The sequence below is a fragment of the Pseudomonas gorinensis genome (genome assembly GCF_042015035.1).
Taxonomy (GTDB): domain Bacteria; phylum Pseudomonadota; class Gammaproteobacteria; order Pseudomonadales; family Pseudomonadaceae; genus Aquipseudomonas; species Aquipseudomonas gorinensis.
The window spans coordinates 1,490,523-1,546,154 of sequence record NZ_CP167125.1; the positions used below are offsets into that span (position 1 = coordinate 1,490,523).

Below are 55,632 nucleotides of genomic sequence, written 5' to 3' on the forward strand. Positions count from 1 at the left end.
GTCGCGGTCGTCTTCGGACTGGCCGGTGATTTTAACGTCCATGCCGAAATTCTTGGTTTCAGTCAGTGCGGCCAGGGTCGGGCACGACCACAGCAGGGCAAAGGTCAGGCCGATGCCGGCCTGCACGAATGGATTGAGCTTCATAGGGATTCCTCGCCGTCTTCTTCTTGCAGGGCGTGCAGTTGCAGCGTGCTTTGGGCCAGGGTGCCGCGCGCGGCCAGTTCCTGTTGCACCAGGCGTTGGCCTTCGGCGCGTTGTTCCGGCGTCAGCGGGGCTTCGAGCTGCGTCGCCAACTCATTGGCCTCTGGCGTGTCCTGGGCTTTAGCCAACTGGCTGAAGACATAGGCGTTCAGTGGGTCGGGCTTGGTGCCCTTGCCTTGGGAAAACAATTGGGCGATGGCGAAGTCGGCGCTGTTCTGGCCGTTACGCGCGGCGGTGAGCAAATGGTCCAGGGCTTTTTGCGAGTACACCTTGCCCAGGTAGCCACGGCGGTAGATCTGGCCGAGGTAGTAATCGGCGGCCACTTCCTTGCCTACGGCTTTTTCGAAATGCGCTTCGGCCACCTTGGCGTCCGCCGGCACCCACTTGCCTTCGTAGTAGAGCTTGCCCAGCAACAGCTCGGCGCGCGGCTGGTCGGCGGCGCGGCCGTTGTCCAGGTACTTCATCATCTGGTCGACGTCGCCCAGTTCCGGGAAGTCGTAGAGCAGTTGCGCCAGGCTGACCCAGGAAGCGGGGTAGCCGGGGGCGATTTTTTCCAGCAGGGCCTGGGCGGTCTTCTCGTCGGTCTTGCCCAGGGTTGCATCGCCCAGCACGCGGGCGACGCTGTCGACGCGCTGTGCGGTGACGGTGCCACGGCTGTAGCCGGCTTCCATTTGCTTGAGCAGCTCGGCTTGTTTTTCCGGCTCGGCTTTTTTCTGGTAGACCGTGGCCAGTTCGACGTAGCAGATGTCGGTGGTGTTCAGCGCGGCTTTGCAGATGCGCTCTACGTCATCCAGGTGCTGGTCGTAGGTGTCCTGGGTGCGATACAGCAGCACCTGGGCCAGACCGGCTTCCGGGTAACCGGCCGCCTGCCATTTGTTGATCTGCTGCTGGGCATTCACGTTGGGGAAACTGTGCGGGTATTGCAGGTACAGCATCGCCAGCGGGATCAGGGTGTTGCCTTCGCCATTGGCAAAGGCTTTTTTCAACAGGCCTTCGGCTTCATGGTGTTCGGCTTCGGTAGAGCCTGGCTTGGCCACCAGCAGGCGACCGAGACGGGCCTGGGCACGCGGCGAGGTATCCGCCGCTGCGCGGTAGGTGGCTTCGGCCTGTTTGATTTGCGCCGGATCGCGGGTGCCTACCTGGATGTCGGCCAGGCCCACCTGGGCCTCGCTGTAACCCAAGTCTGCCAGTTGCTGGTAATTCTGCTGCGCGGTGACGGTATCGCCACGCTTGAGCGCTTCATTGGCCAGGCGTTGGTCGGGCAGGCCGGCGCAACCGGCGAGGGCGATGGCCAGCGCCAGGGGCACCGGTAGGGTTCGAAGGGCGCTCATGATTAAAGACCTGCTGCCATGGCTTTATCGATCAGCCAGTTCAGGGAGGGGCCACGGTCGCTGGTCACTTCTACCGGGCGGCCGGCGTAGGTGCTGTCCAGGGGAGCATCCGGCTTGATCTGCACACGAATGTCGGAGGACAGGTCGGCGCTGTTCAGGCTGGTGCTGCTGACGATGGTGCCGGTGCGGACCTGCTCTTCGTCGGCGACCTGGAAGCTCACCGGGGTACCAGGGCGTACGTCGGCGAACTGGCGATAGGTGAAGCGTGCTTCCACATTGGCCAGGCTGCCGCGTGGCACCAGTTGGAAGATCACATCGCCCTTGCTGGCGTACTGACCGTCGGCCACCAGTTGCTGGGCCACGACGCAGTCGCATGGGGAGGTCAGGGTGCCGGTCATTTGCTTGCCGAACAGTTCTTCGACCTTGGCCGGTTGCAGCTGGTCTTCGTCGAGGTGGCCCTTGAGTACGTCGAGCATGCTGGTGCTGAAGGTGGCCAGTGGTGCGCCCTTGGCCGCAACCGCATCACCTTTGAGCAGGCTTTGCACGGTACCGTCGCGCGGCATGGTCACGTTCATGCCGGGTACGCTGACCAGGCCCGCCTGGGCGTGGGTAACGAAGTACATGCCGTACAGCGACTTGAAGACAAACCCGAACGCCGCCAGGCCCACGAGGAAGATCGCCAGGCTGAACGTCACGGCGCGCAGGCGGCCGAAGGCGCTCATGTTGCTGCCGCCATCCTTGACCTTGCGGGCCTTGGTGAAGTTGTCGCGTTGCAGGGTGGCGAGCACATCACCCATGGTCACGATGTCGCCGGACAAGTGCGAGGTGATCAGGTGGCGCAGGGTGGAAATATCCTGGGCGTCGAGGTTCTGGAACTGGCAACCGGTACGGCCGCTCTGGCGGTCGTAGGAGCGAATCTGCAACTCCACATCCATGGCCAGGCCGAGGTTATCGATGACGAATTGCAGGCGGCCCTTGTGCACTTCACCCACGGTCAATGGCTGGGTGGCGGTGAACGCCAGGCCGCCGGCGGACAGGTCGATCACGCGTGCTTCGGTCTGGGTGCGGTCAGTGTTGAAGAAGCGCAGCTTGGCCGGGATTTTGACCCGGGCATGTTGGCGCTGGGCTTCGGATTCGTGGACAACGTTGGCGTTTACTTGGCTGTTCATCAGGGCAATTTCCTAGAGTTAATTCAGGCTTGGCAGGGTCAGACCATCATCAGCAACACGGCGACGAAGATGCTGCCGGCGGAGAAGGTCATGGTCCGAGACGACCAGGTGTTGAACCAACGTTGAAAGCTGGCCAAATCGCGGGTCAGTTTGGTGTCCTGGCGGGTCCAGGACTGTTGATCAAGGCGGAAGAACACGTAGATCTTCACCAGCGCGCCCATGATCTGGTTGTAATAGAGAATCACCGGGTAGGCCGGGCCGATCTTGTGGCCGGAGCACGACAGCAGCAGGGTGAGGATCAGGCGGGTGATGCCGATCCACAGCAGGTAGGCGAGGATGAACGCGCCGCCGTACTTGAAGGTGGCGATGATCGCCACGGTCAGGCCGAGCAGGGAGGTCCACATCGACACGCGCTGGTCGAACAGCACCACGCTGGTGAACAGGCCCAACCGACGTACGCCCAGGCCCAGGGCACGGGAGTTCTGGCGCAGGTTGTTGCCGTACCAGCGGAACATCAGCTTGCGGCTGGCCTTGATAAAGCTCTTTTCCGGCGGGTGTTCCACCGTATTGATCGCGGCGTCCGGCACGTAGAACGTGTCGTAGCCCAGGCGCATCAGGCTGAACCAGCTGGACTTGTCATCGCCGGTCAAAAACTTGAAGCGGCCCAGGCGCCAGTGTTGCAGCGAGTCGCTTTCCACATCGGCGATAAAGCCCGGGTCAGTGACGACGCTGGCACGGAACACCGACATGCGCCCGGTCATGGTCAGTACGCGCTTGGACAGGGCCATGGAGCACATGTTGATGTGACGTTGGGCGAAGCGCAGTTTGTGCCACTCGCTCATGATGTAGCCGCCACGGACTTCGCAGAACTCGTTGGTGGTCAGGCCGCCGACATTGTCGAACAGCTGGAACCACGGCACGGTCTTGCGCACGACGCCTTCGGCAAGCACGGTGTCGCCATCGATCACGGCGACCACGGCACGTTCGTCCGGCAGGTGGCGGGAGATCGCGCGAAAGCCGAAGGCCAGGCCGTCGCGCTTGCCGGTACCGGCGATGCGCACGAAGTCGAGCTTGACGTGGTCAGGCGGGTTCATGCGTTCCCACAGGCTCTTTACCAGCAGCTCATCGGACATTTCCACCAGCGAGCAGACCACGGTGGTGGGGAAGCCGCACTCGATGGCCTCGCGAATCACCGAGCTGTACACCTGGGCTGTGGTCAGCGCGTCGATACGGAAGCTGGTGACCATCAGGAACACATGGGACGGGTCTGCGGCTTTGCCCAGCTTGCGCACTTTGCGGCGCAGGTGGGGGTAGACCACGTACAGGAACAGCATGCCGCGAAAGAAATGCGTCGCACCCATCGAGTAGCGCCAGATACCGACGGCGCCAATCAGGAAAATAAAATTCTTCGACTCCGAGTCGAATGTACTCGCCGGCAGCAGCAGGGCGAGTCCCATCAGCAGGCTGAGGAACAGCAGCCAGCCGGCGGATTGCAGTAGTACATGTTTTAACTTGGACATAAGCGTCATCCGGAAGGGAAGGAGGTTCCCGGCTGCAAGCGCTGGGGATGAAGACGCTTGCAGCCCGGAACTTGCCGTCGCTGTTACCAGCAAATACCTTCGGTGCGGCCGCTCACACTGGTGGCTTTGGACATGAAGCCCACCAGGTCGACCACTTGCTTGCCATCCGGCGCGTTATGCGCCAAGGCACGGAACTTCTCGTCACGGTTGCCGAGGATGATCACGTCGGAGTTGTTGATCACGTCGTCGAAGTCCGAATTGAGCAGGGACGACACGTGCGGGATCTTGCCTTCGATGTAATCTTTGTTCGCACCGTGCACACGGGCGTATTCGACGTTGCTGTCGTAGATGCTCAGGTCGTAACCCTTGCCGATCAGCATCTCGGCCAGTTCTACCAGCGGGCTTTCGCGCAGGTCGTCGGTACCGGCCTTGAAGCTCAGGCCCAGCAGGGCGACTTTGCGTTTGTCGTGGCCGGCGACGATGTCGAAGGCGTTCTGTACCTGGGATTCGTTGCTGCGCATCAGCGAGTTGAGCAGTGGCGCGTCGACGTCCAGGGAGCTGGCGCGGTAAGTCAGGGCACGCACGTCTTTGGGCAGGCAGGAGCCGCCGAACGCGAAGCCTGGGCGCATGTAGTACTGGGACAGGTTGAGGGTCTTGTCCTGGCAGACCACTTCCATCACTTCGCGACCATCGACGCCGACGGCCTTGGCGATGTTGCCGATCTCGTTGGCGAAGGTCACCTTGGTGGCGTGCCACACGTTGCAGGTGTACTTGATCATCTCGGCGACGGCGATGTCCTTGCGGATGATCGGAGCGTCGAGTTCTTCGTACAGCGACTGCAGGACGTCGCCGGAAGCTTTGTCGAACTCGCCGATAACGGTCATCGGTGGCAGGTCGTAGTCGGCGATGGCGGTGGATTCACGCAGGAATTCCGGGTTGACCGCGACACCGAAGTCGATGCCGGCTTTCTTGCCGGAGCAGTCTTCGAGGATCGGGATCACCACGTTGGCGACGGTGCCCGGCAATACGGTGCTGCGCACCACGATGGTGTGGCGGGTGGTCTTGTCACGCAGGACAAAACCGATCTCGCGGCATACCGATTCGATGTAGTTGAGTTCCAGGTCGCCGTTTTTCTTGCTGGGCGTGCCGACGCAAATCATCGACAGGTCCGTATCGCGAATCGCTTCGGCGAAGTTGGTCGTACCGCGCAGGCGACCGTTTGCGATGCCTTGGCTCAACAGTTCGCCCAGACCCGGCTCAACGATCGGCGATTTACCGGCATTGATCAGGTCGATCTTTTCCTTGGAGATGTCTACGCCCACCACTTCGTGGCCACGGGCAGACAGGCAACCGGCACAGACTGCGCCGACGTAACCCAAACCAAATATGCTGATGCGCATCGCAATTACCTCTTTGTCATTGAAGACGGTATTTAAAACATGCCATTAGATGGCCGGAGTTCATGTTTGCAAGCGTCACAAATGCCGCGAAAGTTGGGCGAATAGACGCCGACTTGCCGCGTACAGGCATGTTGAATAACGAGTGACTAACTATTGCACTCAAGTTGTGCGCAACTTGGCCTTGTTATTGGGGCCTGCCCTCAAATGCAGCCAGCCTTCCTGGGAGAAGGGCCTGGCGTCAGTGCCGCAGGGCTTTGATAAAGGCTACAAGCCTTTAAATATCAATGCCTTGGGTTATCTCACTGACCCATTAGGGTAAGCACAGCCTTGGCCTATAGTGCGTGGCAATTCATCCTTGTCGCCGCTCTTAACTAATCGGTTGGTAAAGTGACCCCTGAGTCAAAGTTCAATGTGACAACTTCGCTACTTCCGTTGGTCGGCCATGTAAGTCATCTCTTACAGAAACAGAGAATTTCGTTACCGGTGGTATGAGCGGTGCTTTAGGACGAAGTTCCGGGCCACTCATCCTGTTTCCGGAAATTTCTTGAAATATTGGCAAAGATGGCACTGGTACTATATTGATAGCACTTGCTATTTGGGCCAGTAGTTACGGGGAGTTGGCGCGCGGGGATAGTTTTTTGCCACTAGTAATTAAAAAGTGGGGTGCCACTACGAAAAAAAATGACGAATGTCGAGTGAAAGAAATTTTAGAGAAGTGTCAGAATATTTTTTGACGCCAAAAAATTGGCTATTCCTGATCTGAAATGCACCCAAAATGTGTGAGGGGGCAAGCCCCTCCCACATGTGGATTTCATTGCCCGAAAGCCTTATTCCGGTGCGTGATCGCGCAAAAACACCAGCTTGTCCGGCTTGGACTGCTCTGCATTGAAGCGGTAGCCCTGCACCTCGAACTGCTTGAGCTGGGCCGGGTCATTGATACGCTCTTGGATCACGAAACGGCTCATCATGCCCCGGGCCTTTTTCGCGTAGAAGCTGATGATCTTGTACTGGCCGTTCTTCAGGTCCTTGAACTCGGTATTGATGATCCGCGCGTTCAGGGCGGTGCGCTTGACCGCCGAAAAATACTCGTTGGATGCCAGGTTGAGCAGCACGTCATCGCCTTGTTCGGCCAGCGCCTGGTTGAGCCACTCGCTGAGGCGCGTGCCCCAGAAGGCGTACAGGTCCTTGCCACGGGCGTTGGCGAGCTTGGTGCCCATCTCCAGGCGGTACGGCATCATCAGGTCCAGGGGGCGCAGCAGGCCGTACAGGCCCGAGAGCATGCGCAGGTGGTCCTGGGCGTAGCTGAAGTCGGCATCGCTGAAGGTGTCGGCGTTGAGGCCGGTGTACACGTCGCCCTTGAACGCCAATAAGGCCTGCTTGGCATTCTCTGGGGTGAAGGCCGGGATCCAGCTGCCGAAGCGGGCGGCGTTGAGGCCGCCGATCTTGTCGGACACGTGCATCAATTCGCTGATCTGCGCCGGGCTCAGCTGACGCAGTTGCTCGATCAGTTCCTGGGAATGGTCCAGGTATTGCGGCTGGGTGAAGCGCGCAGTGACCGGCTTTGACTCGAAGTCGAGGGTTTTGGCGGGGGAAATCACCATCAGCATGAAGTCGTCTCCTGTAATCGTGCGCGGATTCTAGGGGTTGCGGCGTTTTGACTCCACCTATGAAACCCATAGATGCCTCGATTTCTGTAGGAGCAAGCTTGCTCGCGAAAAACGAAAAGACACCGCGTTGATTCAGGATGCCCGCGTCAGCGTTAACGTATTTCGCGAGCAAGCTCGCTCCTGCAATGATCGGCTATAGTGCGCGACGACTCTGGAGAAGGAGACCCTGGTGCGAATTGCGCTTTTATTATCCGCTTGCCTGTTCTGCATGAGCGCCCAAGCGGCGCCGGTGGATGTAGCCAGCCTGGACCGTGGCACCTGGCCCGAAAAGCTCAGCAGCCCGGCGCTGTTCGATGTGGCTTCGCGTGCGGAAATCCTGATGTTTGCCCATAGCCTGATCGCCAGCGAAGCCCAGGATGACGCGGCGCTCAAGCAGCGCCTGGGGTTGAAGATCATCAACCTGGCGGCCATCGATGACCTGCGTCGCCAGCTCTGGCGGCGCTTGCTGGAGAACTACACCTTCGCCCAGCAGAGCTGTGAGGAAGATGCCTCGTTCTGCTACCTGGTGGAAAACATGGACGATCTGCGCGAGCAGGCGGGCAAGTTCGAAGTCGGCGAAAACTCCTTCTATATAGGCTGGGCCGGCCCGAGCCATGTTTTCCATGAGCGTTATCTGGACGAGCTGCTGCGCAAGGCCGCGCTGTTCCCGCAGATCAGCAGCGAAGTCGCGCGTTTCGGTGATCACGAGCGCAATGGCGATGAACTCAACGACCGCCTGTTCCTGTTGACCTTCGACGGCGGGCCGGCACCGGTCAGTGGCAATACCGACTGGCTTACCGAGTACCTGCGCAAGCAGAAGATGAATGCCACCTTCTTCGTGCTCGGCAGCAGCCTGCAAAACCGTGTGGAGCGTAGTTCGGCTGCCGATGTGCAGGCGCTGTACCAGGGCCAGTGCGTCGGCATCCAGGGGTGGCAGTACCGTTCCCACAGCCATTGGGTCGACTGGCAGAGTTCGATCACCCGCAGTGCATCGCTGGCGCAGAACCTGATGCCGGAAAACTACGTACCGCTGTTTCGCCCGCCCTACGCTCAGCGGCGTGCGGACAGCCAGGGCTTCTTCCAGGCCCAGGGCCTGCAGGTGGCGTTGTGGGACATCGACTCCCAGGACGAGCCGGGCAAACTCAAGGCCGATGAGTCGGCGCAACGGGTACTGACGCTGATGCTGTTGTGGCGCAAAGGGGTGATTGTGTTTCACGACACCCAGGACAAGGCGCGGGTGGCATTGCCGCTGTTGCTGCAGGCAACGGCGCAAAGTGGCCTGGGCTGGCAGGACTGCCACGAGGCGTTTCGCTGAAAAGATGAAGTGCCCGGCCCTGTTGGGGATGAGGCGTTTACGGGGAAATTTTGTGCGACATTTCGATGCAGGCGGACTTCCGACTTTAACGGGGTAGCTGGCACTCGGCTAGTGCTATTCGTCATCCTGAAAAATAAACTTCAAAAAACCGTCAAAGTGCTTTTTCCTGTCATGGGTTTTGCGGTATTACGAAGTCAGATCGCCGAAACCTGCAACACAGGTGGCGTCTTCCAAGACTCCTCATGTGGGCACTGCCCTTGATGTCACTCAAGGTGCGGTCGGTGGTCGAATCGAGGCGCAGCACTGTTGTGGTATTGCGTCGACTGGCTCCCACAAAGGTGACCGAGTATGGATGATCATGGACGTAACCCTTCTTCCGACCAGCCAATCCTTTATGTGCTTGATACCAATGTATTGATCCACGATCCAAACGCACTGCTCAACTTCGAAGAACACCACGTCGCCATCCCGATGATCGTGCTTGAGGAGCTCGACAAACTCAAAAGCGGGCACCACAGCGTGGCTGCCGAATGCCGCCAGGCCATCCGCCTGATCGACAAGACCCTGGGCGAAGCGTCACCCGAGGATGTTGAAGTCGGCGTGCCGATCCAGCGCGGCAAAAGCGGACCCAAGGGCTTGCTGTCGATCCTGATGAGCAAGCGCAGCGAGCCCAACAGCCTGCTGCCGGAAAACCTGAACGACAACAAGATCATCAACCAACTGATCGACCTGCACGCACGCGACAAGGACTTGCGCCTGGTGCTGGTGACCAAAGACATCAATATGCGCCTCAAGGCACGAGCGTGTGGGATCGCTGCCGAGGACTACAGTACCGACCAACTGGTCGACGACGTGTCGATGCTGTCCCGTGGTTATCACACCATGACCGGCTCGTTCTGGGACCGTGTCAGCAAGGTCGAAACCCGTCAGGACCATGGCCGCACCTGGCACCAGGTGCAACTGATCGACAACCTGCCGGCCGTGCACATCAATGAATTCATCATCGACGAACAGGGCTTCGTGGGCTGGATCAAAGAGATCCAGGTCGACAAGCTGCTGATCCTCGACCTGCATCAGGAGCCCCTGTTGCACCAGGAAGCCTGGGGCCTGAAACCGCGTGACATCTACCAGAGCCTGGCACTGTATGCGCTGCTCGATCCGGACATCCACCTGGTCAACCTGACCGGCGCCGCGGGCTCGGGCAAAACCATCCTTGCCCTGGCGGCCGCCATCGAGCAGACCATGGTGACCAAGCGCTATCGGCGCATCATCGCCACCCGCAGTGTGCAGGGCCTGGACCAGGAAATCGGCTTCCTGCCGGGCACCGAAGCGGAAAAAATGGAGCCATGGCTGGGGGCGATCACCGACAACCTCGAAGCCTTGCACATGGATGACGAAAACACCCATGGCAGCGTCGACTACATCCTCAGCAAAGTGCCGTTGCAGTTCAAATCCCTCAACTACATCCGAGGCCGCAGCTTCCAACAAAGCCTGATACTGATCGATGAATGCCAGAACCTTACGCCGCACCAGATGAAAACCATCATCACCCGTGCCGGCGCCGGTTCCAAAGTGGTGTGCCTGGGTAACCTGGCACAGATCGACACCCCCTACCTGTCCGCGACCAGCTCCGGGCTGACTTACCTGACGGAACGCTTCAAAGACTTCCCCAACGGCGTGCATATCGCGCTGCAAGGGGTGCCTCGCTCGATTCTGGCCGAATACGCCGAATCGCATTTGTAAACGTGGTCAGTGTGGGAGGGGGCTTGCTCCCTCCCACATTTGTTATGCATTGGGTTTACAATCGGTGCTCCTGATCAGGAGTATCCCTGTGCTGACTCATCTCGATTCCCAAGGTCGCGCCCATATGGTCGACGTCACTGACAAGTCCGTGACGTTCCGTGAAGCGGTGGCCGAAGCGCGGGTGCGCATGCTGCCCGAGACCCTGCAAATGATTGTCGACGGCGCCCATCCCAAGGGCGACGTGTTCGCCGTGGCCCGCATCGCCGGGATCCAGGCCGCGAAAAAAACCAGTGACTTGATCCCCCTGTGCCACCCTTTGATGTTGACTGGCGTCAAGGTCGAACTGAGCGCCGATGGCGCAGACTCGGTGCATATCGTGGCGCGCTGCAAACTCTCCGGGCAGACCGGCGTGGAGATGGAAGCGCTGACAGCCGCCAGTGTCGCCGCGCTGACGATCTACGACATGTGCAAGGCCGTGGACCGCGGCATGACCATCGAAAACATTCGCCTGCTGGAAAAACTTGGCGGTAAAAGCGGGCATTTCAAGGCGGATCAGGCATGAGCATCAACGTACTGTTTTTTGCGCGCTACAGCGAAGCGGTGGGCCTGGACTCGCTGGAGATGGAGGGCGACTTCGCCACCGTCGACGCTGTGCGCCAGGCGTTGGCCAGTGATCCGGGCTTTGAAGTGCTCAACGAAGCCAGCTTGATGTGTGCCCGTAACCAGGAGCTGTGCAATCTCGACGAACCGCTGCACGCCGGGGATGAAGTCGCGTTCTTCCCGCCCGTGACCGGAGGCTGAGCATGGCCATTCGTGTGCAGCCCGAGCCGTTTGATCCGGGTGCCGAAGTCAACGCGATGCATGCGGCGAATGTCGGCGTGGGCGCAGTGGTGAGTTTTGTCGGCTATGTACGCGACTTCAACGATGGGCGCGAGGTGGCGGGGATGTTCCTGGAGCATTATCCCGGCATGACCGAGAAAGCCCTGGCCAAGATCGCCGTCGAAGCCGAACAACGCTGGCCGCTGCTCAAGCTCGAAGTGCTGCACCGCATCGGCGCGCTGGAGCCGGGCGAACCGATTGTGTTTGTGGCGGCCGCCAGCGCCCACCGCCAGGCCGCGTTCGATGCCTGTGCGTTTGTGATGGATTACCTGAAGACCCGTGCGCCGTTCTGGAAGAAGGAAAGCACCCCTGAAGGCGCGCGCTGGGTGGAAGGGCGCAGCAGTGATCACGCTGCTGCCGATCGCTGGAAATAACCAGCCGAACACAGATGCAAATGTGGGAGGGGGCAAGCCCCCGCCCACATTTTTTTATTGCATTTCAGCTTAAGGGCGTTTGCGCTCTACAGCCCGCAGCAAGTGCGTCGGCGGTGTCTCACAGCTGATCTTGCGACCCAGCAGCGCCTCGATCGACGGCAACTGATACGAGTCATCTTCGCCGGCAAAGCTGATCGACACACCCGCCGCGCCTGCGCGACCGGTACGGCCGATACGGTGCACGTAGTCGTCCGGCACTTCCGGCAGGGTGAAGTTGATCACGTGGCTGATGCCATCGATGTGAATCCCGCGCCCCGCCACGTCGGTGGCCACCAGCACGCGAATCTTGCCTTCGCGAAAGCCTTCCAGGGTCTTGATGCGCTTGTGCTGTGGCACATCGCCCGACAGTTGCGCGGCGTTGACACCATCGCGCACCAGGCGCTCTTCGATGCGGCGCACTTCGTCCTTGCGGTTGGCGAACACCATCACGCGCTCCCAGCCGTTGTCGTTGACCAGGTTATAGAGCAGCTTGTACTTGTCGGCACCGGCCACGGCATAGATGTGCTGTTCGACGTTTTCGCTGGCCACGTTCAGCGCTTCGATCTCGACGATGGACGGGTCGGTGGTCCACTGCTTGGCGAGGTTCATCACGTCTTCGGTGAAGGTCGCGGAGAACAGCAGGGTCTGGCGCTCGTTTTTCGGCGGGGTCTGGCGAATGATCTGGCGTACTTGCGGGATAAAACCCATGTCGAGCATGCGGTCGGCTTCGTCGAGCACCATCACTTCGACCATGTCCAGGTGCACGTCGCCGCGCTGGTTGAAGTCCAGCAGGCGGCCCGGAGTGGCGACCAGGATGTCGCAATGGCGGGCTTCGAGGTGCTTGAGCTGCTTGTCGAAGTCCATGCCACCGACGAACGTCATGACATTGAGGCCGGTGTACTTGGTCAGGTCGGCGGCGTCCTTGGCGATCTGCACCACCAGCTCCCGGGTCGGGGCGATGATCAGTGCGCGCGGTTCACCCATGTAGCGCTCTTTCGGCGGCGGGGTTTGCAGCAGCTGGGTGATGATCGAGATCAGGAACGCGGCGGTCTTGCCGGTACCGGTCTGGGCGCGACCGATGGCGTCTTTGCCCGCCAGGGTGAAGCCCAGCACCTCTGCCTGGATCGGCGTGCAGTACGGGAAACCCAGGTCCTGGATGGCGTGCATCAGTTCCGGGGCGAGTTTGAAATCGTGGAAGCGGGTCTTGCCTTCCTGGGGTTCGACGACGAAGTCTTCGAGTTTCCAAGGGGTGACAGGCGGTTTTGGCGCGCGTTCGCGGCGGGGTGCTTTTGGCTGGGGCGCCGGCTCGGGGGCGGCCTCGGCAGGTTTTGCCTGTTCAGGCGGCGTCACCGCTGGCTTTTTTTGCGAGGCGACAGGTGCGGGCCGGCCTGGCTGTTGACCGTCATGGCGGCTGCCGGGCGTGGGGACAGGAGCACTGGGAACAGGCGCGAGCGGCTCAGCCTCGCTTTTGCCGAACATCTTCTTAAGTGCTTTGAGCACGGTCATCTCATTAATTGGTTAAGGAATGTACGCCGGCCAGTGTAATGCAAGAATCGGGCGCGGCGTAGTGCGTCTGTCATACGGCTACATAAACGCTGGCTTTCAGCCCAGGCGGGCGGTCAACCAGGTGCCGATGTCGTGTATCTCCTCAGGTAACACTTCGTGGCCCATTGGGTATTCCTGCCATGTCACGGTGACACCACGGCTTTTCAAATGCTCATAAGCGCTGCGGCCCATGGCGTTCTGTACGACGTCGTCGTACTGGCCGTGCAGGCACAGGGTGGGAATGCGCTGCTGGCTGGCGGATAACTCCAGCTCATCCCCAAAGGTTGGAGCATAGGTGGAGAGTGCTATTACGCCGCCCAATGGCCCCTGCCATTGCTTGAACGCCGTGTGGAATACCACCGCACCGCCTTGGGAAAAACCTGCGAGGAAAACCCGCGAAGCGTCTATTCCGCCTCTCTTCTGCGTTTCGATCAAGCCCATGAGCATGTTGGCTGATTCGTCCAGCTCTTCCAGGCTGATCGAACGGGCCGGGCTCATGGCCTTGATGTCGTACCAGCTTGGCATTTCGTAACCACCGTTGATGGTCACCGGGCGAGTGGGCGCCTGGGGCAATACAAAGCGGGTCGACGACAAGGTTTCCTGGAGTGCCTCGGCCACCGGCAAAAAGTCGTAGCGATCGGCACCCAGGCCATGCAACCAGATTACGCAGGCGTCTGCGGGCTTGGCGGGCTGAATAATCAGGGGTTCGGTCATGGTTGCTCCATCTATGTGCGTGCGCTCCGATTGAGTGCATCGGAACGGTGCGCGACAGGTTGATCTGTTAAGAGAATGTCGCAAGGTTGAATGTTTTGCTATTGACCATGGGCTGAAACGACTCAGCCGGTACTCTGGTACGCGCCTTGCTATGTGTAGGTCGATGTCAGAACTTTCCTAGGGCGGTAACACTATCAGTGACTGCCGCCTGTGGGATAGCAACTGGAATTACTGCGACAACTTCATGCTGCTTGGCCCCAAAAAAAGCCAACACGGGTCAATATCGCCTCACAAGGGTGCGCTGAAGTTTTAGCTCCGACACAACAAGAGCAACTGGAGGTTTGAATGAAGGTATTGAAATCCACCCTGGCCATCGTAACCGCGGCCGCTGTACTGGGTGTCAGTGGTTTTGCCCAAGCCGGCGCCACCCTGGACGCCGTACAGAAGAAAGGCTTTGTGCAATGTGGCGTGAGTGACGGCCTGCCGGGTTTCTCGGTACCGGATGCCAGCGGCAAGATCCTCGGGATCGATGCGGACTATTGCCGCGCTGTGGCCGCTGCCGTGTTTGGCGACGCCACCAAGGTCAAATTCAGCCAGTTGAACGCCAAGGAGCGTTTCACCGCGCTTCAGTCCGGCGAAGTCGACATCCTGTCGCGTAACACCACCATGACCAGCTCCCGCGATGCGGGCATGGGCCTGAAATTCCCAGGCTTCATCACCTACTACGATGGCATCGGCTTCTTGGTGAACAACAAGCTGGGCGTTAAAAGTGCCAAGGAACTGGACGGTGCAACCATCTGCATCCAGGCCGGTACCACCACTGAGCTGAACGTTTCCGACTACTTCCGTGGTAACAACCTGAAATACACCCCCATCACCTTCGACACCTCCGACGAAAGCGCCAAGTCGCTGGAATCGGGTCGTTGCGACGTGCTGACCTCCGACAAGTCCCAACTGTTCGCCCAGCGCAGCAAGCTGGCCTCGCCGAAGGACTACGTGGTTCTGCCGGAAACCATCTCCAAGGAACCGCTGGGCCCGGTCGTGCGTAACGGCGACGACGAGTGGCTGGCTATCGTGCGCTGGGTTGGCTACGCCATGCTCAACGCTGAAGAAGCCGGTATCACCTCGAAGAACGTCGAAGCTGAAGCCAAGTCCACCAAGAACCCGGACGTCGCGCGTCTGCTCGGTGCTGACGGCGAATACGGCAAAGACTTGAAAGTGAAGAAAGACTGGGTCGTACAGATCGTCAAGCAAGTCGGTAACTACGGCGAAGTGTTCGAGCGCAACCTGGGCAAGAGCACCCCGTTGGAAATCGACCGTGGCCTGAACGCGCTGTGGAACAACGGCGGCATTCAATACGCACCACCTGTGCGCTGATCGCTGATGGTTCTATCACCCGGTGGGCCAACCGCCGGGTGATGTTCTGTTCCATTATTTCCGGGGCACTCCATGCAAAATCAAATCGGCGCACACAAGCAGAAGCTCAGCTTCAGCGATCCCAAGGTGCGTGCGTGGCTATTCCAGATCGTCACGATTGTGGCGGTGGTCTCGCTGGGCTGGTACCTGTTCAACAATACCCAGACCAACCTTCAACACCGGGGCATTACCTCGGGTTTCGACTTTCTTGAGCGCAGTGCCGGCTTCGGCATCGCTCAGCACCTGATCGACTACACCGAATCGGACAGCTATGCCCGGGTGTTTGTCATCGGCCTGCTCAACACCTTGCTGGTGACCGTGATCGGTGTGGTCCTGGCGACCCTGCTCGGCTTCATCATCGGCGTGGCGCGTTTGTCGCCCAATTGGATGATCAACAAGCTGGCGACCGTGTATGTGGAAGTGTTCCGCAACATCCCGCCGCTGCTGCAGATCCTGTTCTGGTACTTCGCGGTGTTCCTGACCATGCCGGGGCCGCGTAACAGCCACAACTTCGGCGATACCTTCTTTGTCAGCAGCCGTGGCCTGAATATGCCGGCCGCGCTGACCGCTGATGGTTTCTGGCCGTTTGTGGCCAGTGTGGTGCTTGCCATCGTGGCGATCGTGCTGATGGCGCGTTGGGCCAACAAACGCTTTGAAGCCACCGGCGTACCGTTCCACAAGTTCTGGGCGGGCCTGGCGCTGTTCATCCTGATCCCGGCGTTGTGCACCTTGATCTTCGGCGCTCCGCTGCACTGGGAAATGCCCAAGCTGCAGGGGTTCAACTTCGTCGGCGGCTGGGTACTGATCCCTGAACTGCTGGCGCTGACCCTGGCGTTGACGGTGTACACGGCGGCGTTTATCGCCGAGATCGTGCGCTCGGGCATCAAGTCCGTCAGCCACGGCCAGACCGAAGCCGCGCGCTCCCTGGGCCTGCGCCCGGGGCCGACGCTGCGCAAGGTCATCATCCCGCAAGCCTTGCGGGTGATCATTCCGCCGCTGACCAGCCAATACCTGAACCTGGCGAAAAACTCTTCGCTGGCCGCTGGTATCGGTTATCCGGAAATGGTTTCGCTGTTTGCCGGCACGGTGCTCAACCAGACCGGCCAGGCCATCGAAGTCATTGCCATCACCATGAGCGTGTACCTGGCGATCAGCATCAGCATTTCCCTGCTGATGAACTGGTACAACAAGCGCATTGCGCTGATCGAGCGGTGAGGAAACGCACATGAGTTCGCATACGTTCAAACCTGATATGCCGCCGCCGAGCAAAGTCTTCGGGCCGATGGCATGGATGCGCGCCAACCTGTTCTCCAGCTGGCTCAATACCCTGCTGACGCTGTTGGCGTTTTACCTGATCTACCTGGTGGTGCCGCCAATCCTGCACTGGGCCATCCTCGATGCCAACTGGGTCGGCACCACGCGCGCCGATTGCACGAAAGAGGGCGCGTGCTGGGTGTTTATCCAACAGCGCTTCGGGCAGTTCATGTACGGCTACTACCCCGGCGACCTGCGCTGGCGCGTGGACCTGACCGTGTGGCTGGCCATCGTCGGCGTGGCACCGTTGTTCATCTCGCGTTTCCCGCGCAAGGCGATCTATGGCCTGGGCTTCCTGGTGCTGTACCCGATCATTGCCTACTTCCTGCTGCACGGCGGCATCTTTGGCCTGAGCAACGTGGCGACCAGCCAATGGGGCGGCCTGATGCTGACTCTGGTCATCGCCACCGTCGGTATCGCCGGCGCGTTGCCGCTGGGCATTGTGCTGGCCTTGGGGCGGCGCTCGAACATGCCGGCGATTCGGGTGGTCTGCGTGACCTTTATCGAGTTCTGGCGCGGCGTGCCGTTGATCACCGTGCTGTTCATGTCTTCGGTAATGTTGCCGTTGTTCCTGCCCGAAGGCATGGGCATCGACAAGCTGCTGCGGGCGTTGATCGGCGTGATCCTGTTCCAGTCGGCCTATGTGGCTGAAGTGGTGCGCGGTGGTTTGCAGGCGATTCCCAAGGGCCAGTACGAAGCGGCCGCGGCGATGGGCCTGGGTTACTGGCGCAGCATGGGCCTGGTGATTTTGCCGCAGGCCCTGAAGATGGTGATCCCTGGCATCGTCAACACGTTTATTGCGCTGTTCAAGGACACCAGCCTGGTGATCATCATCGGCCTGTTCGACCTGCTCAACAGCGTCAAGCAAGCCGCCGCCGACCCGAAATGGTTGGGCATGGCCACCGAAGGCTACGTGTTCGCCGCCCTGGTGTTCTGGATTTTCTGTTTTGGTATGTCGCGCTATTCCATTCATTTGGAACACAAGCTCGACACAGGCCACAAGCGTTAGGAGTTGTTGTTATGAGCGAAGCGATCAAACAGCCTGTGAGCCCTGAAGGCATTATCCAGATGCAGGGCGTCAACAAGTGGTACGGCCAGTTCCACGTGTTGAAAGACATCAACCTCAACGTCAAGCAGGGCGAGCGTATCGTGCTGTGCGGCCCGTCGGGTTCCGGCAAGTCCACCACCATCCGCTGCCTCAACCGCCTGGAAGAACACCAGCAGGGCCGCATCGTGGTCGACGGCGTGGAACTGACCAACGACCTCAAGCAGATCGAAGCGATCCGCCGCGAAGTCGGCATGGTGTTCCAGCATTTCAACCTGTTCCCGCACCTGACCATCCTGCAGAACTGCACGCTGGCGCCGATGTGGGTGCGCAAGATGCCCAAGCGCAAGGCTGAAGAAATTGCCATGCACTACCTGGAACGCGTGCGCATTCCGGAGCAGGCCCACAAGTTTCCGGGCCAACTCTCGGGCGGCCAGCAACAGCGGGTGGCCATCGCCCGTGCGCTGTGCATGAAGCCGAAAATCATGCTGTTCGACGAACCGACCTCGGCCCTCGACCCGGAAATGGTCAAGGAAGTACTCGACACCATGATCGGCCTGGCCGAAGACGGCATGACCATGTTGTGCGTGACCCACGAAATGGGCTTCGCCCGTACCGTGGCCAACCGCGTGATCTTCATGGACAAGGGCGAGATCGTGGAGCAGGCGGCGCCGAATGACTTCTTCGACAACCCGCAGAATGACCGGACCAAGTTGTTCTTGAGCCAGATCCTGCATTGATCGATGTTTGAAAAAATAAACCCGGCCTGGCCGGGTTTATTTTTGTCTGTTCATGAGGCCTTGAGCGCCTCATCTTCTGTGTTCACGGTATGAGTGAACCCCCGCAGGTCAGCGCCTTCGGCCAATACCTTGGCGTCGGCGAGCAAATGAGGGTAACGGTCCAATAATCGCATCAACAGAACCAGTGGCTTCGGTGGCAGAAGCTCACCGCGTTCATAACGTGAAAAAGCGTTGTGGCCGCCACCCGACAAGAGTTGCACGGTTTCTTTTTGCGTAAGGTGCAGCTTGCGACGGATGCGTTTCATCTCGTTGCCGATCATTGTCCGTGCGGCATGGACGAGTTCATCCCCTGCTTTTGCGTGGCGTTCTGCACTATCCGGGTCATACATGCCGTCGCCGCATGCATGGCATTCCCAGCCAGAAAGGTCATCGACACGACGCTCCATCCCTTTGACGCTGATGGTCTCGCTACGGCCCTCGAACCGAGTCATGCCGTCGGGCGTACCGCATATAAAGCACTGTTGAGTCTTCATGAGTTGCACTCCTTGAAGGAGATTACCGGTGGGTTACCGCCTGAGCGGTAAGTGACCTTTATGTAAATCTCCATGCCGTGTGAACTGATGTGGTACACGTCCTGCCAGACCTTATGGTCTGCATAGGTAGTCATTGATTTGTACAACATCCTGGTTTGCAATTGAAAAACGACTTCTTGCATTTCATGGATCTCAAAGCCGAGTTTCCTTCCTGTGCTCTTCGCCGTTGAGGTAAATGCCTTTTCCTTAAGCCGCCTGACATCCGCCTTGATCACCGCCAGATCGTAATGAGGTGTGTACTTTTCCATAAGACACCTGAGCCGGATAATTACCCTCTAAGGGTAATTTTACTAATCGAAAATACTGCTCCTTTTCCTGCCTAAGAACCCTAGTGCGTTGCCTTTGTAGGTAACTCTGAATAGGCTGTAGGAAAATTCATCCTATGATTGGACGAAAGCCAACATTCCATGACAGACATCGCCCCCCTGATCAAACGCTCCCTGGTGGACCAGGCCCTGGAGCAGTTGCGCTGGCGAATTACCGAAGGCAAGTGGGCCATCGGCGAGCGCCTGCCCACCGAGCCGGAGCTGTCGGCCGAGTTGGGCATCAGCCGCAATACCGTGCGCGAAGCCATGCGCGTGCTGGCGTTCTGCGGGTTGATCGACATCCGCCAGGGCGACGGCAGTTACCTGCGTTCGGTGACTGACCCGCTGGGGGCCATGCGGGCGTTATCCCATTGCACCCTGGGACAGGCGCAGGAGACGCGGCAGATTCTCGAAGTGGAGGCCGTCGGCCTCGCTGCCGCGCGCCGTACCGAGGACGATCTCAACGGCCTGCACGAGGCACTCAAGGCCAGCGCCGAGCTGTACCACGGTGACCTGGAGGCCTATATCAGTGCTGACCTGGTGTTCCACGCACGGCTGGTGGACGCCGCGCACAACCCGGCCTTGAGCGAGCTGTACCAGTATTTTTCGGCGGTCATCGGCGCCCAGTTGCGCCAGACCCTGAACATTTCGCCGCGCCGCCAGGCGGTGTTCGACCTGCATATCGCCCTGCTCGACGCCGTGGAACACCAGGACCCGGAACGCGCCAAATCCATCTGCCGGCAGTTGATTAATGAGCCTTGAAGCCAAACGCACGCCCGAACTCGAAGAACTGTTGATCGATGCCGAAGCCGACGACGAGGTGGTGCAACACCGCCGCCCGGTGGTGAATCGCCCGTGGCTGTTGCTGTTGGGCCTGATCCTGGTGGCCTTGAACTTGCGCCCGGCGCTGTCGAGCATGGCGCCGTTGCTGGCTGACGTTTCCAGCAGCCTGGGGTTGTCGGCGGCCAGGGCCGGTTTGCTTACCACCTTGCCGGTGCTGTGCCTGGGCCTGTTCGCACCCATGGCGCCGATCCTGGCCCGGCGTTTTGGCGCCGAGCGCGTGGTGCTGGGGATTTTGCTGACCCTGGCCGCCGGCATCCTCCTGCGCAGTGCTTTTGGCGAAGTGGGTCTGTTCGCCGGCAGCCTGGTCGCGGGCGCGAGTATCGGCATCATCGGCGTATTGCTGCCGGGCATCGTCAAGCGTGATTTCGCCAGGCAGGCCGGCGCCATGACCGGGGTCTACACCATGGCCCTGTGCCTGGGGGCAGCGCTGGCGGCAGGTGCAACGGTGCCCCTCAGTCATTATTTCGGCGATCGCTGGACCTTCGGCCTGGGCTTCTGGATTGTGCCGGCGCTGGTGGCGGCGTTGTTCTGGTGGCCCCAGGTCGGCCAGAAGCAGAGTGCCCACCAGGTCGCCTATCAGGTCAAAGGCTTGCTGCGCGACCCGCTGGCCTGGCAGGTGACCTTGTACATGGGCCTGCAATCGTCCCTGGCGTACATCGTGTTTGGCTGGCTGCCGTCGATCCTGATCGGCCGTGGCTTGAGTGCCACCGAAGCCGGGTTGGCGCTGTCCGGCTCCATCATCGTGCAATTGTTCAGTTCACTGGCCGCGCCCTGGCTGGCCACGCGCGGTAAGGATCAGCGCCTGGCCATTGTGGTGGTGATGCTGCTGACCCTCGGCGGCCTGTTCGGCTGCCTGTATGCGCCACTCGACGGGCTGTGGGGCTGGGCCATTCTGTTGGGGCTGGGCCAGGGCGGGACGTTCAGCCTGGCGCTGACCTTGATTGTGCTGCGCTCACGGGATTCCCATGTGGCCGCGAACCTGTCGAGCATGGCCCAGGGCATCGGCTACACCCTGGCATCCGCCGGCCCGCTCGCGGTGGGGCTGATACACGATTGGACCGGCGGCTGGGCTGCCACCGGCTGGGTGTTCGCGGTCCTCGGCCTGGGCGCCGTCGTCGCCGGTCTCGGTGCGGGGCGGGCGAAATACGTGGGTGTCAGCAGCGAAGCCGTCTAGAGATACACCACCTCCAGGGTCGCGGAACCGTCCAGGGGAATGTCGGTGCTCAGGTCCAGGTTCTGCTTGGCATTGATCACCGCCTCCAGGGTCAGCGTGCTGGTCAGGGTTTGGATGGCGGCCGGGCCGTCGGTGCTGCCCTCGATGTCGGTGAACCCCAGCAGGCTTCGGGCGCCGATGTCGATCGGGTTTTGATTGGCCGTGCGCCAGGCCGCGCCGCCGGTGGTGGATTCGGTGCCGAACACCTGTGGCAACGGGCTGGCCGCGGTCTGCTTCGGGTCGAACTTGAGGGAGTAGACCCCGACCTTGTTGCCACTGTTGTCGTACCCCAGCCCGTAATAGATCTCGCTGTTGACGTGGGCCGAACCTTCGCGGTTGTCGCGCATGCGCAAGGCGTAGCGGCCGGGTGCGTTGCAACTGACGGTCAGCGTCAGGGACTTGAGCGGCAGCCGGGTGCCTGTGGCCTGGTTGAGGTCTTGTTGGGATATCTTGCCGAATTCGACCAACCCACCGCCGGAAAACACCGGGGTGCAGGCCATGGGAGTGATCAGGCCTGTCACGCGCAAGTCGACGGTGGAGGCGGCCTGGGCCGTCGATACAGGGGCCAGCCACGCAACGGCGGTTAGGGCGAGCAGTAACGTTTTCATGGTTTAACTCCTATAAGTACTTCACGGTCAGGGTCACGGAGCCGTCTATAGGCGCTTCTTTTGTCAGCAACAACGTGTCGGTCGGGGCGATGATCGGCTGGATCGACAAGAGGGCGCTCAGTTGTTGTACCGGCGCCGGGACGGTCACGTTCCTGATGGGGGTGAACGCGCTCAGGGCGTGTGGTGACAGAATTATCGACGGCGCCCATGTAGTAGGGCCGCTTGAGATGAGCGTGTACATCTCGACGCCGTCGGCCACGGCTGAATCGAGGCTCAAATTCAAGGCGCCCAGCCTTTGGTTGTCGTTGATCAAGCCCAGGCCGAACGAATGGCTTTGATCACCGGAATAACTGGAGCCCTGTCGGTTATCCCGGGGTTCCAGGGCCAGCAGGGTCGACGCCTGGCAGTCGATCGCCAATTTCAGGCTATGAGGCGGCAGCCGGGTGGGTTGATGGGCGTTCAGGTCCTTGGCGGCGATCTTGCCTACGTCATACACGCCACCATTGGACAGGCTGGGTTCACAGGCACTGGGGGTGAGCTGGCCGCTGACGCCCAGGTCAACGGTGGAGGCGGCCTGCGCCAGTGAGTTGAGCAATAGCGTCGTGAGGAGCAAATAGCGATTGAACATGAGGATTCCTGTGGCACTTAGAAGTAGATGATTTCCAGGGTGGCTGAACCGTCGAGTTCGATTTCGCCGCTGAGGTCCAGGTCTACGAGTGGCGCGATCACGGCGTTCAGGGTCAGCAGCGCGCTCAGGTTCTGCAGGGCGTTGGGCCCCTCCGTGCTGCCGGCGGTCGCGGTAAAGCCCAGCAAGCTGCGGGCACCCAAGGCGATGGGGGTGGCGCTGGCGCCGCTCCAGGCGTTGCCGCTGGTGGTGGAGTCGGTACGGTACATTTGGGGCAGGCTGTCGGCGGTGACCAGGGCCGGGTCGACGGTCAGCGCGTAACGGCCGATTTTCTGCCCGTGCGCGTCATGGCCCAGGCCGTAGGCGGTCTCGTCGACGCCGCCGGTGGCTGAGCCGCTTCGGTTGTCGTGCATCACCAAGGCAAAAGGCGTAGGCCCGTCACACGCGACGGTGAGGGTCAGCGGTCGGGAGGGCAGGGGCGTATCCCTGTCGTTGTTCAGGTCGCCGATCGATAACTTGCCAAAATCCACTGTCCCGCTGTTGGACAGGGTTGGCGTGCAGGCGGCCGGGGCGAAGCTGGCTTGCAGATGCAACGCCCGTGAACGGCCCGATGCGGGCGCGTCCACCAGCCCCTCCGTTTCCCAAGTGACGGCGTCGCGCACATGAGTGGCTGCATCGAGGGCCCAGGCGCTGACGTCCAGTTGCACGGAAAAACTGCTGCCGGTTGCGGGCTGGCCGTTGTACATCGGCACGATGCCGTGGTCAGCCCGCCACGTCAGCGTCGAGGCGACCGCCGCTGGCGCCTGGTCTTGCCCTGGCAGCAGGCCGAGTTCCACGGCCCGGCCATCCAGCACCCCGTCCCGCACCTGCACGCGGTAGCTGCCGCCTTCGGTGAAGCGCAAGCGCTCGGTACCGGCGGCCAGGGCGCGGTAAAACAGGCGCATGTCACTGGGTTGCGGGCAGTTCAAGGTCAGCGACAGACGGCGTTCGCCGAGCAATCGCTCTGGCGCGGATGCGGGGCCGCTGGCGCGTTTCATCAAGCCGAAATCCAGGCGCGACTGGCTGAGGTCCAGGCGGCAGTCGTCCTGTGCGTGGACGGTGCCGGCCAGGAGCGCCAAGGCGGCCAGGGCGTAGTGAAGGTTCATGATGGTGTCCTCAAGGAGTCTGGCAGCGCGCCGGGGCGGTTTCGTAGTACACGTGGGGGTCGGCCTTGGCGGGCAGTTCAAAGCGCAAGTGGCAGCGTGGCTGGCCGGGGGCCTTGATCCACAGCGTGCGGGTGTCGAGCACGTTGGGGATAAATACCTGGTTGTTTTCCTGGACCAGCGTGATGAACTCGCCGTCTTCGGTGGTCACCGCTGCGCCACGGGGCACGGGTCGGTCCAGGGTCAGCAGTGCGCGACGGGTCAGCGATACGCCGAATTCAACCCGGTCTACCGCGCCGCGCCCCGCCGATACCACGGCCAGTCCATTGCTGATGTCGGCATTGCGCGGCAATGAACGGGTTTGGACTTCCACCGGGCTACGGCCATAGGGGCTGAGCTGGGACGCCACGGCGTGGCCTTGCCAGTCGGTCCATACCGGGCCACTGGGGGTACTCACCTGCACGCCGGCCATCTCGCCCACCGACACCACGGCGAAGGTGTCGCGCACCGGGTAGGGCGAGAACGTCACCCCGCCGCCATGCATGACCACTGCGCCACGGGCACCGCCCTGGTAGCTTGAGCGCTCGGCATCGGAGCGGGTGTAGTTGAAATCCAGCTGGCTGTAGTACGGCAAGGCAGAAAGGCCGAGGGACGACTCCACCTCACGGTCGCGGGTGTCGTGTTCCACGGCGACCCGGTAAGCCAACTGCTCATTGATCTGTTCGTTGAGGCCCAGCCCGGTGCGGTGTTCACCCCCCGAGTTGCGCACCCATGCCCGGCCACGGCGACTGTCCCCAAGCGGCACGCTGAGATTCAGGTACAGGCTGTTGTCATTGTGCTGGCGGCCACTGACTTGCCATTCGGCCGTGGCGGAAACGGACACACCGCGTACCTGGGTGCCCCACGACGCCAGGGCACGGCTGCTGCTGTCGCCCTGGAACGAAGACGACCGGGACATGCCCGCACTGAACGCACCCCACCCTGGGTGGGACCAGGAAACCGTGGCGCTTTGCTGGTCGCGGTAGCGTGAGCGTTGCTGTGGCTCGGTGTCGGTGACGTACGTCGACTCGGTCAGGTCGCGGTACCCCTCAGTGCGGCAGGAGTTGGCGGCGCTGACCGCCCAGCGCTCGTTCAACTTCTGCGACCAGGACAGGTCGGTCTGCACACCGCGCTCGCGGATTCGGCGCGTCGCCTCTGCGCCCACCACGGCCACTTGCACCTGGCTGTCCTGCCAGGGCAACAACCCCAGGCTCAGGCCCGCCGAACGATAATCTTCGGCCGCCAGTACGCCGCTGCCGAAGCTGACTTGCGGATGGAGTGATGCACTCCAGCCGGCGCTCACCACCCACGGCTCGGCGGCCTGGCCATCGCCTATGCTACGTACCCGCCCGGCGGCCACCGAGTAGCCGGGCGCAGGCAGGTCCAGGCCAAGCATGGCCGCGGGTACGGTGAAGCGGCGTTCCTCGCCGGTGGCTTCCTTGACGGTCACTTCAACGTCAGAGCGCCCGTTCAGGCGCGGCACATTGCTCAACGAAAAGGGCCCGGCGGGCACCACGGTGGAGTGGATCAAGGTGCCGTTCTGGCGGACTTCGACCTGCGCCGGCCCATTGGCGATGCCGTTGATCGTCGCGCCCTGGTTCTGCTCTTGCAGGGCCTGTTCATTGAGCACTTGTACGCCGGTGATTTGCGCGCCGGCGAGTACCGGGTTGTAGAGGTTGATCTGCCCGGCCTGCAGCACCGCCTGTTGACTGGCGAAGGTGCGTTGGGCGTAGGCGTCCAGGTGGGTGGTGCGCGAGACACGGTCTTGCCAGGTTTGTACCTGGCGACTGCGTACGATCCAGTCGCCCGCATTGAAACCGACCTCGGTATTGGCCGAGGCAAAACGGCTGGTGTCGTCGCTGTATTGGCTGTATAGCCCGGTGATGTCGTAATTGATCAGCGCGGCAAAACCGCCGGTTGAATAACCGGAAATGTCCTGCGTCAGCGGACGCAGCGCCTGGGTCGGCACCACCAGGGCCAGGCTCAGGCTGGCCGGGTCGGCATCGATCACGGTTTGTGGGTAGTCCTGGAGGAAGCCGTAGCAGCTGCTTTCCTCTGCCGGGCCGGTTGACGGCATGACCAACTGGCCGGCGTCGAGCAACGGTGGGTCGAAGCACAGCGCGCCGTGCTGATCGAAGCTCACGTCCACGCGGCCACGGCGCTGGCCGTTGACGCTCAGGCTGAGCGCATGGCGCCCTGGGGCGAACCGCGGTGCCTGCATCAACAGGCTGGCAAGCTCGGGGTCGATTCCCCGCTGACGCAACGTCTGCGGGTCGAAGGCGCTGGCCGTTGATGGGGTGTCCGCCCAGGCGGCGTTCGACAGCAGTATCTGCCCCAGGAACAATGGGATAAATGCCCGGCGTGGTGAAATGCCGGGCACGGCTTTGCCGTCACGGATGTTCATGACTGTGTTCACACAAGTGCACTCATAGGATGGAAAAACCGCCACGATTTCCTATCGCTGCAGGTCGTTTCCTGGTGGCCTTAGGGGTGGCCACTTCGTTTTTATTGGCGCCGTTACGTCCCTGGGCGGCGCTGAGTTACAGGCTGATCGCGGCGTCGTGAGCCGGTACTGCAAAGCCATACACCGTGGCCGGTTGCAGGCGTACGGTGGTGGCTGCCGCGCCATTGGTCGTCACCGTCAGTGTTTCGCCTGGCAACACGTAGGTGCGCGGCAACATGGCCGAGCCGTTGCCAGGCAGCAATTGCAGCTCCTGGGCCAGGCGTACCACGTACGGCGTGGGGTTACGCACGCTCAGTTGGTCATTGTCCAAATGCCAGGTCAGGCCCAGCCAAGGCTCGCGGTTACGCGCCAGGCCTTTGGGGTGAATGATCACCGGCAGGTTCTGGCGCACGGTCACACCCACTTGGGCGCGCCCGGCCCGGTTGGGGTCCTGCTGGGCAGGCATGCCTTCGAAAATCACCCGCTTGAGGCGCTGGGTCTTCAACGGCTCCTGGCTTTGCAGGATGAAACGCACCAACTGGCTTTTGGACGCTTCGACCCGGCTCAGGGGCGGGGTGACGAACAACAGGGTTTCGGGGTCCTCGGGGATGTTCTCGAGGGTCACGTGCATCAGGGCCACTTTGTTATCGGTGTTGCTCACTGACACAGAGGCTTCGCCATCTGCTTCATAGACGAGCACCACCGACGTGTCCGGCACCATGCCATCGGCCAGGCTGGCGGTGGCAACGCACAAGAGGCCAAGGGTAAGGCCGATCCAATGCCAGGTTGATAAAGAGCTGTACATCGTCATTACTCGCGAGGATTAGAGGTACTTGAGGTCCAGGGTGATTGAACCGTCGAGGGGGACTTCTTCTTTCAGGGTCAGGGTGTTGGCCGGGCTGATGGACGTGTCCACCCGCAGACTCGCCACCAGTTGGCGCAAGGGCCCGGGCAACAGCACGCCGGCCGGGGCGAATGCCATGAGTTTGCGTGGGTAGGCGTGGGGCTCGGGTGTCCAGGTGGCGCCATTGTCCGCCGAGGTCAGGGTCTGCAAGGTAGCGTTGTCCCCCACTGGGCCGCGCAGTGACAAACTGACGTGCCCCAGGCGTTCGCTCGGCGCATGGATGTTCATGCCCAAGCCGTAGAACACCTGCGGGTCCGGGGACGAATTGCCCTGGTTGTCGATGCCTGTGAGGGCAAACAGGGTTGGGCCTTCGCAACTGATGCTCAGCCCCATTTGCTGGTTGGGCAGCACGGTGAAGTCAGTCAGGTTCAGCGTGCGTGCCGGGATCTTGCCGTAATCGACCAGGCCGCTGTCAGACAGCGAAACCGAGCAGGCCTGGGGCGTGATGCGACCGGCTATATCCAAGTCCACGGCGGATCTGGCGAAGGAGGGCGTCAGGTGCAAGGCGAGCAAGGTAAGTGCCAAACAGTGGATAGGTCGATTCATCGGGCAAAATCCCTGTGGGGGTTTTAGAGGTAATGGACTTCAACGGTACCGCTGGCCCGGAAGGCGACTTCTTCTGTCAGGGTCAGGCCGTCGGCACGGGCAATCTCCGCATAGATCTTCAAGTCGGTCGCAAAGTGCGTGCTGGGGATAGGCTGTGTCGGGTCGGTCGGATTGCTGGGGGCATGCAGTGAGTCGCCGATGTAAAACCCTTGGCCATTGTTACGGCTCCAGGTTTTGCCACCGTCTTCCGACTCGCTGATGTGTACGGTTTGGTTATCGGTCGTGGAGTTTTCAAAGGTGATACGGACCAGGCCGATCTTCTCTTGGGCCGGTGTCAGGCCCAGCCCCAGATACCAATAATTACTGCTGGTATCCGGCTGATTGTCGATGAGCTTGAACGCCATGGCGGTCGGGCCCTCGCAGTCGATTTTCAGCAGTAACCGGTTCTCTGCCAGCTTTGTTGTTGAGGTCTGGTTCAGGTCTTTCGCCGCCACCTTGCCGTAATCGATCTGCCCACCCGCCGATAGGCTGGGTGTGCAGGAGCTGGGGGTGATCAACCCCTTGACGCTCAGGTCGACAGTGGAGGCGGCGAATGCAGGTGCAAGACTGCCGAGCAAGCAACAGCTGATCAGGCTTTTAAGTGTGGTCTTCATGATGAGGAATATTCTTGGTAGAAGGGATCAGGGTCAGGGAATTACAGGTACTTCACTTGAAGGGTGGCGCTGCCATCGATGGGCACTTCGTCCACCAGGGGCAGGTCCTTGGCCGGTACCAGGGTGGTGAAGGCGCTCAAGCGGGCGTTCAGCACCTTGATGGCGATGGGCGTATAGAGGTCTGCCGGGGCGGCAAAGGCTGTGATACCGGCGTGGCCCAGGTATGACGAGATCCGCCAACTGCTGCCGCCGTTGCTGGACATGATGGCGTGCACCGGTTGAGTGTCGGCCACCGCGTCGAACACGCTGAAGGCGGCGCTGCCCAGCATTTGGTCGTCGTTGATGGTGCCCAGGCCATGGCTGGCGGGGTGAATGGCCGACGTACCGGCGCGGTTGTCGACGGTGGTCAGGGTAAAGAAGGTGGCCGCCTCGCAATTGACTTCCAGCAGCAACTCGCCGGTTGGCAGGCGGGTGGGCTGCTCTGGGTTGAGGTCCTTTACCGTCAGCTTGCCGTGGTCGACGATGCCGCCGCTGGACAACGTCGGTGTGCAGGAACTGGGCGTGATGGTCCCGCCGACACTCAAACTGGTGCTGCTGGCCGCGAAAGTCGCGGGTGCGCAGGCAATCAGCAGGCTGGCCACGAGGCCTGAGGTGAATCTATCCATGGGTAATCGTCCTGATTGAAGACGGGAACCATCTGCAAGCCGGCCGCTGGCAGTGTGGCGCAACCGTCGATAGGGGGGCTCCCATGCAGGGCAGGGAGGAGGGCGGTATGCTTCATGCCTGCGTGCTACAGGTACTTGACTTCAAGCGTGGCGAGGCCGTCGATTTCAACCTCTTCCTGGCCCATGTCCCAACTGTTGGTGGCGTTGATAAAGGTAGTGACCATCAGGTCTGCAGTGACGTTTTTGAGGGGGATAGGGCCCTCTCGACCGGTTGGCCTGTCACGAAACCCCAGCAGCTCCAAAGGACTGGTGATGGCTTCTTCATTGTTCATCCAGGTCAGGCCGCCATCCCTCGAGAGAATCGGGTAGAGGGGGCCGCCGTCGCCGTTGACAGGGTTCCCATACTCCAGATCGTACTGGCCGAGTTTTTGCGTACCGTTGACGAAGCCCAGGCCGAAACTATTCGAGTAGGTGGCCGAGCCTGCCCGGTTATCGGTTGCCTGGACCGCGAACAGGGTATGGGCGTCGCAGCCGATGGTCAGTTTCAAGACGGATGTAGGGAGACGGGTCCAATTGGTCGGGCTGAGGTCCTTGGCCGAAATCTTGCCGTGATCGACGACGCCATTAGCGGACAAGGATGGCGTGCACGCCGTCGGGGTGATCAGGCCAGTGACGGTCAGGTCCACACTGCTGGCGGCAACCGCAGCACCTGAGGTGGCGAGCATGACGAGAGTGGCGAGTGCTGCTAGGGGCTTTTTCATGTTTTGAAGTTCCGGTGCAAGGCTTGCTGACGGCAGGAAAACAGGAGATGCCGTCTGGTTTTCAGCGACCGGCGTGATGGCTGGTCGTCCCTCTCCGTGGGATGCGGCGCAATTTATCGGTCGTCGGTGTTGGCGCAAATACAACAATTACGAGAGTGAGTGGATCTTGCGCACGTGCAATAACTGATGTCGGAACGGGCTTGTCTATGTGTAGGTTTTATTAACTTTTCGTAGTTGTTGTATCGCCGGCACGCCTCGCTTCAACTATTTTCCCTTCTGATCAATAAAAGATTCTCAACGGGATGGCTCATGACGAGATCCGCCAACTCAGGGGGGGGCATGCAGGGCAGGGAGGAGGGCGGTACGCTTCATGCCTGCGGCTACAGGTACTTGACTTCGAGCGTGGCGAGGCCGTCGATTTCAACCTCTTCCTGGCCCATGTCCCAACTGTTGGTGGGGTTGAAAAAGGTAATGACCATCAGGTCAGCAGTGACGTTTTTCAGGGGGATAGGGCCCAGTTGACCGAATCGAGTGTCACGAAACCCCGCCAGCGCCAAAGGACCGGTGCTGGCATCTTCATTGTTCATCCAGGTCAGGCCGCCATCCCTCGAGAGAATCGGGTAGAGGGGGCCGCCGTCGCCGTTGACAGGGTTCCCATACTCCAGACTGTACTGGCCGAATTTTTGCGTACCGTTGACGAAGCCCAGGCCGAAACTGGTCGGGGCGGTGGCCGAGCCTGCTCGGTTATCGGTTGCCTGGACAGCGAACAGGGTATGGGCGTCGCACGCGATGGCCAATTTCAAGACGGCTGGAGGGAGAGCGGTCCAGTTGGTCGGGCTGAGGTCCTTGGCCGAAATCTTGCCGTGATCGACGACGCCATTAGCGGACAAGGATGGCGTGCAAGCCGTCGGGGTGATCAGGCCGGTGACGGTCAGGTCCACACTGCTGGCGGCAACCGCAGCACCTGAGGTGGCGAGCATGACGAGAGTGGCGAGTGCTGCTAGGGGCTTTTTCATGTTTTGAAGTTCCGGTGCAAGGCTTGCTGACGGCAGGAAAACAGGAGATGCCGTCTGGTTTTCAGCGACCGGCGTGATGGCTGGTCGTCCCTCTCCGTGGGATGCGGCGCAATTTATCGGTCGTCGGTGTTGGCGCAAATACAACAATTACGAGAGTGAGTGGATCTTGCGCACGTGCAATAACTGATGTCGGAACGGGCTTGTCTATGTGTAGGTTTTATTAACTTTTCGTAGTTGTTGTATCGCCGGCACGCCTCGCTTCAAATATTTTCTTCCCTCTGATTAGTAAAAAAGATTCTCAACAGGATGGCTCGCCTTGCCGATATAGGCGTGCGGGCCACTGCCGCCGATCTATGCCTGTTTTGTAGGGGCGTTCCATCCAGGCCCGCGCATTGCGGTAAGTCGAGGTAGTCATGTCATCGGACATTCGCCCAGTCGACGGCGCTGGGGATGATCCGCTGCCGTCAAATGCCTCGCCTGCCCATTGGCAGGATTGCACAGTGCTGGTAGTCGACGACCATCCTGCCTATCGCATGATGATGAGCGCGATGCTGCAGCAGTTGGGGTTGGGCTGCGAGACCTGCGGTGATGGCCAGGCCGCGCTTGCCGCGCTCGATGGGCAACCGTTCGACCTGATCCTCACGGACTGCCAGATGCCGGTCATGAATGGTTATGCCTTGGCCCGTGAAGTGCGCCGTCGAGAGCGTGAGTCGATGGCCGAGCCCGTACCGATCGTTGCCTTGACCTCCAACCTTGGGCCGAATGAAGTCCACCAATGCCTGGACGCGGGCATCAATGCCTGGCTGATCAAGCCCCTGACGTTCGGTCAACTGCGCAATGTCTTGCTGTATTGGTTGGCGGACGGCACCCCACTGGTGACAGACGTGCCGCGCACCCGAGAAGAGGATTGGCCGACGCGCGCCAGGCTGGTGCAACTGTTTGGTAGTGCGCAAGTGCTGGATGGGATGCTGGCCAGCCTGGTGCAGGAGGTACGCCAGGATTTGCAAGCCTTGTCCCATGCCATGGCGCATGTGGATGCGGACCAGACAGCACAGCACTTGCACCGCCTGATCGGAAGCGTGGCGTTCCTGGGGGGCACTCCGCTGGAGGCGCGCGGCATCCAGTTGATCAGCGCCGTGACGCGTGATGGGGTGGCGTTGCATGCCAGGGCGTTGTTTGGGTTACGGCAAGACTTGGTTCGTTATGTGGAATATCTGAAAGCTCTTTAGTGTTGATGTGTAGGACCTTTATTAAGGTTTGCGTAGGTTTTTTCTGTAGCCGTGTTCTTTTTGTTTTGTAGGTGAAAATCTTGCTCTCATAGATTGCTGGGCCACCTGCTGCTGCTGCTGTTTTTGCCGGTTGTTGCGGGTTGCATCCGGCGCTATTTTTGCCCGAATCAAGTTGCCATCATGGTGGTTCCAATGCTTCGAGTAATTATTGCCGACGACCATCCGATTGTACGTATCGGCCAAAAAGTGGTGATTGAAGCCAACGGTCGCTGCAAAGTGGTGGGCGAGGCCGACGGGCCCGATCAATTACTGGCGCTGATCGACAGCACACCCTGCGATATCGTGGTGACTGATTTCGCCATGCCGGGTAACCAGCAGGCCGATGGTTATAGCCTGCTGAGCCTGATGCATCGCAAGCACCCCGAGCTCCCGGTGATTCTGGTCACCATGTTCGCCAACGTCGCGACCTTGCGCACGTCCTTCGCCCACGGCGCCCGGGCCATCATTGCTAAAAGTGCATCGGCCAGGGAGTTGCCTCAAGCCATTCAATCGATCAGCACCGGCAAGACGTTCATCAGCGAATGCCTGCGTCAGCAACTGGTGGAGGCGGGTACCGGGGATCAGCAAGCCGTGCCGCAATTGTCCGGCAAGGAGCGCGAGGTGGTGCGCATGCTCGCCAGCGGCATGACCGTCAGCCAGATCGCCGCGCGGGTCAACCGGAGTATCTCGACGATCAGCAAGCAGAAAAGCACCGCGATGAACCGGTTGTGTATTTCCACTGACGTGGATTTGTTCGCCTACGCCCGCAGCAGTGGGATGGTGCCCTGAGGTTGGCCAGGCAAGCGAGATAGAACGGACAAACAGTATCCCCTGGCGAGCGGGCTAGCTGTGGCGAGCGGGCTTGCCCCGCGTTGGGCTGCGAAGCAGCCCCAAAAACCTCAGGCCGCGGTCCATCTGAAACAGCGCGGTGATCTTAGTGGGGCTGCTGCGCAGCCCAACGCGGGGCAAGCCCGCTCGCCACGACAAGCCCGCTCGCCACGACAAGCAGGCTCGCCACAGCAAGCCCGCTTGCCACAGTGACAGTGTTCCTCCTTGACTGACTGGCATTAAGCAAGCCCACTCATTTGCACAGTGAATGACAGTAGCCTTGGCGGCGCGACCGGCTTATCGTGCGTCAACTCTTCTGACGCCAAAGGACCCCGCCCATGAGTGATGCCCATAACGCCCTGATCACCGAGTTCTACAGCGCCTTCCAGCGCCTGGATGCCGAAGCCATGGCCGCCTGCTACACCGACGATGTGATCTTCAGCGACCCGGCGTTCGGCGAGTTGCGTGGGCGTGATGCCGGGGATATGTGGCGCATGCTCACCACGCGGGCCAAGGACTTTTCCCTGACGTTCGACCATGTGCGCAGCGATGAGCGCACCGGCAGCGCGCATTGGGTGGCGACTTACCTATTCAGCGCGACCGGCAATACCGTGGTCAACGACATCGGCGCGCGGTTTGTGTTTCGCGACGGCAAGATCTGCGAGCACCACGACCATTTCGACCTGTGGCGTTGGTCGCGCCAGGCCCTGGGCCTCAAGGGGCTGTTGCTGGGCTGGTCGCCGGCATTGAAAAACGCGGTGCGCGCCCAGGCGCTCAAAGGCTTGAAGGCATTCCAGGCCGGTCGTTGATAAGATCAGCGCTCTTCTGGTTTGCCGAAATCGATTCGTGATGACTCCCACTCAAGCCAAACCCTGGTTCGTGTACCTGGTGCGTGCCGCCAATGGCTCACTCTATTGCGGCATCAGCAACGACCCGGTGCGCCGCTTTGCTTCTCATCAAAGCGGCAAGGGCGCGCGGTTCTTTTTGTCCAGCCCCGCCGTGGCGTTGGTCTACACCGAGCAGTGCGCGAGCAAGGGCGAGGCGCTGCGCCAGGAACGGCTGATCAAGAAGCTGAAAAAAAGTGCCAAGGAGTGCCTGGCCGCGAGTGGTTCATTGATTTGAGTGATGGGTTCCCATCGTCCCCACGTACGGTTTTGCGGGCTAAGCTAGCGGTTCATTCCATTGAGCGGAGCCTGGCATGTCTGAGTTGATCCTGCACCACTACCCGCAGTCCCCCTTTGCTGAAAAAGCCCGCCTGCTCCTGGGGTTCAAGGGGTTGTCGTGGCGCTCGGTGCTTATCTCGCCGGTGATGCCCAAGCCTGATCTGACCGCCTTGACCGGGGGCTATCGCAAGACGCCGGTGTTGCAGGTCGGCGCCGATATTTACTGCGACACCGCCTTGATCGCCCGCCGCCTGGAGCAGGAAAAAGCGGCACCGACGCTGTTTCCCCAGGGCCTGGAACTGGTCACCCAGGGCTTTGCGGCCTGGGCGGATTCGGTGGTATTTGCCCATGCCGTGGCGCTGGTGTTCCAGCCTGAATCCCTGGCGGTCAAGTTTGCCAAGGTGCCGCCGCACCTGCTCCAGGTGCTGGTGGACGACCGCAGCAAACTGTTCAGCGGTGGCAGTGCCGCGCGGGTGTCCTTGGAGGTGGCCTTGCATCAATGGCCGGCGCTGGCCGGTCGCATTGAGCAGCAGTTGCAGCACTCGGTGGGGGATTTCCTGTTCGGTGAGCCTTCGATTGCCGACTTCGCCCTGGCCCATCCGCTGTGGTTCCTCAAAGGCTCGACGGTGACGGCGCCGCTGGTGGACGCATACCCCGCTGTCGCGGCCTGGCTGGAGCGGGTGCTGAGCGTTGGTCATGGCACCGCCAGTGAGATGACTGCCGAGCACGCCTTGGAGGTGGCGCGAAACGCCACGCCAGCCGCGTTGCCCGATGAACTGTTCGATGACCTGAATGGTTTCAAGGCCGGGCAGCCGGTGACGATCAGCGCTACGGATTATGGCGTTGACCCGGTGGCCGGCGAGCTGCGGTTTGTCGGGCGCGAAGAGCTGATCCTGCGGCGTACCGATGAACGCGCTGGCACCGTGCATGTGCATTTCCCACGCATGGGTTTCCGCATTCAGGCGCAATAAATAAAAAATATCTGCAAATAAATGTGAGGTTTTTCGACAGCCCATCCGTGTAGTGCTTGAAACTGCGATCTATTCGCATTAACAGCGTTTTCTACACGGGTTCTCACAGCATGAAGTCGACGGCGGGCGGTTGGGTAAAACAGTGGCTGGGAGCCTCGGTATTGACGGTGTCTGGGCTGGCATTGCTGCCCTTGAGCGTGGCGCAGGCGCAGGAGCAGCAAAGCGCCCAGTTCAACTTTGCCCAGGCCGCCAAGCCGCTGCCCCAGGCGCTGAGCGATTTCAGCCGGGTGACCGGCATCAGCGTGATCTACACCGATGAAGCCCCCTATGGTCTCAACGCCCCGGCGGTCAGTGGGCCGATGAGTGCCACCCAGGCCCTGCAACGCTTGCTGGGCGGCTCCGGCTTGACCTTCCGCCAGATCGACGCGCGCACCCTGGCCCTGGAACCGCTGCCCACCGACGGTGCGGTGAACCTCGGCGCGACCACCATCAGCGGTGTCGGCCAGGCCCAGGACAGCACCAGCTACCAGCCTCCACCCACCAGTTCGGTGATGCGCTCCCATGCTTTGCTGCTGGAAACCCCGCAGACCGTCAACGTCGTACCCGCCCAAGTGTTGCGCGACCAGACCCCGCGCAACCTGGATGACGCCCTGGCCAATATCAGCGGCATCACCCAGGCCAACACCCTGGCCAGCACCCAGGACGCGGTAATGCTGCGTGGCTTTGGCGACAACCGTAACGGCTCGATCATGCAAGACGGCATGCCGTTGGTGCAGGGCCGCGCGCTGAACGCCACGGCAGAACGCGTTGAAGTGCTCAAGGGGCCATCGTCGCTGCTGTACGGCATCCAGGACCCGGGCGGCGTGGTCAATATCGTCAGCAAAAAGCCCGAGCTGAGCCAATCCACGGCCCTGACCGTGCGCGGTTCCACCTTTGGCGATGGCAAGAACGGCAGCGGTGGCAACCTCGATACCACCGGCCCCATCGGTGATTCGGGCCTCGCTTATCGCTTGATCGTCGACCATGAAGACGAAGACTACTGGCGCAACTTCGGCACCCACCGCGAATCGCTGGTGGCGCCGTCCCTGGCCTGGTACGGCGACACTACCAAGCTGCTGTTCGCCTACGAGCACCGTGAATTCCTCTCGCCGTTCGACCGTGGCACCGCGATCGACAAGTCCAACCACCCACTGGACATCCCCTCCACGCGGCGTCTGGACGAACCGTTCAACAACATGGAGGGCCGTTCCGACCTGTACCGTTTCGAGGCCGACCACGACCTCAACGACGACTGGAAGGCGCACTTCGGCTACAGCTGGAACCGTGAAACCTACGACGCCAGCCAAGTGCGCGTCAGCGCGGTGAATGACAATGGCACCCTGACCCGCAGAATGGACGGCACCCGGGGCGCGATCAGCACCGACCGTTTCACCACGGCCAGCCTGGAAGGCAAGGTGAACGTGCTGGGCATGCAGCATGACCTGGTGTTCGGCCTGGATGACGAATACCGCAAGATCTACCGCGCCGACCTGATCCGCCAGAACTCGCGCGGCACGTTCAACTACAACAACCCGGTGTATGGCAACGAAGTCGCGGGCACCACCGTCAGCGCCGCCGACAGTGCCCAGACCGACCTGTTGCGCAGCGACTCGCTGTTCTTCCAGGACGCCATTCACCTGACCGACCAGTGGATTCTGGTGGGCGGTGTGCGCTACCAGATGTATGACCAATACGCCGGCAAGGGCGTGCCGTTCAAGGCCAACACCGATGGCAATGGCCAGGCCTGGGTGCCGCGGGCCGGCCTGGTGTATCGCTACACTGATGAGCTGTCGTTCTACGGCAGCTACACCGAGTCGTTCAAACCCAACTCCACCATCGCCGCCTTGGCCGATGGCAGCACGTTGACCGGCGACCTCACGCCGGAGGAATCCAAGTCCTGGGAACTGGGGGCCAAGCTCGACATACCTGGGCGCGTGACTGCCAGCGTGGCGTTGTTCAACATCGACAAGCGCAATGTGCTGGTGTCGGTGGGCTCCGGTGCCAACACGATCTACAGCATTGCCGGGCAAGTGCGTTCCCGTGGCCTGGAACTGGACGCCAGCGGCCAGTTGACCGACAAGTGGAGCCTGATCGGCAGCTATGCCTTCACCGACGCCGAAGACGTCAAGGACAACGACCCGACGCTGCAAGGCAACCGCCTGCAAAACGTGGCCAGGCACACCGGTTCGTTGTCGGTGGCCTATGACGTCGGCACTATTTTCGGTGGCGACCAGTTGCGGGTGGGGACCGGAGCGCGCTACGTCGGCGAGCGCGCAGGCGATGCCGCCAACGACTTCGATTTGCCGGGCTACACCGTGGCCGACGCGTTTGCCACCTATGACACCAAGATCGACGGGCAGAAGGTCAAGTTCCAGTTCAACGTGAAGAACCTGTTCGACCGCACCTACTACACCTCGGCGGCCAGCCGCTACTTCGTGTCGATAGGTGATGCGCGGCAGGTGTCGGTGTCCAGCACCCTGGAGTTCTAAAGCCTGGCGGGTTTGTTGGGGTTAGCAGGCTTGTTATGGCTAGCAGGCTTGTTGTGGCAAGCGGGCTTGCCCTAATGCCGTTCAGTTAAGCGTACATCGCCTTCTGTAGGAGCGAGCTTGCTCGCGAAAAACGTCAACGATAACGCGTGTTTCCTGAGTGAACGCGGCGCCTGTGAGTTCTTCGCGAGCAAGCTCGCTCCTACAAAAAAGCCTTAACTGAACGGCATTAGGGCAAGCCCGCTCGCCACAACAAGCCAACTCGCCACGACAGGCCCGCTCGCCACAGGAGTACGGAGCTGTTAGCGTTGCGGCCACTAATGGCTTTGCGGAACACAGTACTGATGCACTTTGGGCGATGGCTACACCTGCTGTACGTGAGTTTTTTACTGGGGGGCTGTGCGAGTGTTTCGCCGCCTTCCACACCATCAACACTCGATCACCTGCTGGCCGATCCTGCCCTGAACGGCTCCACGGTTTCCGTCATGGTGCGCGATGCCCGCAGCGGCACCACGCTCTACCAGCACAACCCGCGCACGCGCTTGGTTCCCGCGTCCAACCTCAAGCTGCTGACCACGGCGGCGGCGATGGACGTGCTCGGGCCGGACTACCGGTTTTCCACGCAACTGTTGAGCGACGGCCGCCGCCAGGGCGAGCGCCTGATCGGCAACCTGTACCTGCGTGGCCTGGGTGACCCGACAACGCAGTTCGCCGACTACCAGGCCCTGGCCGCGCAGTTGGCCAGCCAAGGTGTGCGTCAGGTATCGGGTGACTTGGTGTTCGATGACACCTGGTTCGATACCCAGCGCCTCGGCGTCGACTGGGCCCAGGACGACGAAAGCACCTATTACGGTGCGCAGATTTCGGCGCTGACGGTGTCACCCGATACGGATTTTGATGCCGGCACCTTGCTGGTCACCGCCAAGGCGCCGCTCAGTGCCGGCCAGCCGGTGAGTGTGTCGATCAGCCCGGCCACCGATTATGTGCAACTCAGCAATCGTGCGGTGAGCGGCGCGGGCAACAACTACGCCATCACTCGCCAGCACGGCACCAACCTGCTGCAACTCAGCGGTGCACTGGCGCCGGGAAAGCAAAGCCGGCAGTGGGTGAGTGTGTGGGAACCGACGCAACTGGTGGCCAATCTGTTTGAGCAGGCGCTGGCGCAGCAGGGTATCCAGGTGCTAGGCCGGCGTGTGTTCGGGGGCGCGAGCCCAGCGACGGCGACGCTGTTGGCGGAGCATCGATCGGCGCCGTTGCAAGATTTGATCACGCCGCTGCTCAAGCTTTCGAACAACAACATGTCCGAAGCCCTGCTCAAGGCCATGGGCCGCAAAACCTCCAATGCGGGCACGGCGGTGGCGGGCGTGGCGGCAGTCGCGGCGTTTATGCAGCGCCAGGGCATGGACCCGGCGACGCTCAGCCAGGTGGATGGCTCCGGTTTGTCGCGGCGCAACCTGGTGTCGGCGCAAAATCTCACCGACCTGTTGCTGGCCGCTTCGAAACAATCCTGGTTCGACGCCTGGTACAACGCCTTGCCGATTGCCGGCAATGCCGAGCGCATGACCGGCGGCAGCCTGCGTTATCGCCTGCGGGGCACCGCCGCCGAAAACAACCTGCACGCCAAGACCGGCTCCATGGGCGGTGTGTCATCACTGAGCGGATACATTACCGACAGTGAGGGACGGCGCCTGGTGTTTTCAATGATCAGCAATAACTACATCAGCGACGCAGCCCCCATCCGCGCCCTCGAGAACCGCCTGGCACTTGCCCTGGCCCAGTGGCACGACTAGCTCAGGGCTGGTAGCCCATCCGCCAACTCACGGCCCGGGTCGCCGCCAGCAAGCGCTGCGCCGCCGGGCCATCTTCGTCGGCGTGGAACAGTGAGGTGGGGCCGACCACGGTCATCACTGCAGCCACCTGGCCAACCGCGTTGAACACCGGCGCCGACAATGCATCCACCCCCGGCATCAGCAGGCCATGCACAAAGTGCAGGCCGCGCTGGCGGATCTGTTCGCAGGTGAGGGCATAAGCCTGGTCGTCGGCCAGGGCATGGGCGATGCCAGCCTCGATCTCGCGTTCACGCAATTCGACGGTTTCCCGCGACGGCAGGAAGGCACTGAACACCAGCCCGGTGGACGAGCTGAGCAGCGGCAGTACCGAGCCCAGTTGCGTCACCACCGTCACGGCGCGCACCGCCGGCTCGATCTGCACCACGGTCGCGCCCTGGTTGCCCCACACCGCCAGGAAGCAGGTTTCATTCAATTCGTCGCGCAGTTCGGCCAGGGGCAGGGCGCCGACTTTCAACACGTCCATACTGCCCAGGGCGGCCAGGCCCACGCGCAAGGCTTCGCGGCCCAGGCCGTAATGGTTGGTGGCGGTGTTCTGTTCGGCAAAACCGGAGGCGATCAACGCCTGGAGATAGCGGTGCACCTTGCTCGCCGGCATCTGCACATGTTCGGCCAGGCGCGACAGCGAGGTGGAGGGCGACAGTTCGGCCAGGGCCTTGAGGATATCGGTGCCCACTTCGGCCGAGCGGACTTTCTGTTTACCGGTGTCGCGGGGCTTTTCCATGGAGGGGCGGGAATCCGAGAGATGAGTGGGCGTCTTTATAGCTTGACGGTCGGCAGTGATCAAATTACGTTATGCGTAACTGGATTACGATAAAAACAACTTCCGCCAGAGGATGATCCATGAACCTCGAATACCTCTCGGGCTTCGGCAATGAATTCGCCAGCGAAGCCCTACCCGGCGCGCTGCCCGTCGGCCAGAACTCCCCGCAAAAAGCGCCCTACGGTCTCTACACCGAACTGTTTTCCGGCACGGCCTTCACCATGGTGCGCAGCGAAGCGCGCCGTACCTGGCTGTACCGCATCCAGCCGTCGGCCAACCACCCGGCGTTCGTCAAGCTGGAGCGGCAATTGGCCGGTGGCCCGCTGGGGGCGGTCACGCCCAATCGCCTGCGCTGGAACCCGCTGGAGCTGCCGAGCGAGCCGACGGACTTTATCGAGGGACTTGTCGGCATGGTCGCCAATTGCGCGTCGGAAAAACCGGCGGGCATCAGCATCTACCACTACCGCGCCAACCGATCGATGGAGCGCGTGTTCTTCAACGCCGATGGCGAGCTGTTGATCGTGCCTGAGCAGGGCCGCTTGCGTATCGCCACCGAACTGGGGGTGCTGGAGGTCGAGCCGCTGGAAATCGTCGTACTGCCGCGCGGCCTGAAGTTCCGCGTCGAATTGCTGGATGCGCAAGCGCGTGGCTACGTCGCCGAGAACCATGGCGCACCGCTGCGCCTGCCGGACCTGGGGCCGATTGGCAGCAATGGCCTGGCCAATCCCCGCGACTTCCTGAGCCCCGTCGCCCATTACGAAGACCTCAAGCAGCCCACCACCCTGGTGCAGAAATTCCTCGGTGAACTGTGGGCCTGCGAGCTGGACCACTCGCCGCTGAACGTGGTGGCCTGGCACGGTAACAATGTGCCGTACAAATACGATCTGCGTCGCTTCAACACCATCGGCACCGTGAGCTTCGATCACCCCGACCCGTCGATCTTCACCGTATTGACCTCGCCCACCAGTGTGCATGGCTTGGCCAACCTCGACTTTGTGATCTTCCCACCGCGCTGGATGGTGGCCGAGAACACCTTCCGGCCACCGTGGTTCCACCGCAACCTGATGAACGAATACATGGGCCTGATCCAGGGCGTCTACGATGCCAAGGCCGACGGTTTCCTGCCCGGCGGTGCATCGCTGCACAGCTGCATGAGCGCCCACGGCCCGGATGGCGAGACCTGCACCAAGGCCATCAATGTCGAGCTGGCGCCCCACAAGATCGATAACACCATGGCCTTTATGTTCGAGACCAGCCAAGTGCTGCGCCCGACCCAGTTCGCCCTGGAATGCCCGCAACTGCAACCCGCTTATGACGCGTGCTGGGCCTCGCTGCCCGCCACCTTCAACCCGAACCGGAGATAACCCATGACGCAACCAACGCTTGCCCGCAGCTGGGTCGCCAGTGCCAATGGTCACCGCGACTTCCCCCTGCAAAACCTGCCGCTGGGCGTGTTCAGTATCCATGGCTCGGCACCGCGCAGTGGCGTGGCGATTGGCGACTGTATTCTCGACCTGCTGGCCGTGCGCGATGCGTTTGACGGCGAAGCGCTTCGCGCCGTCGATGCCACCACCGGCGGACAGTTGAATGCCTTCTTCGAACTGGGCCGTGGCCCGCGCGTAGCCCTGCGCGAGCGCCTGTTGGAATTACTGGGGGAGGGCAGCCCGCTGCAAGCGCGTGAGGCCCAAGTGCTGCACCGCGCCGCCGATTGCCAGATGCACTTGCCGGCGAAGATCAACGACTACACCGACTTCTACGTCGGCATCGAGCATGCGCAGAATGTCGGCAAATTGTTCCGCCCCGACAACCCCTTGCTGCCCAACTACAAGTACGTGCCGATTGGTTATCACGGCCGCGCCTCGACCATTCGCCCCTCCGGCACCGACGTGCGTCGTCCCAAAGGCCAGACCTTGCCAGCCGGCCAGGCCGAGCCGACATTCGGTCCCTGCGCGCGCCTGGATTATGAGTTGGAGCTGGGTATCTGGATCGGCCAGGGCAATGCGATGGGCGATTCGATTGCCATTGGCGATGCGGCAGACCACATCGCCGGTTTCTGCCTGCTCAACGACTGGTCGGCGCGGGATATCCAGGCCTGGGAATACCAGCCGCTGGGGCCGTTCCTGTCCAAGAGCTTTATCACCAGCATCTCGCCCTGGGTGATCACGGCCGAAGCCCTGGAGCCGTTCCGCAAGGCACAACCGGCGCGGCCTGAGGGTGACCCGCAACCGTTGCCGTACCTATTGGATCAACGCGACCAGGCGGCGGGCGCCTTCGATATCGAACTGGAAGTGCTGCTGACCACGGCCGCGATGCGCGAACACAACCTGCCAGCCCATCGCCTGGCCCTGAGCAACACCCTGCATATGTACTGGACCGTCGCGCAATTGGTGGCGCACCACAGCGTCAACGGCTGCCAGTTGCAGGCCGGTGACCTGTTCGGTTCGGGCACGTTGTCCGGGCCCGAAGCCGGGCAGTTCGGCAGCCTGCTGGAGATGACCGAGGGCGGTAAGAAAGGGGTCGAACTGCCTTCCGGCGAAGTGCGCCGATTCCTCGAGGACGGCGACGAAGTCATCCTGCGCGCCCGCTGCAGCCGCGAAGGCTTTGCGTCCATCGGGTTTGGCGAATGCCGTGGCACCGTGGTTGCGGCGCGCTAGGAGGGCAGGGCAATGGACCTTTATACCTACTACCGCTCCACCGCATCGTACCGGGTGCGTATTGCCCTGGCCCTCAAGGGCCTGGATTACAGCGCTGTACCGGTCAACCTGCTGGTGCCGCCTGGCGGTGCCAATCACCAGCCCGCGTACCTGGCGATCAACCCGCAAGGCCGTGTGCCGGCCTTGCGCACGGATGACGGCGAGCTGTTGATTCAATCCCTGGCGATCATCGAGTACCTGGAGGAACGTTATCCACAGGTGCCGCTGCTGGCGCAGGACCTGGCGACCCGTGCCCATGCGCGCGCGGTGGCTTCGATCATCGGCTGCGATATCCACCCGCTGCACAACTCCAGTACCCAGAACCTGCTGCGCCAGTGGGGGCATGACGAGGCTCAAGTGCTGGAATGGATCGGTCATTGGATCAGCCAGGGCCTGGCTGCCGTCGAGCAGTTGATTGGCGATCAGGGTTTTTGCTTTGGCGAGCAGCCGGGGCTGGCGGATGTGTTCTTGATCCCGCAGTTGTACGCGGCGCAGCGTTTCAAGGTCCCGCTGGCGGCATACCCGCGCATCGGGCGAGTGGCGGCGTTGGCGGAGCAACATCCGGCGTTTGTGCAGGCGCATCCGGCGAACCAACCTGATACCCCATGACGCTGGAGACTTGTATAGAGCACTGGTTGCCCCTAAATCACTGATAGCCAGCCCGATACTGCATTTACGGCGAGCAATATCACTGTGGCGAGCGGGCTTGTTGTGGCGAGCGGGCTTGCCCCGCGTTGGGCTGCGCAGCAGCCCCAAAACACAGTCCCGGAGCTGCCTGGCACACTGCAGCGCTTTTATTGGGGCTGCTGCGCAGCCCAACGCGGGGCAAGCCCTAATGCCGTTCAGTTAAGCGTACATCGCCTTCTGTAGGAGCGAGCTTGCTCGCGAAAAACGTCAACGATAAACGCGTGTTTCCTGAGTGAACGCGGCGCCTGTGAGTTCTTCGCGAGCAAGCTCGCTCCTACAAAAAAGCCTTAACTGAACGGCATTAGGGCAAGCCCGCTCGCCACAGGACGGTGTTTTCCTGGAAAGAGGGTGTTCAATGCACCACGGAGTTGGGGGGCAGGTGCCCCAGCCGCTCGGTCAGGCGCAGGCGCTGGATCGGGTCTTCGCTGAGCAGCAGCGCATGTTCCAGGTCGAAGCGTTCGGCGCTGGGGCAGTCCAGGCGTTGGTACAGGCTGGCGCGCGCCAGGTAGTCGGCGGCGCTGGCATTGCCCAGTTCCAGCACGCGTTCGGCGTCGACCAGGGCCGCCAGCGGATCGTCATTGGAGAGGTGCAGTTGGCGCAGGTTGCGTGACAGGCGTTGCAGGATCGAACGGGGTTCGGCGGTGTGCAGGTGGTCTGATTGCAACTTGAGGTTGGGGCCGTATTGGCGTTGCAGCAGCTCGCGGCAATCATTGGGGTAGAGGCGCCGACCGCCGCACGGATCGAGCAGGTGATCGGCGCCGGGGACTCGCAGCAGGAAGTGGCCGGGGAAGTTGACGCCGACCATGGGAATATTCAGGCGCCGCGCCAGCTCCATCGCGATCAGGCCCATGGCCAACGGTTGCCCGCGCTTGCGTTGCAGCACCTTGTCCAGCAAGGCAGCAGCGGGGCGCAGCGGGGTGAATTCGTCCTGGGCGAACCCCAGGTCATTCATGCGCCGCAGCAGCGGTTGACCGAGCTCATCCGCCGGTAGCATGGGCATGCCCACATTCACCTGTTGTTCCAGCGAGATCAGGTCCTGCAGGATCACCAACGGCTGCACCGCCGGGTCATGTTCGGCAGCAATCCACAGCGCTGCTTCAAACAGCGCGGGGGGTGAACGTTCCAGGCAGGCGAAAAAAGCTTGGCGCGGCTTCATTGCGTTCTCCGACGGATGCCTCCGTTTTAGCCTTGCTGTGAATTTTCGTCCAGTGGCTTGAGAAGGATCCTATCTGCTTATGTCGCAGGGCCTGCAAAACCGGGCGGCTTATTCCAGTGCACTTCGGCAGTTTTCTACCGCAAGCCTATACTTGGCGACACCAGACGTGATTCGGGAGCTCGACGATGTTTGCTCTCATGCACAGCTACCGCCTTGAATCGCTGCACCTGAGCATTGACCCGGTGACGGGGTTGAAGGCGGTCATCGCCATCCACAACAGCCGCCTGGGACCCGCTTTGGGCGGCTGTCGCTACCTTGCCTACCCCGATGACGAAACGGCCGTCGCCGATGCCGCGCGCCTGGCCCAAGGCATGAGCTACAAGGCCGCCCTGGCCGGGTTGCCGGTGGGCGGCGGCACGGCCGTGATCCAGCGCCCCGCCCATGTGGAAAGCCGGGCGGCGCTGTTCGAAGCCTTCGGCCGGTGCATCGAGCAACTCAATGGCCGCTACATCACCGCCATCGACAGCGGCACGTCGGTGGCCGACATGGACTGCATTGCCCAACACACCCGCTTCGTCACCAGCACCACGGCGGCCGGCGACCCTGCGCCCCATGCTGCCATGGGGGTGTTCGCCGGCATTCGCACCACTGCCATGGCGCGCCTGGGCAGCGACAACCTTGAGGGCTTGCGCGTGGCGATCCAGGGCCTGGGCAATGTCGGGTTCGCCCTGGCTGAACAACTGCACGCCGCTGGCGCCGAACTGCTGGTCAGCGACATCGACCACGGCAAGGTGCAACTGGCCATGGAGCAGCTCGGCGCGCACCCCATTGCCAACGACGCCTTGCTCAGCACGCCCTGCGACATCCTCGCGCCCTGCGGGCTCGGCGCTGTGTTCAACCGCACCAGCGTCGGCCAACTGCGCTGCGCCGCCGTGGCCGGCTCCGCCAGCGCACAACTGACCAACCTGCAAGTGGCCGACCAGTTGGAAGGGCGCGGCATCCTCTATGCCCCGGACTACGTGATCAACTCCGGCGGCCTGATCTACGTTGCCCTCAAGCACGGCGGTGCCGAGCTGCCGACCATCACCGCACACCTGTCGAACATCGGCACGCGCTTGACCGAAATATTCGCCCACGCCCAGGCCGAAAAACGCTCCCCGGCACGGGTGGCGGACGAATTGGCCGAGCGCCTGCTCTACCAATAACCAGGCATTAAAAAGGCCCTGAACCGATGATTCAGGGCCTGTTCAATTCGGGCTTTATTCCGCCGCGGCGTTGAGCAACTCGGACAACGCGTCCGGCTGGCTCTTGAACGCCTTGGCAAATACATCGCGGTTCTTCGCCATGTAGATCCCGGCCTCTTCAACCTGCTGCTCACTCAGGGACGGCACGGCTTTTTGCAACACTTCTGCAAGCAACTCGGCGAGTTCAAGCATCTTGTCATGACGGTCAGCTTCGGCTTTATCCATGAACAAACGCTCCAGATCTCGGCTGCTGCGGTATACCACTTCGACGGCCATTCACCACCTCACATGCCTTCACGATAGTTGTCTTTTGCTACTACTGTATCTATATACAGCGAAAAGCATATGCCAAACGCGCGGGTTTGGATAGCAGGATTTTTAATGTAGCTGCTAAGTGGGAGATTACTACAACGGAAATTTCTGACTATCTACCGGGATTTTGCTGGAAACATCCCAGGTTTACCGTCCTCAGTATCCTTGATAAATCCGTTTTCGAATGACGTGCCTCATGTCATCCCGCCATCATCTCATGCCTACCCTGGCCTTTTTTCTGCATGCAGAACAACCGTCATGTCCAACCTGCATTATCCGGTCGAACCGACCTAAGGAAGTATCATCGTGAAATTCAACTGGGCCGAAAAGCTGCGCCAGAACGTCCATGGGCTGGCCGAGTCCCTGGGTAATCTGTTTGTCGAGTCGTTCCACTACCTGGCGTTGTTCGCCATTGGTGCGGTGACCGCCTGGGCGGCGGTGATGGAGTTCCTGGGGATGCTGGAGAACGGGCACATCAAGATCGATGACATCTTGCTGCTGTTCATCTACCTGGAATTGGGGGCCATGGTCGGGATTTATTTCAAGACCAACCACATGCCGGTGCGTTTCCTGATCTACGTGGCGATCACCGCGCTGACGCGTCTGTTGATCTCCAACGTGTCCCACCACAACCCGCCGGACATCGGCATCATCTACCTGTGCGGCGGGATTCTGCTGCTGGCGTTCTCGATCCTGGTGGTGCGCTATGCCTCGTCGGCGTTCCCTTCGGTGAAGGTCGAAGGCCCGCGTCGCAAGGGCGAGGCGAACCTGGAAACCGAGAAGGGCGAGCTTTAAAGCCCGATGCTGAAAGGCAGGGCACGGGTGGGCGGTCGCTGCAATAGTTTGTGACTGTCCCCGTCCGTCATCACCGCCAGGATTTCCATGGCGCTATGGCCCTGCTCGATGGCAATGCCGAACTGGATGCTTTGCACCAGGCGTTTGAGCCGTTGCGGGTCGTTGCGTTGTTCGGCGCTGATCATGCGCTTGGCCACCACCCCCTTCTCGTTGGAGAGGGTGAGCATGATGCTGCCATCCAGCCGCTGGATGCTCAGGTTGACCCGGTATTGAGGGGTGAACGTGTCGGTGATGATCTGAAAAGGGTTGTCCATGGTGCGTTACCGCCTGATAAGAACATGCAGTCATTGACGACCGGCGTCTGGATTAGTTCGCGTTGCCTGACCACCGGCCACTCCGTCGCTGAGGTTTCACAACATCCGTTTGCCTCATCAGCCATACAGCAAGGGGCGTGCCGTACAGCGGCCTCCCAGGCGTTGAAATCAGAATGTGGGAGGGGGCTTGCTCCGGATGACGGTGGATCAGCCAATGAATACTCGGCTGAACCACCGTCAGCGCAAACAAGCCCCTCCCGCCGTTGTGCTGTGGTGTGCTGGCGTGCTGTGCGTCGTTTCAGGGCAATACCGAGAAAATGATCGCAGACAGCGCAATCAGCCCGATCACCACGACGAACACGTTCGATACTGGGGGGGATTTTTCGCGGATTGCACCCATGGGGAGAGGGGCAATTATAACGATCGCGGGGAAGTAAGAAGATGTAACTAACTCCCCACCCTACCAGCGTTTTTGCTCGTAGTCAGGGTTAATTTGTAATGTAGGATTTATCTTTGCAAAGGGCTTGAAATGTTCTTCTGAGTGCTCAATTGTGTAATCAAGAGGTCATGGTTTCACCACCCCGGTGTTGCAGTTTGTGATCTCTCGCGAGCTAGCTGAAATAAGGGAAGAACTATGCAAATCCAAGTCAATAGCGATAACCATATTGAAAGCAGCATCCGACTGGAGGAGTGGGTACGTAATACCATTGAAAGCACGCTCGAACGTTATGAAGAGGACCTGACCCGCGTTGAGGTCTACCTGCGGGATGAGAACGGCGACAAGCCCGGTCCCCACGATTTAAGTTGCCGCCTGGAAGCACGGCCAAAGGGCCATCAACCGCTTTCGGTACTGCATAAGGCCGATACCCTGGAGCAGGCGATCGACGGTGCAGCGACCAAACTGGATCATGCGTTGGAACATTTGTTCGGCAAACTGCAAGGCAAGCCCCGCGCTGCCGCTAAAAACCAGCCAATCAACAAAGTGAATGAAGACGCGCTGGAACAGGAATTCCTGGAAAACGAAAACGCTGTCATCAACGGCTGACCGTTTTTTCATCCTCCTACAAACGGGCCTGCATCTGCAGGCCCGTTTTCGTTTAGCCGCCGCGTCGGAAAAAATACCGGCTCAGCATCGCCAGCCCACCAGCCCCCAACCCGGCAAACAACATCGCCCAACCGGCGCCGTGGCGCAGGGCCGCCTGGGCATCGTTGAATGCCAGCCCCGTCGACTGCAACTTTCCTGCGGCGATGTGTTGGCTGATAGCCGGCCAATCCATTGCCGTGGTTGCAGGCAACACCTCGGCCAGTCGATGGCTGATCCCCAGCAACAGCACCAGCCCCATCAGCGCGATGTTGAGGGCCAGGGTGATCAGCCGTGCACTGAGGTCGATGCCCGAGGCCATGCCCGCCCGGTCGGCCGACACCGAACCGGTGGTGGTGTTGGTGGTGGGCGAGTTGGTCAGCGCCAGGCCCACGCCGGCGATCACGCAACTGAGCAGCACCAGCCCGATACGTGGGTGCTCGGCCGCGTTGACCGCGGCCATGGCCAGGAAGCCTGCGGCCATCAGGCCCAGGCCCAGCGGAATAATGCGTTCGGCGCCATAACGCAGGGCCAGGCGCTCGGCCAACGGCGGTACCAGCAAGGTCGGCAGGGTGTAGGCGAGCAGCGCGGCGCCGGTGGTCAAGGTGTCGTAACCCAGGCCCGCCTGGAAGTACAACGGCAAGTAGATCATGAACGGCCAGAAGCTGAAGTTCATGCCGATCGAGCCCATCAACGCGCCGTTGAAACGCTGGATGCGGAACACCGAGAAGTCGAACATCGGGTGCGCACTGCGAAGCTCGACCGTGATGAACAGCAGCAAACCGAGCCCCGACAAAGCCGCCCAGCCGAGCATGGCGGGTGTGCCGAAGCCGTGCTCGCTGCCTTGGGTGATGAAGTACACCAGGGCAAACACCGACAGGGTCAAGGTGAGCATGCCGGCGATGTCCAGGCGATGGGCGGCCGGGTCGCGGGACTCCTGCACGCTGATGCGCAGCAGCACCAAGGTGAACAGGGTGAGCGGCACATGCACGAGGAACACCCAACGCCAATCCGCCATCGCCAGGATCAATGCGCCGATCATCGGCCCGAAGCCCAGGCCCACGCCGGCAATCACCCCCCATATCGCAAAGGCCCTTGCCCGTGCCGCGGGTTCGCGGAACAGGTGCGAGAGGATGGCGAACTGGCAAATCATCATCGCACCTGCGCCGATGCCCTGGACAAACCGCGCGGTGATCAGCAGCGACGCATCCTCGGCCAGCCCACAGGCCAACGACGCCAGGCCAAACAACCACAGGCACAGCACCAGCATGCGTCGGCGCCCAAAGCGGTCAGCCAGGGTGCCGGCGGCCATCAGCACACTGGTGCAGGCCAGGGTGTAGGCGTTCATGATCCATTGGGCATCCTGGAAGCCGGTGCCCAGTTGTTGTTCCAGGGTGGGCAGGATGACCGGCACGCTGGAAATTTCCAGGCCGAACATCAGCGCGACCAGGCATACGGCGGTGAGCGCCAGGCCATTCCTGGCGGTGCGCGGTGGGCTGACGGCCGCTAACGTGGCGGTGGGTGGCATGGGATTCTCCTGTGAATGACGTGTCACGTTATTTTCAGGGGAATGTGATTCTTTATTCGTGATAAGTTTTCTTTCTATAAGGGACTCAAGGGCGACAATTGCACCATGGCCACCCCGCGTTTTGATGGCGTTGAACTGTTTCTCCAGATTGTCGAAAGCGGCAACCTGACCGAGGCCGCCGAACGGCTCAACCTCACGCGCTCGGCCGTCGGCAAAGGCCTGGCGCGCCTCGAGGCCCGCCTGGGAACCTGTCTGTTGCAACGCTCTACCCGCCGCCAGCGCCTGACCGAGGATGGCCAGGCTTACTACGAACATTGCCTGCGCGCGCTGGCCGAACTGGAGGCCGCCGAATCGGTACTGGAAAGCGGCCGGCAACAGCCGCGCGGCCGCTTGAGGGCGAGCCTGCCACTGGCGTTCGGGCACCACTACGCGGCGCCGGCACTCTGGGGCCTGATGGACCGATTTGCCGAGTTGGACATCGAGATTTCTTTCTCCGACCGGCTGATCGACGTGGCCCAGGAAGGCTTCGACCTGGCTGTGCGCATCGGCGCGCTGCCCGACACCGATCGCCTCAGCGCCCGCCGCCTGGGTGAGCAGGCCATCGGCCTTGCCGCCTCGCCGGCGTATTTGCAGCGCGTGGGGGCAATAGAGCGCATCGAGGACCTGGCCGGGCATCGCGGTATCGCCTACCGCTGCAGTGCCCCGCGCCGGGAGTGGGAGTTGAATGACGCCGAGGGTCGCTCGCACCGTGTGCGCGTCGCTTCGCCCTTGATGATGGATGACCTCCAGGCCGTGGCCGATGCCGCTATCGCCGGTGTTGGCCTGGCCTGGTTGCCGAGTTGGTTGATTGCGCACTATGTCCTGCGCGGGCAACTGGAGGCGGTCCTGCCGAGCTACCGCGACCAGCCCGCGCCGATCCATGTGATTTGGCCCACGGCCACGCATATGCCGGCGAAAACACGCTGCGCCATCGACGCCCTGGTCGCAGGCACGCCCAGTTGCCTGGCGGGCAGTTAGAGCCGGCCCATCAGGCGCGCGCATTACCAGGGTGGCGAGCGGGTTTACTGTGGCGAGCGGGCTTGCCCTAATGCCGTTCAGTTAAGCGTACATCGCCTTCTGTAGGAGCGAGCTTGCTCGCGAAAAACGTCAACGATCACGCGTGTTTCCTGAATCAACGCGGCGCCTGTGAGTTCTTCGCGAGCAAGCTCGCTCCTACAAAAAAGCCTTAACTGAACGGCATTAGGGCAAGCCCGCTCGCCACAACAAAGCCCGTTCGCTACAGCAAGCCTGCTGGCTACAACACACGCCGCTTGCCACAGGCTGTTTGTCGCTCGAGCAGTCAGAACGCGATAGACGTCTGTAGGTACACCGTGCGCGGCTCACCGATGTATTTGCCCTTGTTGTTATCGTCGAACGAGCGCGTGTAGTACTGCTTGTTGAAGATGTTCTTCACGCCCACCGCCACATTCAAATCCGACAGCTGCGGGCCGAAATCATAGGCCGCGCGGCTGCTGAACAGCATGTAGCCGGGGATGCGCCCATTGGCACCGTCGGCGGTTTCGGCCTCGGTGTTGGCGTTGTCGGCGAACTGGCTGCTTTGGTAGCTGCTGTCCACGTTGAGTTTCCACGGGCCTTCGGTGTAACCCACGCCCAGGGTGCCTTTGTGCTTGGACGAGAAGGGCACGCGGTTGCCTTTGTTCGGCCCGTCTTCACGGATGGTTGCATCGACGTAGGCGTAGCTGGCGTACACATCGAAGCCGGCCAGCGCCGGGCTCAAGCCGTCGAGGGCATAGTTGATGCTGGTCTCGATACCCTGGTGACGGGTTTGGCCACGGGCGATCACGGAATCGTTGGTCTGGTTGCTTTCGTACTGGTTGTCGAAGTTGATCAGGAACGCGCCGATTTCCGCACGCAGGCTGCCATTGTCATAACGTGTGCCGAGTTCCCAGGTGCGGGCTTTTTCCGGTTTCACTTCGCCGCTGGTCACGCGGTTAGGCATCTGGCTGTACTGCACACTGCCGAACGAGCCCTCGGTGTTGGCGTAGAGGTTCCAGTCGTCCGTCAGGTGATACAGCACATTGAGCGCCGGCAGGGCGGTGTTGTAGTCGCCTTTGTATTTGACGTTGGTCAGGTTGTTGCTCTGCTGGGACTCGATCATCTCGTAGCGAATGCCCGGGGTGATGGTCCACCGGCCGATATCAATCCGATCATCGACGAAGAATGCATTGGCTTCGGTACCGCCGCGTGTGTCGCGGTCGTTGCGGCTGTCAGTGGTGGGGATTTGCTGGTTGTTGGCGGAAATCGGTGTGCGGTAGCGCAACTCATGCCCGGCTTCGTTGATGTAGCGATAGCCCACGCCCACTTCATGGCTGGTGGGGCCCAGGTCAAAGCCTTGGGCGAGACGGGTTTCCAGGCCGCGTACCCAATATTCGCGCGGCGACAGCGAAAGGAACGTGCCCTGGTCCAGGTAGCCGCTGCGCAGGGTCTTGGTGAAGAAGCTGTTGACGGTGAACTCGCGGCGGTCCTGCTCGTAGCGATAGCCGACGTTGAACATCGTACGGCGGCCCCAGAATTTGTCGTAGGGGCGGGTCGACTGATACGGGTCGGCCTTGTAGTCCGCCACGTTCAAGCCCCCAGGCATGTCGGCCTGGCCTTCGTAGTACTGCGCCATGGCATTGAAGCTGTTGGCGTCGTCGAGCTGGTATTTGCCCTTGAGGATCAGATCGTCGATGCGTGTGTTGCTGTTTTCGCGCCAGTCGCCGCCACGGGTACCAGAGTACAGCAGCGCGCCGCCCAGGCCGTTGTCGGCGGTGCCGCCGGCCAGCAGGTTGGCGGTGCTCTTGAAGCCATCGTGGCTGGAGGAGGGGCTGGTTTCGGTCTGCAAGCCGCCTTTGACGGTGGGCGCATCCGGGATCGCACGGGTCACGAAGTTGACCACGCCGCCGACGTTCTGCGGGCCGTAGCGTACCGCACCGCCGCCGCGCACGACGTCCACGGCGTCCATGTTGCCCAGGCTGATCGGCGCGAACGACAGTTGCGGCTGGCCATACGGCGCGAACGGCACGGGGATGCCGTCCATCAATACCGTAGAGCGCGACGCCAGGCGTGGGTTGAGGCCGCGGATGCCGAAGTTCAGCGCCATGTCGTGGCTACCGGTGCCGTTATTGTCCGGAGCATTGACGCCGGGGATGCGGTTGAGCACGTCCTTGGCCTGGGTCGCGCCCTGGCGTTCGAATGCCTCACGGCGGATCACGTCACGCGCGCCGGGGTGTTCGAACACATTGGCTTGCGCCGCGTCGCCGAGCCAGTCGCCGACGACGGTGGACGTGCCGAGCTCCAACGTGGTCGGTGCATTGGCCGGTTGCAGGCTGTAGGCATTGTCGCCTTCGGCGCGGGCTTGCAGGCCGGTGCCTTCCAGCAGTGTTTGCAGCCCGTCGGCGGCACTGTAGTTGCCGGACAGCCCACGGCTCTGCAGGCCGGCTGTGACGTCTGAACCGAAGGAAATCAACACGCCGGCTTCGCGACCAAATTGATTGAGCGCCGCCTCCAGCGAGGCAGGCGCGATCTGATAGGTCTTGGTGTCGTCCGCCATTACCGATGGCAGGGCGGTAAAACTGAGGCTGGCGCCTAGCAGCAGTTGGCGCAAGGTGCGGGTGAGAAGGGGCGGTTGCTGGGGCATGAAGAGCGGTCCTGAGAAGGAAGGATCAAGGGGGCTTTCCTTCTCTGTCACGCGAGGTGCGGAAAACGGCTCACGGTTGCGCGCAATACTTCAAGCGCGTGCCTGAACGGTCACCCAGTAGCGGGTAAAGCGCCGCACCTTGACCGGCAGGCTGACCTCCAGCAGATCGAGAATGCGTTCACTGTCGTCCAACGGATAGCTGCCGGACAGCAGCAGGTTGGCGACTTGCGGATCGCAATTGACCTGGCCTCGGCGGTAACGGCCCACTTCGGCGAGGAAATCTTCCAGGCGCATATGCGCGGCCACCAGCATGCCGTCGGCCCAGGCACCACTGTTGGCGTCGGTGGGGCGTGGCGTATCCCAGCCCTTGCGGGTGAAATTCACCTGGCGCGCGGCCTCGACCGTCAGCGGCAGGCCACTGTAGCGGTTGGGCATCACCTCGACCCGGCCCGCGAACACCGCCACGTGGGTATGGTCGTTGTACTGGCGCACATTCAGGCGAGCAGCCTGGCTGCTGAGCAGGCCCTGGCCGGTGAGCACCTGCAACGGTGTGTTGCCGGCGACACCGTTCAGCAGGATCTCGCCTTCGAGCAGGCGGATCAGCCGTTGCTGGCCATCGAAATGCACATCCACCGCGCTGCCGGTATTGAGCTGCAACTGGCTGCCGTCGGCCAATTGCACCTTGCGGCGTTGGCCGACGGGGCTACGGTAGTCGGCGCTCAGGGGTGGCAGGATATGTTGCTGGCGCAGGCTCCAGGCCGCAGCCGAGCCGGCACCCAGGATCAACAGCAGCTTCAGCGCCTGGCGTCGGCTGCTGGATTTCGGTGCGTTCAACGCCGCATGGGCCAGGGGCGAGGGCATGTCGCGCAGGCGCTGGTTGACGCGCTGGATGTGGTCCCATGCCCGTTGGTGTTCGCTGTGGGCATTCAACCATTGCTGCCAGGCCGCCTGCTGGCGCGGGCTGAGCGCGCCTTGCTGCATCTCCATCAACCAGTGCACGGCTTGCTCGGCGATGTGGGTCGAGAAATTCATAGGGCGAAATAGCAGCGCATGGCGGCTTTATTCAGGTGGCGTTTGACGGTGGCGATGGAGATGCCCAGTTCGGCGCCGATTTGCGCGTAGGTCAGGCCATCGAGCTGGGCCAGCAGGAATGCGCGTTTGACGCGGTTGGGCAGGCCGTCGAGCAGTTGGTCCAGTTCCAACAGGGTTTGCAGGATGATGGCGCGTTCTTCTTCCGACGGCGCGACCAGTTCCGGCATCTGTGCCAGCGTCTCGAGGTAGGCGCGCTCCAGGTCCTGGCGGCGGTAGAAGTTGAACAGCACGCGCTTGGCGATGGTGGTGAGGAAGGCGCGCGGTTCGACCAGCGTCGGGGTTTCCCGCGCGCTCAGTACGCGCACAAAGGTGTCCTGTGCCAGGTCGGCCGCGCTTTGCGGGCAGCCGAGCTTGCGTCGCAACCAGCCGGTGAGCCAGTGATGATGCTCGTGATACAGGACTTCGACGGTGTGGGACGGGCTCAACGTGAACACTCCGCAAGCATCGACATGCTTTAGAGAACAAGAATTGTTCGCATTGTAGGGCCCCGGAATGGGTTCGGCAATCCGCTCGCACCGGTGTTTCATCCGTTGTGTTTTGCTTATGAGAATATTTATCATTAATATTGCGCGCTGACGAACCTGGCGCCTCCCGCATGAAAAGCAAAACCTCACTGCCCGTCTCCTATCGCCTCGCCGTGACCTCGCGGGTGCTGGCCGCCGTTGTTGGCGGTTATCTGATGGCTTCCCTGGCCAGTATCTGCCTGGCGCTGTGGCTGCCGACGTCCCGTGCCGATGCGGTGATCGTGGGGATGATGAGTTCGTTTGTGTTCTATCTGCTGGCGGTGCTGTGGTGCTTTGCCTGCCGCACGGCCGGGCGTGCCTGGCTGGGCGTGATGGCGCCCTGCGTCCTGTTTGCCACCCTGGCGGGCGCGGGTTGGTGGGTGGCACGCCCATGAAAGAGGGATTTCGCCAGGCCATGGCCTGGTTGCACACCTGG

Annotated in this window: 55 protein-coding genes (2 of these 55 running past the window's edge); 27 read left to right on the forward strand and 28 right to left on the reverse strand. The window is 61.4% G+C overall.

The features are described 5' to 3' along the window. From AB7933_RS06745 to yaaA, 6 genes are all read right to left on the reverse strand, one after another. On the reverse strand, positions 1 to 144 hold the 5' portion of the coding sequence (locus AB7933_RS06745) for an alginate export family protein (protein WP_024073555.1). Its footprint begins 1,344 nt before the window's first position; 144 of the gene's 1,488 nt are visible here — the first part of the coding sequence; its start codon is at positions 142 to 144; its stop codon lies off the left edge, out of view. Next, the gene (gene algK / locus AB7933_RS06750; protein ID WP_024073556.1) at positions 141 to 1,532 is read right to left on the reverse strand and encodes an alginate biosynthesis TPR repeat lipoprotein AlgK; all 1,392 of its coding nucleotides are present in this window, start codon (positions 1,530 to 1,532) and stop codon (positions 141 to 143) included. The genes AB7933_RS06745 and algK overlap by 4 nt, the downstream gene beginning before the upstream one ends. A gap of 2 nt (positions 1,533 to 1,534) precedes the next feature. Then, positions 1,535 to 2,701, reverse strand: coding sequence for an alginate biosynthesis protein Alg44 (locus tag AB7933_RS06755; RefSeq protein ID WP_024073557.1), 1,167 nt, complete (start codon positions 2,699 to 2,701; stop codon positions 1,535 to 1,537). A gap of 38 nt (positions 2,702 to 2,739) precedes the next feature. After that, positions 2,740 to 4,221 carry a mannuronan synthase gene (gene alg8, locus AB7933_RS06760; RefSeq protein WP_162163588.1) on the reverse strand — a complete coding sequence of 494 codons (1,482 nt, stop codon included), beginning with the start codon at positions 4,219 to 4,221 and terminating at the stop codon, positions 2,740 to 2,742. Between the two features lie 83 nt (positions 4,222 to 4,304). Next, positions 4,305 to 5,621 (reverse strand): nucleotide sugar dehydrogenase, encoded by a 1,317-nt coding sequence (locus AB7933_RS06765; RefSeq protein WP_024073559.1) that lies wholly within the window; start codon positions 5,619 to 5,621, stop codon positions 4,305 to 4,307. 827 nt (positions 5,622 to 6,448) lie between these two features. After that, complete coding sequence (yaaA, locus tag AB7933_RS06770; RefSeq protein WP_024073560.1) at positions 6,449 to 7,228, reverse strand: peroxide stress protein YaaA; 780 nt, start codon at positions 7,226 to 7,228, stop codon at positions 6,449 to 6,451. A gap of 229 nt (positions 7,229 to 7,457) precedes the next feature. Here yaaA and AB7933_RS06775 point away from each other — a divergent pair, with 229 nt between their 5' ends. From AB7933_RS06775 to moaE, 5 genes are all read left to right on the forward strand, one after another. Then, positions 7,458 to 8,582, forward strand: a complete 1,125-nt coding sequence (locus tag AB7933_RS06775; protein WP_024073561.1) for a polysaccharide deacetylase family protein — start codon at positions 7,458 to 7,460, stop codon at positions 8,580 to 8,582. Between the two features lie 348 nt (positions 8,583 to 8,930). After that, positions 8,931 to 10,325 (forward strand): PhoH family protein, encoded by a 1,395-nt coding sequence (locus AB7933_RS06780; protein ID WP_024073562.1) that lies wholly within the window; start codon positions 8,931 to 8,933, stop codon positions 10,323 to 10,325. A gap of 88 nt (positions 10,326 to 10,413) precedes the next feature. Beyond that, positions 10,414 to 10,887, forward strand: a complete 474-nt coding sequence (gene moaC, locus AB7933_RS06785; protein ID WP_024073563.1) for a cyclic pyranopterin monophosphate synthase MoaC — start codon at positions 10,414 to 10,416, stop codon at positions 10,885 to 10,887. Continuing rightward, the gene (gene moaD / locus AB7933_RS06790) at positions 10,884 to 11,126 is read left to right on the forward strand and encodes a molybdopterin converting factor subunit 1 (protein WP_024073564.1); all 243 of its coding nucleotides are present in this window, start codon (positions 10,884 to 10,886) and stop codon (positions 11,124 to 11,126) included. Before moaC ends, moaD begins: the two co-directional genes overlap by 4 nt. Positions 11,127 to 11,128: 2 nt before the next feature. Then, positions 11,129 to 11,578, forward strand: coding sequence for a molybdopterin synthase catalytic subunit MoaE (gene moaE / locus AB7933_RS06795; RefSeq protein WP_024073565.1), 450 nt, complete (start codon positions 11,129 to 11,131; stop codon positions 11,576 to 11,578). Between the two features lie 69 nt (positions 11,579 to 11,647). Here the strand turns inward: moaE and rhlB are convergent, their stop codons facing one another. Together rhlB and AB7933_RS06805 are read right to left on the reverse strand one after the other, a co-directional pair. Further along, positions 11,648 to 13,123 (reverse strand): ATP-dependent RNA helicase RhlB, encoded by a 1,476-nt coding sequence (rhlB, locus tag AB7933_RS06800; RefSeq protein WP_024073566.1) that lies wholly within the window; start codon positions 13,121 to 13,123, stop codon positions 11,648 to 11,650. A 96-nt stretch (positions 13,124 to 13,219) separates the two neighbouring features. Continuing rightward, the gene (locus AB7933_RS06805; protein WP_024073567.1) at positions 13,220 to 13,876 is read right to left on the reverse strand and encodes an alpha/beta hydrolase; all 657 of its coding nucleotides are present in this window, start codon (positions 13,874 to 13,876) and stop codon (positions 13,220 to 13,222) included. 345 nt (positions 13,877 to 14,221) lie between these two features. Between AB7933_RS06805 and AB7933_RS06810 the strand changes: the two genes are divergently transcribed. The 4 genes from AB7933_RS06810 (at position 14,222) to AB7933_RS06825 (ending at position 18,391) form a co-directional block, all read left to right on the forward strand. Further along, the gene (locus AB7933_RS06810) at positions 14,222 to 15,253 is read left to right on the forward strand and encodes an amino acid ABC transporter substrate-binding protein (RefSeq protein ID WP_024073568.1); all 1,032 of its coding nucleotides are present in this window, start codon (positions 14,222 to 14,224) and stop codon (positions 15,251 to 15,253) included. 72 nt (positions 15,254 to 15,325) lie between these two features. Further along, the gene (locus AB7933_RS06815; protein WP_024073569.1) at positions 15,326 to 16,507 is read left to right on the forward strand and encodes an amino acid ABC transporter permease; all 1,182 of its coding nucleotides are present in this window, start codon (positions 15,326 to 15,328) and stop codon (positions 16,505 to 16,507) included. A 10-nt stretch (positions 16,508 to 16,517) separates the two neighbouring features. Next, positions 16,518 to 17,615: an amino acid ABC transporter permease gene (locus AB7933_RS06820; RefSeq protein ID WP_024073570.1), complete on the forward strand. Its 1,098-nt coding sequence runs from the start codon at positions 16,518 to 16,520 to the stop codon at positions 17,613 to 17,615. A gap of 11 nt (positions 17,616 to 17,626) precedes the next feature. After that, positions 17,627 to 18,391 (forward strand): amino acid ABC transporter ATP-binding protein, encoded by a 765-nt coding sequence (locus tag AB7933_RS06825; protein ID WP_003171943.1) that lies wholly within the window; start codon positions 17,627 to 17,629, stop codon positions 18,389 to 18,391. A gap of 50 nt (positions 18,392 to 18,441) precedes the next feature. Here AB7933_RS06825 and AB7933_RS06830 read toward each other — a convergent pair whose 3' ends face one another. Then, entirely contained in the window at positions 18,442 to 18,924 is a 483-nt protein-coding gene (locus AB7933_RS06830) for a type II toxin-antitoxin system MqsA family antitoxin (protein ID WP_024073571.1), read from the reverse strand. Next, a complete protein-coding gene (locus AB7933_RS06835) occupies positions 18,921 to 19,232 on the reverse strand; it encodes a type II toxin-antitoxin system MqsR family toxin (RefSeq protein ID WP_024073572.1) in 312 nt (103 codons plus the stop codon). The genes AB7933_RS06830 and AB7933_RS06835 overlap by 4 nt, the downstream gene beginning before the upstream one ends. A gap of 159 nt (positions 19,233 to 19,391) precedes the next feature. Between AB7933_RS06835 and AB7933_RS06840 the strand changes: the two genes are divergently transcribed. Together AB7933_RS06840 and AB7933_RS06845 are read left to right on the forward strand one after the other, a co-directional pair. Then, positions 19,392 to 20,051 (forward strand): FadR/GntR family transcriptional regulator, encoded by a 660-nt coding sequence (locus tag AB7933_RS06840; protein ID WP_041161103.1) that lies wholly within the window; start codon positions 19,392 to 19,394, stop codon positions 20,049 to 20,051. Then, on the forward strand, positions 20,041 to 21,306 hold the full coding sequence (locus AB7933_RS06845; RefSeq protein WP_024073574.1) for a CynX/NimT family MFS transporter: 1,266 nt from the start codon (positions 20,041 to 20,043) through the stop codon (positions 21,304 to 21,306). Before AB7933_RS06840 ends, AB7933_RS06845 begins: the two co-directional genes overlap by 11 nt. On the opposite strand, the gene AB7933_RS06850 is transcribed toward AB7933_RS06845, so the two are convergent. The 10 genes from AB7933_RS06850 to AB7933_RS06895 form a co-directional block, all read right to left on the reverse strand. Continuing rightward, positions 21,303 to 21,953: a DUF1120 domain-containing protein gene (locus tag AB7933_RS06850; RefSeq protein ID WP_024073575.1), complete on the reverse strand. Its 651-nt coding sequence runs from the start codon at positions 21,951 to 21,953 to the stop codon at positions 21,303 to 21,305. The two genes, AB7933_RS06845 and AB7933_RS06850, sit on opposite strands and share 4 nt — an antisense overlap. Before the next feature lie 10 nt (positions 21,954 to 21,963). Next, positions 21,964 to 22,581 (reverse strand): DUF1120 domain-containing protein, encoded by a 618-nt coding sequence (locus tag AB7933_RS06855; protein WP_024073576.1) that lies wholly within the window; start codon positions 22,579 to 22,581, stop codon positions 21,964 to 21,966. Between the two features lie 17 nt (positions 22,582 to 22,598). Continuing rightward, positions 22,599 to 23,723, reverse strand: a complete 1,125-nt coding sequence (locus AB7933_RS06860; RefSeq protein WP_024073577.1) for a DUF1120 domain-containing protein — start codon at positions 23,721 to 23,723, stop codon at positions 22,599 to 22,601. Between the two features lie 10 nt (positions 23,724 to 23,733). Further along, positions 23,734 to 26,163, reverse strand: a complete 2,430-nt coding sequence (locus AB7933_RS06865) for a fimbria/pilus outer membrane usher protein (protein WP_024073578.1) — start codon at positions 26,161 to 26,163, stop codon at positions 23,734 to 23,736. 136 nt (positions 26,164 to 26,299) lie between these two features. Continuing rightward, a complete protein-coding gene (locus tag AB7933_RS06870) occupies positions 26,300 to 27,013 on the reverse strand; it encodes a fimbria/pilus chaperone family protein (RefSeq protein ID WP_081329152.1) in 714 nt (237 codons plus the stop codon). 12 nt (positions 27,014 to 27,025) lie between these two features. Next, a complete protein-coding gene (locus tag AB7933_RS06875; protein ID WP_024073580.1) occupies positions 27,026 to 27,652 on the reverse strand; it encodes a DUF1120 domain-containing protein in 627 nt (208 codons plus the stop codon). A 23-nt stretch (positions 27,653 to 27,675) separates the two neighbouring features. Further along, on the reverse strand, positions 27,676 to 28,305 hold the full coding sequence (locus AB7933_RS06880) for a DUF1120 domain-containing protein (protein WP_024073581.1): 630 nt from the start codon (positions 28,303 to 28,305) through the stop codon (positions 27,676 to 27,678). Positions 28,306 to 28,346: 41 nt separating this feature from the next. Then, positions 28,347 to 28,970 (reverse strand): DUF1120 domain-containing protein, encoded by a 624-nt coding sequence (locus AB7933_RS06885; protein WP_024073582.1) that lies wholly within the window; start codon positions 28,968 to 28,970, stop codon positions 28,347 to 28,349. A gap of 125 nt (positions 28,971 to 29,095) precedes the next feature. After that, on the reverse strand, positions 29,096 to 29,731 hold the full coding sequence (locus AB7933_RS06890; RefSeq protein WP_024073583.1) for a DUF1120 domain-containing protein: 636 nt from the start codon (positions 29,729 to 29,731) through the stop codon (positions 29,096 to 29,098). Positions 29,732 to 30,111: 380 nt separating this feature from the next. Further along, the gene (locus AB7933_RS06895) at positions 30,112 to 30,747 is read right to left on the reverse strand and encodes a DUF1120 domain-containing protein (RefSeq protein ID WP_024073584.1); all 636 of its coding nucleotides are present in this window, start codon (positions 30,745 to 30,747) and stop codon (positions 30,112 to 30,114) included. A gap of 413 nt (positions 30,748 to 31,160) precedes the next feature. On the opposite strand from AB7933_RS06895, the gene AB7933_RS06900 reads away from it, so the two are divergent. The 7 genes from AB7933_RS06900 to dacB all read left to right on the forward strand — a co-directional run bounded on the left by AB7933_RS06900 (position 31,161) and on the right by dacB (position 39,292). Continuing rightward, a complete protein-coding gene (locus tag AB7933_RS06900) occupies positions 31,161 to 31,976 on the forward strand; it encodes a response regulator (protein ID WP_024073585.1) in 816 nt (271 codons plus the stop codon). Between the two features lie 192 nt (positions 31,977 to 32,168). Continuing rightward, a complete protein-coding gene (locus AB7933_RS06905) occupies positions 32,169 to 32,804 on the forward strand; it encodes a response regulator transcription factor (protein WP_024073586.1) in 636 nt (211 codons plus the stop codon). Between the two features lie 377 nt (positions 32,805 to 33,181). After that, positions 33,182 to 33,652 (forward strand): nuclear transport factor 2 family protein, encoded by a 471-nt coding sequence (locus AB7933_RS06910; RefSeq protein ID WP_024073587.1) that lies wholly within the window; start codon positions 33,182 to 33,184, stop codon positions 33,650 to 33,652. Between the two features lie 40 nt (positions 33,653 to 33,692). After that, positions 33,693 to 33,965, forward strand: coding sequence for a GIY-YIG nuclease family protein (locus tag AB7933_RS06915; protein WP_024073588.1), 273 nt, complete (start codon positions 33,693 to 33,695; stop codon positions 33,963 to 33,965). A 76-nt stretch (positions 33,966 to 34,041) separates the two neighbouring features. Next, positions 34,042 to 34,977 carry a glutathione S-transferase family protein gene (locus AB7933_RS06920; protein ID WP_024073589.1) on the forward strand — a complete coding sequence of 312 codons (936 nt, stop codon included), beginning with the start codon at positions 34,042 to 34,044 and terminating at the stop codon, positions 34,975 to 34,977. 110 nt (positions 34,978 to 35,087) lie between these two features. Further along, positions 35,088 to 37,505 (forward strand): TonB-dependent siderophore receptor, encoded by a 2,418-nt coding sequence (locus tag AB7933_RS06925; RefSeq protein ID WP_024073590.1) that lies wholly within the window; start codon positions 35,088 to 35,090, stop codon positions 37,503 to 37,505. 341 nt (positions 37,506 to 37,846) lie between these two features. Beyond that, on the forward strand, positions 37,847 to 39,292 hold the full coding sequence (gene dacB, locus AB7933_RS06930) for a D-alanyl-D-alanine carboxypeptidase/D-alanyl-D-alanine endopeptidase (RefSeq protein ID WP_041161104.1): 1,446 nt from the start codon (positions 37,847 to 37,849) through the stop codon (positions 39,290 to 39,292). A 1-nt stretch (position 39,293) separates the two neighbouring features. Here dacB and AB7933_RS06935 read toward each other — a convergent pair whose 3' ends face one another. Further along, positions 39,294 to 40,073, reverse strand: coding sequence for an IclR family transcriptional regulator (locus tag AB7933_RS06935; RefSeq protein WP_024073592.1), 780 nt, complete (start codon positions 40,071 to 40,073; stop codon positions 39,294 to 39,296). A gap of 119 nt (positions 40,074 to 40,192) precedes the next feature. Between AB7933_RS06935 and hmgA the strand changes: the two genes are divergently transcribed. From hmgA to maiA, 3 genes are read left to right on the forward strand one after another with little or no spacing between them, the layout of a single operon-like run. After that, on the forward strand, positions 40,193 to 41,476 hold the full coding sequence (hmgA, locus tag AB7933_RS06940; protein WP_024073593.1) for a homogentisate 1,2-dioxygenase: 1,284 nt from the start codon (positions 40,193 to 40,195) through the stop codon (positions 41,474 to 41,476). Positions 41,477 to 41,479: 3 nt separating this feature from the next. Continuing rightward, complete coding sequence (gene fahA / locus AB7933_RS06945; RefSeq protein WP_024073594.1) at positions 41,480 to 42,766, forward strand: fumarylacetoacetase; 1,287 nt, start codon at positions 41,480 to 41,482, stop codon at positions 42,764 to 42,766. Between the two features lie 12 nt (positions 42,767 to 42,778). Continuing rightward, complete coding sequence (maiA, locus tag AB7933_RS06950) at positions 42,779 to 43,414, forward strand: maleylacetoacetate isomerase (protein WP_024073595.1); 636 nt, start codon at positions 42,779 to 42,781, stop codon at positions 43,412 to 43,414. 430 nt (positions 43,415 to 43,844) lie between these two features. On the opposite strand, the gene AB7933_RS06955 is transcribed toward maiA, so the two are convergent. Beyond that, positions 43,845 to 44,648: a SirB1 family protein gene (locus AB7933_RS06955; protein WP_024073596.1), complete on the reverse strand. Its 804-nt coding sequence runs from the start codon at positions 44,646 to 44,648 to the stop codon at positions 43,845 to 43,847. A 185-nt stretch (positions 44,649 to 44,833) separates the two neighbouring features. Between AB7933_RS06955 and AB7933_RS06960 the strand changes: the two genes are divergently transcribed. Beyond that, entirely contained in the window at positions 44,834 to 45,853 is a 1,020-nt protein-coding gene (locus tag AB7933_RS06960; protein ID WP_024073597.1) for a Leu/Phe/Val dehydrogenase, read from the forward strand. A 54-nt stretch (positions 45,854 to 45,907) separates the two neighbouring features. Here the strand turns inward: AB7933_RS06960 and AB7933_RS06965 are convergent, their stop codons facing one another. Continuing rightward, positions 45,908 to 46,168: a YebG family protein gene (locus AB7933_RS06965; RefSeq protein ID WP_003171979.1), complete on the reverse strand. Its 261-nt coding sequence runs from the start codon at positions 46,166 to 46,168 to the stop codon at positions 45,908 to 45,910. Between the two features lie 342 nt (positions 46,169 to 46,510). Here AB7933_RS06965 and AB7933_RS06970 point away from each other — a divergent pair, with 342 nt between their 5' ends. Continuing rightward, positions 46,511 to 46,999 (forward strand): phosphate-starvation-inducible protein PsiE, encoded by a 489-nt coding sequence (locus AB7933_RS06970; RefSeq protein ID WP_024073598.1) that lies wholly within the window; start codon positions 46,511 to 46,513, stop codon positions 46,997 to 46,999. On the opposite strand, the gene AB7933_RS06975 is transcribed toward AB7933_RS06970, so the two are convergent. Continuing rightward, positions 46,996 to 47,313: a DUF3509 domain-containing protein gene (locus tag AB7933_RS06975; protein ID WP_024073599.1), complete on the reverse strand. Its 318-nt coding sequence runs from the start codon at positions 47,311 to 47,313 to the stop codon at positions 46,996 to 46,998. The genes AB7933_RS06970 and AB7933_RS06975 overlap by 4 nt on opposite strands. A 634-nt stretch (positions 47,314 to 47,947) precedes the next feature. On the opposite strand from AB7933_RS06975, the gene AB7933_RS06980 reads away from it, so the two are divergent. Next, positions 47,948 to 48,358, forward strand: a complete 411-nt coding sequence (locus AB7933_RS06980) for an HPF/RaiA family ribosome-associated protein (RefSeq protein WP_024073600.1) — start codon at positions 47,948 to 47,950, stop codon at positions 48,356 to 48,358. A 52-nt stretch (positions 48,359 to 48,410) separates the two neighbouring features. Here AB7933_RS06980 and AB7933_RS06985 read toward each other — a convergent pair whose 3' ends face one another. Beyond that, positions 48,411 to 49,922 carry an MFS transporter gene (locus AB7933_RS06985; protein WP_024073601.1) on the reverse strand — a complete coding sequence of 504 codons (1,512 nt, stop codon included), beginning with the start codon at positions 49,920 to 49,922 and terminating at the stop codon, positions 48,411 to 48,413. 105 nt (positions 49,923 to 50,027) lie between these two features. Here AB7933_RS06985 and AB7933_RS06990 point away from each other — a divergent pair, with 105 nt between their 5' ends. Then, positions 50,028 to 50,939, forward strand: coding sequence for a LysR family transcriptional regulator (locus AB7933_RS06990; RefSeq protein ID WP_024073602.1), 912 nt, complete (start codon positions 50,028 to 50,030; stop codon positions 50,937 to 50,939). Positions 50,940 to 51,261: 322 nt separating this feature from the next. Here the strand turns inward: AB7933_RS06990 and fecA are convergent, their stop codons facing one another. The 3 genes from fecA to AB7933_RS07005 all read right to left on the reverse strand — a co-directional run bounded on the left by fecA (position 51,262) and on the right by AB7933_RS07005 (position 55,118). Next, positions 51,262 to 53,601 carry a TonB-dependent Fe(3+) dicitrate receptor FecA gene (fecA, locus tag AB7933_RS06995; RefSeq protein ID WP_024073603.1) on the reverse strand — a complete coding sequence of 780 codons (2,340 nt, stop codon included), beginning with the start codon at positions 53,599 to 53,601 and terminating at the stop codon, positions 51,262 to 51,264. A gap of 90 nt (positions 53,602 to 53,691) precedes the next feature. Continuing rightward, a complete protein-coding gene (locus AB7933_RS07000) occupies positions 53,692 to 54,633 on the reverse strand; it encodes a FecR domain-containing protein (RefSeq protein ID WP_024073604.1) in 942 nt (313 codons plus the stop codon). Further along, positions 54,630 to 55,118: a sigma-70 family RNA polymerase sigma factor gene (locus tag AB7933_RS07005; RefSeq protein WP_024073605.1), complete on the reverse strand. Its 489-nt coding sequence runs from the start codon at positions 55,116 to 55,118 to the stop codon at positions 54,630 to 54,632. Before AB7933_RS07005 ends, AB7933_RS07000 begins: the two co-directional genes overlap by 4 nt. A gap of 170 nt (positions 55,119 to 55,288) precedes the next feature. Here AB7933_RS07005 and AB7933_RS07010 point away from each other — a divergent pair, with 170 nt between their 5' ends. Both AB7933_RS07010 and AB7933_RS07015 read left to right on the forward strand, forming a co-directional pair. Further along, positions 55,289 to 55,591, forward strand: a complete 303-nt coding sequence (locus tag AB7933_RS07010) for a DUF3649 domain-containing protein (RefSeq protein WP_024073606.1) — start codon at positions 55,289 to 55,291, stop codon at positions 55,589 to 55,591. Further along, positions 55,588 to 55,632: the 5' portion of a PepSY-associated TM helix domain-containing protein gene (locus tag AB7933_RS07015; protein WP_024073607.1), read on the forward strand. 1,530 nt of this gene lie beyond the right edge of the window; 45 of the gene's 1,575 nt are visible here — the first part of the coding sequence; its start codon is at positions 55,588 to 55,590; its stop codon lies off the right edge, out of view. Before AB7933_RS07010 ends, AB7933_RS07015 begins: the two co-directional genes overlap by 4 nt.

Coding starts and splice junctions, on each gene's coding strand:
- AB7933_RS06780 (WP_024073562.1), top strand. CDS start 8,931: ATGGATGATCATGGACGTAACCCTTCTTCCGACCAGCCAATCCTTTAT.
- AB7933_RS06955 (WP_024073596.1), bottom strand. CDS start 44,648: ATGAAGCCGCGCCAAGCTTTTTTCGCCTGCCTGGAACGTTCACCCCCC.
- AB7933_RS06985 (WP_024073601.1), bottom strand. CDS start 49,922: ATGCCACCCACCGCCACGTTAGCGGCCGTCAGCCCACCGCGCACCGCC.
- AB7933_RS06855 (WP_024073576.1), bottom strand. CDS start 22,581: ATGTTCAATCGCTATTTGCTCCTCACGACGCTATTGCTCAACTCACTG.
- AB7933_RS06885 (WP_024073582.1), bottom strand. CDS start 28,970: ATGGATAGATTCACCTCAGGCCTCGTGGCCAGCCTGCTGATTGCCTGC.
- AB7933_RS06890 (WP_024073583.1), bottom strand. CDS start 29,731: ATGAAAAAGCCCCTAGCAGCACTCGCCACTCTCGTCATGCTCGCCACC.
- AB7933_RS06980 (WP_024073600.1), top strand. CDS start 47,948: ATGCAAATCCAAGTCAATAGCGATAACCATATTGAAAGCAGCATCCGA.
- AB7933_RS06835 (WP_024073572.1), bottom strand. CDS start 19,232: ATGGAAAAGTACACACCTCATTACGATCTGGCGGTGATCAAGGCGGAT.
- AB7933_RS06900 (WP_024073585.1), top strand. CDS start 31,161: ATGTCATCGGACATTCGCCCAGTCGACGGCGCTGGGGATGATCCGCTG.
- AB7933_RS07000 (WP_024073604.1), bottom strand. CDS start 54,633: ATGAATTTCTCGACCCACATCGCCGAGCAAGCCGTGCACTGGTTGATG.
- AB7933_RS06925 (WP_024073590.1), top strand. CDS start 35,088: ATGAAGTCGACGGCGGGCGGTTGGGTAAAACAGTGGCTGGGAGCCTCG.
- AB7933_RS06830 (WP_024073571.1), bottom strand. CDS start 18,924: ATGAAGACTCAACAGTGCTTTATATGCGGTACGCCCGACGGCATGACT.
- AB7933_RS06865 (WP_024073578.1), bottom strand. CDS start 26,163: ATGAACATCCGTGACGGCAAAGCCGTGCCCGGCATTTCACCACGCCGG.
- AB7933_RS06935 (WP_024073592.1), bottom strand. CDS start 40,073: ATGGAAAAGCCCCGCGACACCGGTAAACAGAAAGTCCGCTCGGCCGAA.
- AB7933_RS06820 (WP_024073570.1), top strand. CDS start 16,518: ATGAGTTCGCATACGTTCAAACCTGATATGCCGCCGCCGAGCAAAGTC.
- AB7933_RS06845 (WP_024073574.1), top strand. CDS start 20,041: ATGAGCCTTGAAGCCAAACGCACGCCCGAACTCGAAGAACTGTTGATC.
- AB7933_RS06805 (WP_024073567.1), bottom strand. CDS start 13,876: ATGACCGAACCCCTGATTATTCAGCCCGCCAAGCCCGCAGACGCCTGC.
- AB7933_RS06920 (WP_024073589.1), top strand. CDS start 34,042: ATGTCTGAGTTGATCCTGCACCACTACCCGCAGTCCCCCTTTGCTGAA.
- AB7933_RS06815 (WP_024073569.1), top strand. CDS start 15,326: ATGCAAAATCAAATCGGCGCACACAAGCAGAAGCTCAGCTTCAGCGAT.
- rhlB (WP_024073566.1), bottom strand. CDS start 13,123: ATGACCGTGCTCAAAGCACTTAAGAAGATGTTCGGCAAAAGCGAGGCT.
- AB7933_RS06960 (WP_024073597.1), top strand. CDS start 44,834: ATGTTTGCTCTCATGCACAGCTACCGCCTTGAATCGCTGCACCTGAGC.
- moaE (WP_024073565.1), top strand. CDS start 11,129: ATGGCCATTCGTGTGCAGCCCGAGCCGTTTGATCCGGGTGCCGAAGTC.
- moaD (WP_024073564.1), top strand. CDS start 10,884: ATGAGCATCAACGTACTGTTTTTTGCGCGCTACAGCGAAGCGGTGGGC.
- AB7933_RS06840 (WP_041161103.1), top strand. CDS start 19,392: ATGACAGACATCGCCCCCCTGATCAAACGCTCCCTGGTGGACCAGGCC.
- fecA (WP_024073603.1), bottom strand. CDS start 53,601: ATGCCCCAGCAACCGCCCCTTCTCACCCGCACCTTGCGCCAACTGCTG.
- AB7933_RS06765 (WP_024073559.1), bottom strand. CDS start 5,621: ATGCGCATCAGCATATTTGGTTTGGGTTACGTCGGCGCAGTCTGTGCC.
- AB7933_RS06810 (WP_024073568.1), top strand. CDS start 14,222: ATGAAGGTATTGAAATCCACCCTGGCCATCGTAACCGCGGCCGCTGTA.
- algK (WP_024073556.1), bottom strand. CDS start 1,532: ATGAGCGCCCTTCGAACCCTACCGGTGCCCCTGGCGCTGGCCATCGCC.
- AB7933_RS06825 (WP_003171943.1), top strand. CDS start 17,627: ATGAGCGAAGCGATCAAACAGCCTGTGAGCCCTGAAGGCATTATCCAG.
- AB7933_RS06870 (WP_081329152.1), bottom strand. CDS start 27,013: ATGACGATGTACAGCTCTTTATCAACCTGGCATTGGATCGGCCTTACC.
- AB7933_RS06860 (WP_024073577.1), bottom strand. CDS start 23,723: ATGAACCTTCACTACGCCCTGGCCGCCTTGGCGCTCCTGGCCGGCACC.
- AB7933_RS06875 (WP_024073580.1), bottom strand. CDS start 27,652: ATGAATCGACCTATCCACTGTTTGGCACTTACCTTGCTCGCCTTGCAC.
- AB7933_RS06905 (WP_024073586.1), top strand. CDS start 32,169: ATGCTTCGAGTAATTATTGCCGACGACCATCCGATTGTACGTATCGGC.
- yaaA (WP_024073560.1), bottom strand. CDS start 7,228: ATGCTGATGGTGATTTCCCCCGCCAAAACCCTCGACTTCGAGTCAAAG.
- AB7933_RS06850 (WP_024073575.1), bottom strand. CDS start 21,953: ATGAAAACGTTACTGCTCGCCCTAACCGCCGTTGCGTGGCTGGCCCCT.
- AB7933_RS07010 (WP_024073606.1), top strand. CDS start 55,289: ATGAAAAGCAAAACCTCACTGCCCGTCTCCTATCGCCTCGCCGTGACC.
- AB7933_RS06975 (WP_024073599.1), bottom strand. CDS start 47,313: ATGGACAACCCTTTTCAGATCATCACCGACACGTTCACCCCTCAATAC.
- alg8 (WP_162163588.1), bottom strand. CDS start 4,221: ATGTCCAAGTTAAAACATGTACTACTGCAATCCGCCGGCTGGCTGCTG.
- AB7933_RS06915 (WP_024073588.1), top strand. CDS start 33,693: ATGACTCCCACTCAAGCCAAACCCTGGTTCGTGTACCTGGTGCGTGCC.
- AB7933_RS06880 (WP_024073581.1), bottom strand. CDS start 28,305: ATGAAGACCACACTTAAAAGCCTGATCAGCTGTTGCTTGCTCGGCAGT.
- AB7933_RS06965 (WP_003171979.1), bottom strand. CDS start 46,168: ATGGCCGTCGAAGTGGTATACCGCAGCAGCCGAGATCTGGAGCGTTTG.
- fahA (WP_024073594.1), top strand. CDS start 41,480: ATGACGCAACCAACGCTTGCCCGCAGCTGGGTCGCCAGTGCCAATGGT.
- AB7933_RS06990 (WP_024073602.1), top strand. CDS start 50,028: ATGGCCACCCCGCGTTTTGATGGCGTTGAACTGTTTCTCCAGATTGTC.
- AB7933_RS06895 (WP_024073584.1), bottom strand. CDS start 30,747: ATGAAAAAGCCCCTAGCAGCACTCGCCACTCTCGTCATGCTCGCCACC.
- hmgA (WP_024073593.1), top strand. CDS start 40,193: ATGAACCTCGAATACCTCTCGGGCTTCGGCAATGAATTCGCCAGCGAA.
- dacB (WP_041161104.1), top strand. CDS start 37,847: ATGCACTTTGGGCGATGGCTACACCTGCTGTACGTGAGTTTTTTACTG.
- AB7933_RS06910 (WP_024073587.1), top strand. CDS start 33,182: ATGAGTGATGCCCATAACGCCCTGATCACCGAGTTCTACAGCGCCTTC.
- maiA (WP_024073595.1), top strand. CDS start 42,779: ATGGACCTTTATACCTACTACCGCTCCACCGCATCGTACCGGGTGCGT.
- AB7933_RS06755 (WP_024073557.1), bottom strand. CDS start 2,701: ATGAACAGCCAAGTAAACGCCAACGTTGTCCACGAATCCGAAGCCCAG.